The following is a 57,671-nucleotide window of genomic DNA, read 5'->3' as shown; positions in this document are numbered from 1 at the left end:
AGGTGGTCATTGTAATTTTAGTCCAAACACTACACTTGATATGGAATTTTGGAAATATTTAAAAACGAAATTCGACCATGTTAGTTGGGAAAGAGTTGTTTCAGGACAGGGAATTCACAATATCTATCAATTTTTACGAAACTACAGAAGTGAAAAAGAACCCGATTGGCTCACGGAAAAATTTAAAAATGAAGATCTCGCCAAAGTAATATCTACTGCTGCACTAGAAAATAAAGATTCGACATGTGTTGAAACCCTTCAACTTTTTGTGAGATATCTTAGTGTAGAAGCTGCGCAGCTTGCCTTAAAAACGAAAGCAACTGGTGGAATTTATATCGGTGGAGGGATTGCTCCAAAAATCTTAAATCTGATTGATAAAAAAGAATTTTACAAGAACTTTATCAACGTAGGGCGTATGGAACATTTGCTGAAAAATATCCCGGTGAAAATAGTTCTCAATGATAAAACAGCTTTGATTGGTGCAGCATATTATGCGGCGATGGCTATTGTGGAAACCGTTCAGAAATAGTAATACATTCTAAAGTAAGTAATTCAGCACGTGTATCATAAATATCATTAACCAATTTGGTGTTATTCCACTATTTAATTAAAGATCTGATGAAAAAACTAACTTTTTTAATACTACTCTCGGTCTTGTTAAGTTGCAATAAAGACAAACAAAAAGCGGGAAAACCTGGATCACCTGGTGGTCCACCTCCAATAGCCTCTTACAAAGTGGCACCTGTTTATTATGGAGATGCTGTTATCACTTATAATTTTCCTGCAACCATACAGGGAGAGCAAGATGTTGTTATCATTCCAAAGGTGGATGGATTTATCGAAAAAATGTATGTGGATGAAGGTGCCATTGTTAAAAAAGGGCAGCTTCTTTTTCATTTAAGAAATCCACAATATGAGGAAGCTGTTAGAAGTGCCAATGCGCAAGTGAAAATAGCAGCTGCCAATGTAAAATCTGCTCAAATGCAGGTGAATCAAGTAAAACCTTTGGTTGATAAAAACATTGTGAGCAATTACGCTTTGGAAGCGAATCAATACGCTTTGGAATCCAGTCAGGCTGCACTCGCTTCGGCAAAAGCAAATCTTACTAATGCCCAAGTAAATCTCAGCTATCTTACCATTCGAAGTCCCTCCAATGGGACGGTGGGCGCAATACCTTATAAAACAGGAAGTCTGGTCAGCAGTACTTCAGGAAATGCGTTGACTACCGTTTATAATACCGCAAATGTGTACGCCTATTTTTCAATTAATGAAAAACAACTTCTTGAATTCACGCGCTATTTTAAAGGAACTACACAAAAAAACAAAATTAACAGTTTAGAAGAAGTCTCCTTACAATTGGCAGACGGAACGATATATCCTATGAAAGGAAAAGTAACGACGTCTTCTGGAGTGGTGAGTACCGAAACGGGATCGGCAAATTTCAGAGCTACCTTTCCCAACCCAAATGGTCTGATACAAAGTGGAAGTAGTGCCAATATTCTAATTCCAATCGGTGTGGATTCAACAACCTTAGTCCCACAGGAAGCAACCTTTGACCTACAAGGAAAAAAATTCGTTTATCAGGTTGTAAAAAAAGACAGTTTATTGAGCACGAGTATCGAAGTTAGTGAAAATACCATCGGTAATCTATTTATCGTAACTAAAGGATTAGACAAAACCGCAACCATCGTTCTGGAAGGCGTTGGTGGCTTAAAACCAGGCACGCGTATAAAACCGATTCCTGTAAAAAAAGACAGTGTTTATGAAGCGGTTGAAAAAGCAGTAAGTACTAACGCAATCAAATAAAAATCAAATGTTTAAGATATTTATTGAAAGACCATTATTATCTACCGTCATTTCGGTAATGATTGTGATTTTGGGAGTTTTGGCTTACCTCTCATTGCCTGTTACCCAATATCCACAAATTGCACCGCCCACCGTAAATGTTACGGCTACCTATCCTGGCGCCAATGCAGAAGTGGTTCTAAACAATGTCGTTATTCCGTTAGAAGAAGCTATTAATGGTGTTGAAGGAATGTCTTATATGACCTCAACTGCCACCAATGATGGAACAGCATCGATTACTATTTATTTTGATTTGGGCAGCGATCCAGACATTAATGCAGTGAATGTTCAGAACAGTGTTCAAAGTGCAACCAAACTTTTACCCGCTCAAGTAATTCAAACCGGAGTTACCGTAAGTAAAAAACAAAGTAGTAACCTTTTATTTTTCGCTTTAAAAAGTGACAATCCAGATTATGATTTGAAGTTTTTGAGTAATTATGCGACCATTAATATTGTTCCAACCATTCAACGAATCAATGGCGTTGGTGGCGTAAATGTTTTCGGATCACAGGATTACGCAATGCGTATCTGGCTAAAACCTGATGTTATGGCTGTTTATGGACTAGTACCTGATGATGTGGTGAATGCACTGGCCGAACAGAATATAGATGCTGCCCCAGGGAAATTTGGAGAGAACAGCAATCAGGTATTTCAATACAATATTCAATTTACAGGAAGACTTCAATCGGCTGATCAATTTGAAAATATTATTTTACGTGCCTCTAGTGATGGTTCGATATTAAGGTTAAAAGACATCGCACGCGTTGAACTTGGGACTTTAACTTATGCCTCAACACAAAGCACAGATGGAAAACCTGCAACCGTAATTGCAGTTAGCCAAACAGCGGGATCTAATGCACAAAACATTATAAAACAAACAATTGCAACACTCGATACCGCTTCAGCATCTTTCCCTAAAGGAATTCATTATATTTCACTTTTTAACGTTAATGATTTTTTAGATGCTTCTATCAGCAAAGTGATCGAAACTTTGCTAATCGCTTATTTCCTGGTTTTTTTGGTTGTTCTATTATTTTTACAAGATCTTAGATCGACTCTTATCCCGGCAGTTTCCATCATCGTTTCCATAGTTGGAACGTTTGCCTGCCTTACCCTTTTTGGCTTTACCATTAATCTGCTTACGCTTTTTGCATTGGTATTGGCAATTGGTATTGTGGTAGATGATCCTATCGTGGTGGTTGAAGCCGTACACGCCAAACTAGACGAAGGTTATACTTCTTCAAAACAAGCGGCTATTGATACCATGTCAAATTTGAGCAGCGTTATTATCGCAATTACTTTGGTTATGGCTTCCGTATTTATACCAGTTTCTTTTATCAGTGGTTCTTCTGGAGTGTTTTTTAATCAATTTGGACTGACCTTGGCATCGGCTATTGTTATTTCAGCAATCTCTTCTTTAACTTTAAGTCCTGCCTTATGTGCCTTATTTCTTAAACCTCATCACGAAAATCCAGATCAAAAAAAGACTTTCCTTCAAAAATTTAAAACAGGTTTTAATACAGGTTTTGATGCTATAAAAGGTAAATATCAAGGATCTATTTTGTTTTTATCCCGCAAAAGCTGGATGGTACCGGTGGCGATATTAGTCGCTATTGCACTGTTGGTTTATTTTATGAAAACAACGCCGTCTGGATTTGTACCCGATGAAGATCAAGGGGTGGTATTTGCAGACATTGCGCTTTCACCAGGGATTTCTTTGGAAAAAACAACCCAGATTGCTAATCAAGTTAATGAAATTGCATCTGGAATACCAGACATACAAAATACTGCAGAAGTAACAGGTACAAGTATTATTAATGGAAGTGGAAGTAATTATGCTTTAATGATCATGAGGTTAAAACCTTGGGGCGAAAGAAAAGGAGTTGGCATCAATGATATTGTTGGGCAATTGTTTCAAAAAACGGCAGGAATCAAAGACGCTAAAATTCTATTTTTTGCACCACCAACCGTTACCGGATTTAGTGTTTCGGGAGGATTCTCATTGCAATTGCAAGACAAAACTGGAGGTAGTCTGGAGAGTTTCAACAACGTTTCAGGGAAATTTCTGGACGCACTGAATAAACGTCCAGAAATTCAATATGCCGCAACCGGCTTTGCACTTAATTATCCGAAGTATTTAATGGACATTAATGTTGCGAAGGCAAAACAGGCGGGCTTCAGCATGAATTCAATTATTTCGGCAATGCAGGGATATTATGGAGGTGACTATGCGTCTAATTTCTACGAATTCGGAAAACAATACCGGGTAATTGTTCAAGCAGATGCACCTTACAGAAGCAATCTTCAAGGATTAAATAAAATATATGTCAAAAATTCCTCTGGCACAATGGCTCCTATCAATGAATTTATCACAATGACTAAAACATTTGGTCCACAGAGTATTTCGCGTTTTAATTTATACACAAGTATCGCAGTTACCGGACAACCTAATTCCGGTTATACCAGCGGAGACGCACTAATTGCCATAAATGAAGTTGCTGCGAAGTCTCTTCCACAAGGTTATGGTTTTGAATATTCCGGGATCTCACGGGAGGAAAGTAAAAGCGGTGGTCAGACCTTGTATATTTATGTTCTGTGTATTGTGTTTGTGTATTTCCTTTTGGTGGCATTGTATGAAAGCCTTCTTATTCCATTTTCAATTTTATTTACGCTACCCGTCGGTTTAATGGGCACCTATTTTTTTGCCCATTTATTTAAAATTGATAATAATATCTATATGCAGTTGGCAGTAATTATGTTGATAGGACTGCTCTCCAAGAATGCAATTTTGGTGGTGGAATATGCTTTGGAAAGACGCAAATCTGGAATGACAATTATTGATGCTGCTGTTGCCGGAGCAACCGCGAGATTACGTCCGATTTTAATGACCTCACTTGCTTTTATTGTTGGGCTTTTACCATTGGTTTTTGCGTCTGGAGTTGGTGCCGCAGGTAATCAATCGATTGGAGTTGGTGCAGTTGGTGGAATGCTCGTAGGAACTTTATTTGGAGTTTTTGTGATACCTGGCCTTTTTATTCTTTTTCAATCTTTGGAGGAATTCATCAAAGGAAATAAAGACGATCAAGATCTACCAAATCCTGATCTGAAATAGTTTAAAATCAAGTACTTTAAAAATGAAAAATAATATATTTAAAATAGTTGGTATCATCTTAACAACAGCACTGTGCATTACTAATTGTGGTATTTCTAAAACATACCAAGCTCCAACTATGGAAATGAGCGAACTCTATCGAGATGCTGAAACTACGGATACTACGACCATCGCCAATCTTCCTTACACTACTTTATTTAAAGATCAGAAGTTACAGAAATTGATTGCGGAAGGCATTGCAAACAGTTATGATTTAAAAGTAGCCGTAGCTCGTATTAAGCAGGCAGAAGCGAACTTTGACCAAAGCAAACTCCAGTTTCTGCCAAATGTGAGTGCATTAGCTCAAGTTACACAACAAGGTTTGTCAGCAACTCAAAGTCGTGGATTTACCGCTAACAAACAGATTTTTCAATTGGGAGGAAATGCAAGTTGGGAAGCTGATATCTGGGGGAAATTACAAAGTGCAAAAAGAGGAGAATTGGCATTGCTGCTTCAGAGTCAAGCATACCAAAGAACCGTACAATCCCTGTTGATCGCCCATATTGCCAACAATTATTATAATTTACTCGCCATGGACAAAGAGTTGGAAATAACCCTTAAAACAATCAGTTATTTAAAAGAAGATATTTCTACCAATAAATTATTAAAAACAGCCAATAGAATTACCGAGGCGTCGGTGGCGCAAAGTGAAGCCAACCTTTATGCTACACAAGTAACCATTCCTGATCTTAAGTACAGCATCCGGCAAACCGAAAATGCATTGAGTATTTTAATCGCCCGATCTCCTGGACCTATAGATAGAGGAACTATTGAGGAACAGGAATTCGACACTGTATTACAAACCGGTATTCCAGCGCAATTATTGGCCAATCGACCAGATGTGCAGCAGGCCGAATATCAATTGCGTTATAATTTTGAACACATCAATAATGCACGAACTTACTTCTATCCATCTCTTACCATTACGGCGCAAGGTGGGTGGCAGAACACGACCCTAAAAACATTGTTTGATCCGGCATCTTTATTTTACAATCTCATCGGTGGATTAGCACAACCTATTTTTAATCAAGGCCTTAACAAACAAATATTAGCAATCGCAAAAGCGCAATATGAAGAAAACACCGCCAACTTCTATTCGACTTTATTAGGAGCGGGGCAAGAAGTTTCCAATGCATTATTTAGTTATCAAATGGCTGAAGAAAAAAAGAACAGCAGAGATGAACAGTTACTTGCTTTAAGCAAAGCAGTAGATTATAACAGGGAATTGCTTAATTACGGTTATGCACAAACTTCCTATCTGGATGTTCTGACTTCACAACAAAGTTATCTTGCGGCTCAACTAAATCAGGTCAGTGACCAATTGCAAAAATTGACCGCAGTTGTTAACCTTTATCAAAGTTTGGGCGGCGGCTGGAAATAAAGTTAAAAATGGATATCAGACTAATATATAATTATTATGAAATTCCAGAATCTTCAAAATAAGTTTTTTATCATTTTAGCTTTTACATTATTAGCTTGCAGTACAACTTTGCCAACGAATAAAAATACTGAAACGGTAAAAATAGCAGCAGCCAAAACTATTGACAAAGCCATTCCATATTATCCTTTGGAAAATGAAAAGGATCTTGATGTTTTATTAAATGCTATTAATGATGCCCGTGTTGTTTTGCTTGGAGAATCTACTCACGGAACCCACGAATATTATAAATGGAGTGAGGAAATTACCAAAAGATTGGTCACAGAAAAAGGCTTCAATCTTGTTTTGGTTGAAGGAGACTGGGCAGATTCTTACAAAGTAAACCAATTTATCAAAGGACCTCTTCAAGATAGTATTGCAGCTGTAAAATTATTAAAGGTTTATGATCGCTGGCCAGAATATATGTGGGGTAATTATGAAATAGCCTCGATGATTTTTTGGCTTAACCAGTTTAATCAAGAAAAAGCTGATGAAAAAAAAGTTGGATTTTATGGGCTCGATCTTTATAGCTTTTGGGATTGGTCTGAACCAAATAATATTGTAAAAGACACAATATTGATTAATGCCGAAAAAAAAGTGCGAAAAACCTTTACCTCTTATAATAACAGCGCACTCACCTATTCCAGAAAGGTCGAAGATCTAAAGGTTAACCATCAAAATCTTACCGAAAATTTATCTAAAATAATCACAGAACGTTATGGCAAAACCGGAGCTACTAAAGAGTCAACTTTTCTGATGCAACAGGAAGCTTTACTTGCTCTGGAAGGAGAACGTTATTTTAGAACAATGGTTACCAATCGTCAAAAATCCTGGAATATCCGCGACACTTACATGGCAGAAACCATTAAAAGAATTTTACTTTTTTACGGAGAAAATGCTAAAGCGGTCATCTGGATACACAACGCACATTCCGGTGATGTCGATTATTCCAACATGAAAGGTGCTTATACCAGTGTAGGCAAAATACTTAAGAATGAATTAGGCAGCAAGCAAGTTTTCACTTCGGCTTTTGGAACCTATGAAGGGTATGTAATGACAGGTTATCCGTGGTATTCGACCATTAAAAAAAATCAACCTTTGTCTAAAGCAAAAAAAGGAAGTTGGGAATATGTGCTTCATGAACTTGGTCCTGAAAACAAAATTCTCATATCAAAAGACTTTGAAAAGAATCATCGTTATAACCAGAGTATTCCGTTTCGGTCGGTAGGCGCTTCATTTTCCGGAACCAATGAAGTTTATGGTACCTCAATTATTCCTAAACGATATGATGCTTTTTTATATATTGATTCCACAACTGCTCTTCATCCTATCACTCGTTAAGAGATAAAAAAGTTTATTCTGTAAACAGCAAAAGTGGCAAAAGACAAATAAAGAAAAGATTTATAAAAGAATACAAAATAGTACAACCTTTATTTTATTGCTTTTGCAAACTTTTGGTTGGCTTACATTTAAATAATACTTTACATATTTTGCGGTTGAAAAGAAATTGAGACATACTCTCTCTTATCTACATTTAAATATCTAGTCTTAAGATTTAAAAAAATCTCCCAATAGAAATTATTGAGAGATTAAAAAATTACGATTTATTTATCGAATATTATCTGAGATCACTTTTCCAGTGGTATCCATTTTCACAATATGACTTCTCGCGCGTCTCACTTCAACTTTAAAGCGATATACAGGAGTTGCTACACTGGGAACTATTATTTTTTCCATATCTAATCCAAACCTAATGGTCTGTCCTTTAAATTTACCCATAGCAGCAGAAGTAACACTGCTCGGTAAATTGTGAACCCTACCTTTAGCGATGATGAATGTTCCGTCGGGTTTAAATAGAGAAGTCATTTTGATATTATCCATCGTAAAATAAATTTGATAATAGGTTGGTGAAACTTCGGTTCGAACTACATAATCAACCGGTACTTCATATTCTCTGTTCAATCCATAATAAGGACTCGCATAACCGTAGCCATAGCCATTCCCGTAACCATAGCCGAAGCCATATGGAGAAAAATAGCCATCAAATCCCGCATCCATAAAACCATCAAAATCATAGTCACCAAAGTAAACATCATCTCCCCAATCATCTTCGTAATTGTAATAACCATTGTCATTCCAGGAAGTAATTACCTGATTGGGAAACTGTTTGTTAAAAGATTTCGAAACCGCACTTGGTAAATTTTGTGCTGACACTAATATTGCAAATAGCAATACTAATACAAATAAGAACTTTTTCATAATACATCGTTTTTTAATTATTAATACTATATGAAATCATTTTGAATACTCCAACATATATTTAAAAACCATCAAGGCATTGGCATCTGTTTCTCCGTTCCACCAACTTTATATTTTTTAATTAAAAATACAATTGGGATGCAGGCGATAAAAAAAACACCAAGCATTATGAATGTATCGATATAAGTAACCAGATAAGCCTGTTTCATCAACATCCCTTCAAGCACTCTATAAGCTTGCTGTTTTGCCTCAAAAGCGTTAGTCCCTTTTGCTACAAAACCATTAATTATATTTTGAACGCGCTGCATTACCATAGGATCGTTGCTGTTTAAATGCAGTCCTATTCTTTCTAGGTTAAATTGTTCTCTGTTCGTTAAATAGGTTGCCAATATGGCGATCCCAAATGAGCCACCCAATTGTCGCATCATATTAGTTAGTCCTGCAGATTGTGAAACATCTCTTCCTTTCAGGCCCTGTAATGATAGGATTGTTAACGGTAAAAACAAAAAACCAATTCCCATACCTCTTAACAATAGTGGAATGAAAAAGTTACCTTGATCGGTATTTGGGGTAATGATGCTCGCCATTAAAAAAGTAAAAGTGGCAAAAACTACAAATCCGATAGGGATTAAATATTTGGGCGAAATTCCCTTTTGTACCAGTTTCCCAACGATTGGCATTGAAACACCTCCCAACAATGCACCGGGAATCAGAAGTTCACCAGTTTGGGTAGCAGTGTAACCTAAAATTTGTTGCGTAAAAATCGGATAAATAAACACCGTTCCAAAAAGTCCAAAACCTAAAATGAAAGCCATAAAAGTTCCGATGGAAACATTTCTATGCCGTAAAATTTTTAAATCCACGAGCGGATCTTTATGACGAAGCATTCTTACAATAAATGCGATAATCCCAAAAATAGAAATAGCGGTAAGAATGATGATAAAAGTAGATTGAAACCATTCTTCTTCCTTTCCTTTTTCAAGCATGAGTTGCAAAGAACCTATGCCTATTATCAATAAGAAAATACCTAACCAGTCAATTTTAGCCTTTACCGCTTTAGGGTTATAACCAGCTTGACTTTTTATGAAACTAAATGCCAAAATAGTAGCAATTATTCCGATAGGCAAATTAATAAAAAAGATCCAGTGCCACGAAAGATTGTCAACGATAACGCCACCCAATGTCGGCCCAATTGTCGGCCCAACGATAATGCCCATTCCAAAAAGACCATTAGCAAGTCCCAATTCTTCTTCCGGAAAAGTCTCTACCAAAATGGTTTGGGAAGTAGTAAGTAATGCACCGCCCGCCATTCCTTGAACAAATCGAAAAGCCACCAATTCCCAAATGCTTGTGGACAATCCACAACAAACTGAAGCAATGGTAAAAACAACGACCGAAGTAATAAAATAGTTACGACGCCCAAATCTTTCAGATAAAAAACCAGCCATTGGGATAATGATTACATTGGCAATGGCATAAGCAGCAATCACCCAGCTTACGTCATTAATGGTTGCTCCGAGATTTCCCATCATATCTGTAATGGCGACATTTACAATAGAAATATCCACCAGTTCCAGCATAGAACAAAGTATTACGGTTATCGTAATCATCCATTTTTTGAGGCCTACTTCTGCCATTACTGTTTTGTTGCTATACTTACATTTACACTCATGCCAGCCTCCAAATTATAGTTGGATGGAATACTGCCAATAAATTCAATCTTAACAGGAACTAATTGTACTACTTTTACAAAATTTCCTGTCGCATTATCCGGCGGTAACAATGAAAATGTTGCACCGGTAGCAGGAGAAAGCGAGGTAACTTTCCCTTTAAAATCTTTTTTGGGATAAGCATCTACGGTAATAATGGCCTTATAATCCTTGTGAATTTTCCGAAGTTGGGTTTCCTTAAAATTTGCAATAACCCAAACTGAACTGCCAAGCATGGTCGTTATTGGCTGACCTGCTTGCACAAACTGTCCTTGCTGAATTTTGGTTTCTGAAAGCTGACCATCTGCCGGCGCGATAATCGTGGTGTATGAATAAAGCAATTTGGCATTTGCAAGATCCGCTTGTCGCATTGCCACGACTGCTTCCGCTGCTTTTATCTGGTCATCTGCTGTGCCAATCTGCTTTTGCGAAACGTTATACTGTACCTTGGCAGCTTGATATTGCGCGGCGGCTGCATCGGCTGAAGCTTTTAAGGCATCATAACTGGCTCGGGTTATTACATCATCCTCCACAAGATTTTTTCCTCTTGCCAAATCCTGTTGGGCTTTAATATTGACCGCTTCCACCGCTTTAATATTTGAACTTGGAACGCCCAAACCGGTTCGTAAAGTACTGGGACTCCTTTTGGCAACTTCCAAATTTGCAATCGCGTTTTGAAGACTGGCTTGTGCTGAAGTTACTCGAATAGAATAATCATCAGTATCAATAATGAAAAGCGTATCGCCTTTTTTTACATCTTGAAAATCCTTGACATACGATTTTTTGATCCGTCCTGAAACCTGTGGAATAAGTTGGTAAACATCAGTCTGTAATTGGGCATTGTCTGTGGAGACATGCTTAAGAACGTACATAAGATATTTTATTCCGAAGAAAAGTCCAACGAGAACAATAATCCCAATCAATATAAAACCGATCCTTTTTTTGGATTTTTTAGGAGGATCTACGTTGTTTTCCATTTTCAATAAATTGTTTAATATAAAGAAATGCCCATCGCTTTTTTTAGTTGAAAACTGTTCAGAGTATAAGCGAATATTACATTCAACTGGTTAATTTCTGCTTCGGCTAAAGAGTTTTCAAAATCTAAAAGATCTAAATTCGTCAAGAGTCCATTTTTATATTTTTTTTGTGCAATTTCAGTTGCTCTTCTAGCCTGCTCTACCTGAAGTTGGGAACGCGCAATTTTATCAAAAGAATTTTTCAGATTTTCAAGTGTTTGCGCTATTTCTGCATTAATGTTTACTTCCGTATCTTGGGTTTCAAACCTTGCTGCTTCTTTATTTGCCTTGGCTTCCTGAAGCATATATTTATTTTTAAATCCAGAAAAAATAGGAATGGTCAATTGAGCGACCGCCACATAATTAAGTTTGAGTTCATTGATATTTGGCTGAATAGCATTTTTATAACCTCCCTGAACATTTGCAAAGAGATATGGATTATAATTTTTACGAGCCAATTTTTCTTGCAAAGCTGCAGTTTCCTCTTGCAGTTTTGCCAATTTATATTCCGGGCGATTGTCTATTGAATGTTCTGTGCTTAAAGAATCAGGTTGTTTTACCTCCAGCCAATCATTTACAAATTCTTTATATTTTAAATTTTGTGCTCCCGTTAGTTGTTCCATTTGAATAAATGCGATGTCTAAACTTGTCATCAAATCCGACATCTTATTTTCAGCCGAAGCAATTTTCACTTCTGTGGTAAGCAACTCAAAATTGGTGGCCTCGCCATTGTCTTTTAGTTCTTTTGTTTGTTTTAAAGTTAATTGTAAAGCATCTAATTGTTTTTGTTGTACCAAAATCGCCTGTTGCAAAAAATGAATCTGATAAAAAACCTGAATGGTTTTCAGAGCAAGTTCCTGTTTCTTTAATTGCAATGAAGTCTCTGAAATCTGTTCTCCATTTTCGGCAATTTTCACTCCGGTTGCAGTTCTTCCAAAATCAAATAAATTCATCTGCAACGTAACGTTCGCATTGTAATTATCATTGGGAATAAATGATAAATTCTGAACTCCCTGAGCGGTAGGAAAAGGAACAAAACCAGTTGGATCTATGCGAGTATAATTACCATTAGCGCTTAGCTGTGGATAGTAATTGCTTTTGGACTGTTGAATTCTTGCAGCGGCTGCATTGATCAATGCTTGTCCTTTTTTTAATTTTGGATTGTTTGCAATGGTCAATGAAATCGCATCTGAAAGTGGCAATTGTTCTTGTTGTGCCATTCCGAAAATGCTGGTCAAGAATAAAAAAATACTTGCTGTAGTCCTCATTTATTTTAATTTTATAAAACGGTCAATAAATAATGGTTGATTGTATTTTTCTGGTAAAAAAAAAGGAGTGGTTTTTTACTCCCACCCCTTTTCATAATTACTTCATCTCTACCTTAAAATTATTATTTATAGGGATGCTTTTTAAACATCTAATTTAAATAAGTAAATTCTGGAAAATTCTTTTTAAAGTGATCGTCTGCTTTTTTGTTGAATTGTGAAATTCTTTTTTCCCAAGCTTCATTTTCAGTTTTCAGTTTCTCGCCTTCAATGATTAAAGCTTCATGGTCCTTTTTCGCATCTTCTTTAACGGAACTTTCCGTATTCTTAAGATTAGCAAGAATGATATTAAACTTTTTAAACGTTGTGTTTATTTCTGCCGATTCAGAATCTGCCCAAATAGAAAGATTATCACTACTCAAATAGCTGTGGTTTACAATAATCTCGGCATTGGCGACGAGATTTCTTACTTGACTAATTTCAACGCTATTTTCCTTTTCAAGGTCACTGGCAAGATTATTTAAATGTGAGTTAAGAGAATCAAGCTTTTCTTTCTCCCTACCTTTAATGTTTATTGCTTCTTTATTGATTTCAGCAATTCCTTCTTTAATACTTTTAGAAGCTTCAACTTGTTGCTCATTTGCCATAAACTTTAAACCTTCGGCAAATTTAATATCAGATCCATTAGGCATACTTTGAATGGATTTGTCATTCACTACTTGATCAGCCGTCTTTCCTTTTTTGCAATTCATTAAGCTCACAAAAATCATTGCAATTATAAAACACTTAGCTGTTTTCATTTTTTGTCAGTATTTGGAATGAACTGATTTTACCTCAATATTTTACCAGTAACATCTGTATAAACTCGTTTCTTTTTCCCATCTTTTGTGAGAAGAAATTTATAATGCTCAACGGATTTCCCATTAACATAGCTAATCATATGGAAGGTCTCTTTACCGACCATCCAACCAGGATATGCTGCTGCTATAGAACGGGACACAGCCATAGGCGGAGGAGTATCTTTTAAATTTTCTACAGTACTCATTAATTTACCATTTTCATCCAAATTGGCTACCAATTCCCTATCCTTTGAAGAGATTGTCACCTGATAACTATCAACATCATCAAGATCAACATCATTATCCACATATACATTTCCAGCAACATATTTTACAGGAACTGCATTGTAATTTTTTACAATATAATTTGGAAAATTCGCTTCGATTGATTTAAGTACAACCATTGGAACATCACCTTTTTTTAAGGTAGCGCTGTAAAGAACATCTTGTGCATAGGATTGTAAAAATAATCCCATCATGGCTAAAATTAAAATTGACTTTTTCATTTTTTTTAGAATTTAATTGATTATGATTAATTGATTAAGACTCATTACATCAAAAAAACCGAATGCTAATTTAAGATCACAATATTTAACATTTAAAGAAACTGCAAATTAACAACCACCCTAATGTTTTAAAAATAAGTCGAATAATTTTGGTATTTAAACCAAGAGTTCACAGAAATCGGTTTTTTTTAAAAATCGCAGCTTTTGACCTATCTATAGAATTAAACGTAAGCAAATATAATTACTGAACGTTTTATAAATTCTTAGAATAGCCAGTGGCCTACCATAATTTTACTTTCTTCTTCCTGAATTTTCAGGCGCTCTACTACTTTCAAAAGAACCTGCCGGACTTCTCATTTCTGGCATACGTTCTATATTTTGTCTTTGCATAGATCGATCTACAGGTGGCATTCTCTGTTCTTCCATATGTTGAACTGGAGGCATATTCTCTGCAGGTTGCGATCTCCTAACCTCCATATTTTGATTTTGGGGAACATTCTCGATAGGTTCTGTTTTTCGCACATTCGTATTTTGGCTTTGAGGAACTCTTTGTACGGACTGTGTTTTCCTCACCTGCGAATTTTGATTTTGAGGAACATTTCCTACAGCTGGTGTATTACGCAAATTCCCATTTTGATTTTGGCGGGCATTCTCTACAGATTGTGATCTTAGAACATCCGCATTATTTTGTTGATTTGATCTTTGATTTGAAATAACTCCAGCATCACCTTCATTTCTCATCGGAGTACTGTCACTGTTCATCCTTTTGAAAACGGTGGGTTGCGGATGAACTACTGCAGGACGGTAAATTTGTAAATTGTTACCCTCTCTTTTTGCAGGCATCATTCTATCAGCTGATTGAATGGATACAGGAGAAATCTTACGATTGGTGTATTGTTCAACATTTTTTAATTCTGGCCCTCTTGAATAATATTGATTATGAATAGAAGTTCTATTAAAATTATCGATTGTTTGAATCCTGTTCACAAAGGAATTGTCTCTGTCTCTATCTTCAGCATATCTTGAAACATCTCTGTCGTAAATATGTTCTCTCGGAACGATATTCCAGTAAATCGAATTTGGTCTCCAATTATTATAAGCATAACCTACATTTACACGCGGTCCTAAAGGTGCCCAGGCAAAATAATTATCAACCTGTCCCCAAGTCACCCAGGCTGGCGACCACTCGTAACCAGGAATCCATAACCATCCATATTGAGGATCATAAATCCAACGGCCATAATGGAACGGTGCCCAACCCCAATCGTAATTGGAAGCCCAGGCCCAACCGTCATTCGTATATTCCCAATTTCCATTGGTTAAATAAGGTCGAAAATCACCATCCACATTTGGACTCCAAACATGATCATAGCCCGGATACTCAATCCAATTTCCATAAGGAGAAAGATTATCGTAAAAAGATTGATAAGTGATTGAGGCAGAAATTCGGGATTGTGCAAAAACTTTGGTTATCCCAAAATTCGCGTAAATCGCAATAAATAGTGCGAATATGAAAACATTTTTAAGTAGCTTTTTCAATGTATTCGTACTGGTGTTAGTTGTTTTCATTGTTTTAAATTATTTAAATTTTAACCGCTATTAGAATATGTTCTTCCATAAGCTCTTTTGATTGCAACGGTGCACCAAGTCTATGATTTCAACTTATAGAATTACTTTTTTGAATATATTTTCCATTGAGGTTATAATTGATTTTTACAACTCAAAGATGGATAATTATAGACTAAAATGTATTACACAATTGTTAAAATAATTTACGCCATTCCCACCGTGAAATTCTTCAATTATAACTTAGCCTGTTTGCGCCACTTTTTATAAGCATTGATCAATCCATTCGTTGAAGCGTCATGGGATTTTACTTCTTTATTATTCCCAAGTTCCGGAAGGACGTTTTGGGCTAACTGTTTACCAAGCTCAACACCCCATTGGTCAAAACTGAAAATGTTCCAGATCACTCCCTGTACAAATATTTTATGCTCATAAAGTGCCGTAAGTGCACCCAAAGAATAGGGTGTAATTTCTTTAATTAAAAAAGAGTTGGTCGGTTTATTCCCTGTAAAAACTTTAAACGGAATTAATTTTTCCATTTCTGATTTTGCCATTCCCTTTTCTTTCAATTCAGTGGTAACTTGAGCCGTAGTTTTTCCATTCATCAAGGCTTCCGTCTGGGCGAAAAAGTTGGAAACCAAGATCGGATGATGCTGCCCAATAGGATTATGACTAATCGCCGGCGCAATAAAATCACATGGAATCAAATGCGTTCCCTGATGAATCAATTGATAAAACGCGTGTTGACCATTCGTTCCGGGTTCTCCCCAAACTACCGGTCCCGTGCTGTAAGTTACATTCTTACCATTTCGATCGGTATGTTTTCCGTTGCTCTCCATATTTCCCTGTTGAAAATAAGCTGGGAAACGATGCATATATTGATCGTAAGGAAAAATAGCTTCTGTTTCTGAACCGAAAAAATTGGTGTACCACAATCCAACCAAGGCCATAATTACAGGAATATTTTCTTTAAAATCGGTATCTCTAAAATGATGATCCGTGGACTCGGCGCCTTTAAGTAATTGCTCAAAATTGTCATAGCCAATAGTTAATGCGATGGAAAGTCCGATGCTGCTCCAAAGGCTATATCGACCACCAACCCAATCCCAAAAAATGAACATATTCTCCGCATCAATTCCGAAATCTTTCACCCCTTTTTCATTGGTTGAAAGTGCTACAAAATGTTTAGCAACAAATTTTTCATCCTTAGCCGATTTCAAAAACCATTCACGAGCGGTATGAGCGTTCGTCATCGTTTCCTGAGTCGTAAAAGTTTTAGATGCAATGGTGAAAAGTGTTTCTTCCGGATTCAGATGTTTCAGGGTTTCCACGATCTGAGTTCCATCCACATTAGAAACAAAATACGCCTGAATTCCTTCGATCCAATAAGGTTTCAATGCTTCGGTGACCATTACAGGTCCAAGGTCGCTTCCACCGATTCCGATGTTGACGATATTTTTTATTTTTTTTCCTGAATAACCTTTCCATTTTGCGCTGTGAATTTTCTCACAAAAAGATTTCATCTTCTGGCGTGTTTCCCGAACCTCAGGCATAATATCTTCGCCGTCAATGGTTACTGGCTGATCTGAAAAATTTCGTAACGCCGTATGCATTACGGCACGATCCTCAGTTTCGTTGATTTTTTCTCCCGCAAACATTGCTTTCCTCGCCTCTTTCAATTTACATTCCTCAGCAAGTTGCCGCAGCATTTCAAGAGTTTGATCGCTGATTATATTTTTAGAATAATCAAAAAGGATATCGCCAAACTGAAGAGACATTTTTTCAAACCTGTCAGAATCGTTTTTAAAAAGATCTTTCATCTGTACTTTTTTCATCTGGGTTTGGTGTGCAATTAATGCTTTCCAAGCCGCTGTTTCGGTGGGATTTACTTTAGGAAACATGGGGAATCTTTTAAAAATTTAATAATATTTGTTGCAGTATAAGACAGAAAAGTAATTGGAAACTCAAACTAAATCAACCAATTACTCTTTTAACCACAAAGTCACAAAACAGCACTTCAAAAAATCAGAAATAATAATTCACAAAAGTGAAGATGAACATTATCAAAGCTTGTATTTGGTTCTTTTTAAAAGTGAGATTCTCATCTATTTATCTTTGTGACTTTGTGGTTTTCAATTTATTCTAAAAATCTTTTCAGCATTCTATAATCGAGCAGCCGCAGTACGGTCTAAAAACCATTGTACTTTCTTTTCTTGCCTTTTAATTAAGCGTGCTGGATATTTCTTGTCTGATCCAGACGGATCTTTCAACACGTGAAATACTGCTTCAGCTTTACCTTCTCCAAAAACTAAAAAAGCTATATTCCTCGCTTGATTAATCAAAGGTGCCGTCATCGTTATTCGGTACATGTCCACTTCTTTCACGAATACTGATTTAACTGTCGCTTCGGTTTCTTCGAGAACTGGAGTATTTGGAAAAAGTGACGCAGTATGTGAATTGTCGCCAAGACCCAAAAGAATAAAATCGAATTCAACTGGTTCTGTCTGAAAATGGGATGTTATTGCCTTTTGATATTTTTGCGCTGCTTCTTCCGGAGAACCGGTTGTATTGACATTAAATATATGAGATTTTGTAATCTTCAGAGGATCAAATAAAACCTCTTTTACCATTAACGAATTTCTTTGTGAATCATTTTCAGGAACAAATCTTTCATCACCAAAGAAGAAATAAGTTTTATTCCAGGCAATCTTATTATGGTAATTTTTGGAAGCTAAAAGTTCATATAATTTGCGTGGCGAACTTCCACCAGAAAGAACAAAGTTGAACCGTCCGCGCTTCTTAATTGCTAATTCTGAAGCATGACAAATGGACTGCGCCAAAGCGTTCATCACCTCATCAACATTATTATAAATATGTAAGTCCATTGTAATTTTTTCTTATTTAGTATCTGGAAGGTTAAACCAATGATAACCATCTTTCGCAATAAGGGCTTCGGCATTTTCCGGGCCCCAGGAATCGGCTGGATAATTCGGGAAATTTGCCATTTTAGTATTTTCCCAATAATCAAGAACAGGCATGATCACCTCCCACGCAATTTCTACTTGATCTGCCCGCATAAATAAAGTTTGATCGCCAGAAATCACATCCAACAAAAGTGTTTCGTAAGCCTCTGGTGCATCTACTCTTGTTTTACCCGCGTAATCAAAAATCATATCCACCGTATTCAACGTCATTTCAAGCCCTGGAGTTTTGCTTTCCAGTTGGAAACTGATGGCCATATCTGGTTGTATACTAATGATCAATCTATTCTGTTTCGGAATATTGCGCTCTTGGTTATTGAACATATTGTGAGGAACTTCCTTAAACTGAATTGTTATATGAGAGGCAGATTTAAACAACCTTTTCCCTGTGCGTAGATAAAATGGAACTCCCTGCCAACGCCAGTTATCTACATAAAACTTCATCGCTGCGTAGGTTTCAGTATTAGAGGCGGGGTTCACATCTTTTTCTTCACGATAGCCTGGAACTTCTTTTCCTTCTACCCAACCTGGCCCATACTGACCTCTTACCGCAATCGTATCAATCATCCCAGGAACAATTTTCCGCATGGCTTTTAAAACTTCTACTTTTCGGTCACGAACAAGGTCGGCATTAAAATTTATAGGCGGCTCCATGGCAATAATACAGAGTAATTGCAGTAGGTGATTTTGAATCATATCACGAAGAATTCCAGCATTATCGAAATAATTTCCACGATCTTCCACGCCGATTTGTTCGGTCACTGAAATTTGTACATGTTCAATATGATTACGGTTCCAAAGCGGCTCCATAATCGCATTGGCAAAGCGGAAAGCCATAATATTCTGAACGACCTCTTTTCCTAAATAATGATCAATTCTATAAATCTGCTTTTCATCAAAAATGGTGAGCAATTTTTTGTTTAACGATTTTGCGGACTCCAGATCTCTACCAAACGGTTTCTCTATTATAATACGAGTCGTGTCTTTATTATTTTCTATTTTACTTTGTGATATATTTTCTGCAATGGTGCAAAATAAATCAGGTGAAACCGCGCAATAATATAACAGTGAGGCATCTACCTTCCATTCTGATTTTAGAGCTTCGATATTGGAGGCAAATTTTTTATAAGAAACAGGATCTTTAATATCAGCGCTTTCATAAGTTATATTTGCAGAGAATTTTGCCCAATCTTCTTTTTGGGCTTTTCCTCTCCGGGAAAATTCATTGATACCATTTAATAAAACAGTTCTGTATTTCTCATCCGTTAATTTACCACGTGAAGTTCCTATAATTGCAAATTTATCAGGCAATCGATCTTCCAAGAAAAGGTTGTATAGCGCCGGTATGATCTTTCTTTTACTAAGATCGCCAGTGCCGCCGAAAATAATTAAAATCGCGGGATTTGATTTTTTATACGAAGTTTTTACCATGTCTTTTATTTTTTTTGAATCTTTGGTTTGATGAAAAGATTTATTCTCAATGATTTGGATCTTCCCAATCGGTATGGAAAACGCCTTCTTTCCCTTTAAGTTCGTACGTATGCGAACCAAAAAAATCACGTTGCGCCTGAATGAGATTTGCCGGCATTTCTTCACTTCTAACATTATCAAAATAACTTAAAGCAACTGAATAAGTTGGAACTGCGATTCCACTAAGAACCGCTTCTGAAACAACATTTCTAATTCCGGGAATACTTTTAACAAGACTTTTGTGAATGGAATCATCCAAAAACAAATGAGCCAATTTTGGATTGTTCTTGTAGGCTGCATAAATGTCTTCTAAAAATTCTGAACGGATAATACAGCCGCCACGCCAGATTTTTGCAATTACATCTAAGTTCAGATTATATTTAAATTCTACATTAGCCTGATCGAGCAAATGCATTCCTTGCGCATAAGCGGAAACCATCGAAAAATAAAACGCCTGCTCTAATTTTTCTATAGACTCAGTTTTATCTTTTAAATCGGATTTCGTAGCATCTGGATATAATTTTGAAGCTTCAGTTCGGAGCTCTTTGTATTTTGAAAGATCACGCATCGAAACAGCAATATCGATCATCGGCACGGGAACAGCTAAATCCATGGCTGCTTGCGAAGTCCATTTCCCTGTTCCTTTTGCTTTTGCTTCATCTTTAATATCGTTAAAGAAAAGATGGTCTTCTCCCTTTTTTTTGTAGGCAAAAATATCACGTGTAATTTCGATGAGGTAGGATTTTAAACGACCTTCATTCCATTTTTTAAAAACGTCATGTATTTCTTTATCATCCATTTGAAGTCCACTTTTCATGAATTCGTAGGTTTCAGAAATGAGTTGCATTAAAGCATATTCAATTCCGTTGTGTACCATTTTCACGAAATGTCCGGCAGAACGTTCGCCCATGTAGGCAACAGTAGGTGCACCATTGACATGCGCAGCGATTTTCTCCAGAATAGGTTTTATGGTTTCATAAGCTTTTTTATCTCCGCCAGGCATCATGCTCGGTCCTTTTCTTGCGCCTTCTTCACCACCAGAAACACCCATTCCAACGAAGTGATATCCTTTTTTTTCTAAATCTTCAAAACGCTTTTCCGTATCTGTAAAATGTGAATTTCCACCATCGATAATAATATCTCCTTTGTCCATAACCTGCAGTAATTCTGCAATCACAGAATCAACAATTTTCCCGGCGGGAACTAACATCATCACGATTTTAGGACTTTTTAAATTTTGAACAAAATCCTTAATATCTGAAAAAGCATGAATATTATCGTTACCTAATTTATTAACGGTATCGACTTTTTTAGGATCATTGTCATATCCGGAACAGCTGTATCCGTGGTCAGCAATATTTTGTAAAAGGTTAGAACCCATTGTTCCGAGGCCAATCATTCCGAAAGAGCTTTGATTTATATTTTCGTGTTTCATAATTTGATACTTATAGTTTTTTATTGATAAGAAGAAATTTGCATTGTCTCAATTTTGTTAAAAATTTAATTAAACTTATACTTATTCCATCCTATTATTATCTTATAAAATGTTCGAGAATGTTTTTCGTCGATTCAAAATCCTGATGCAGAAAACTATTCATTCCCAGTTTTTTTGCGGCATTAACTAACATCGGACGATCGTCAAAATAAATACATTCGTCAGGTTTGACCTGCGTAATTTCTAAAGCAGTTTTAAAAATCCGCGGATCTGGTTTCCGATAACCGACATAACAGGAAGAAAAGAATCCATCAAACAATTCGTGCAAATTAAAAGTCTGAATCCGATAATCATTAAGTTCCCGATTTTCATTGCTGATGGCAAACACAGGTAAATCAGTTTGCCTTTTCCAACTTTTAAGCCAAGGTAACATCTGCGGTAATTCTACTGATTGGGAATACATAAACTTTTTAAAATCCTCTTTGCTAAAATCTTTGGGACTTTCAAATACAACTGTATCCAGATATTCATCTAAAGAAATACTGCCAATCTCAAAAACATTGTAAATGAAATTGTGCAGAATATTCATTTCATTATAATCAAAACCAAAAACTTCTGCGGCCTTTGCCCGTGATTCATGATCCCAACCATTAGTTAGCATTACGCCACCAATGTCCATAAACACTACTTTAATTTTAGCTCTATCAAAATCAATCATGGGTTAAAGTTTGCGTTTTTTTTCATCAATACTTTTGATCAACTTATCATAGGCTTGATTAAATTTTTCTATTCCTTCGTTTTCGAGTTTTTGAGTAATTTTATCAATATCAATTCCTGTTTTCTCCAAATCTTCCATTGCTTTGTCAGCATCATCTACATTTTCAGTCAAAGTTTCAGCTACTTTTCCATGATCACGAAATGCGTCGAGAGTTTCCATCGGTAAAGTATTGATGGTTTCTTTTCCAATCAGAGCTTCTACATATAAGACATCACTGAAGGAAGGATCTTTTGTGCCCGTACTTGCCCAAAGAACGCGTTGTTTTTGCGCTCCGTTTTCTTCTAATTTTTTAAAACGTTCGCTTGAAATCATTTCCAGATAGATTTGATATGCTTTTTTGGCACAGGCAATTGCTATTTTTCCTACTAAATTATTTTCGTTTTTTTCCTTCAACATTGGATCGACCATCACATCAATTCGGCTTAGAAAGAAACTTGCCACAGAAGAAATTCCCTTAATAGAATTGCCTTCTTTTAAGCGATCTTCCAGTCCACCCATAAATGCTTCAGTAATTTCCCGATAGCGTGGAAGTCCAAAAAGCAGCGTTATATTAATATTGATTCCTTCCCGTAAACATTCCCGAATTGCTACTAAACCTTCTTTGGTTCCCGGGATTTTGATCATCACATTTTTTCGATTTACTCTCGTCCATAAATCTCTCGCCTGCTCAATTGTTGCATCTGTATCTCTTGCTAAATAAGGAGAAACTTCTAAACTTACGAAACCGTCTGTACCGTTGGTTGTCTCATAAACTGGTTTAAATAAATCGGCTGCCCGTTGAATATCGGCTATGGCTAAATCGAAAAAAATGGCCGGATTAGTATCTTCTTTTTTAGAGAGGATGACGATATCTTCATCATAATCTGAACTGCCACTGATGGCTTTTTCAAAAATAGAAGGATTTGAAGTCAGACCACGCAGATCGTCATTATCAATGAGATCTTGTAATTTTCCGGAGTCCATGATTTCGCGATCGAGCAAATCGAGCCATATGCTCTGATCCATTTTTCGTATTTGATTTAAAGGATTCATTTTGTTTATTTTAAAAGTTAATTCCTCGAAAAGCGTATCCTAAAACGACGAGCTTTTCACTAATTATTTTCTAAGTCCTGAATTTTTTTTAATCGACGAATGTGTCTTTCTGCTCCAATAAATTTTGCATTTAAAAAAGCTAAAACCAACTCTTCTGCACTGGCATATCCCGTAACGCGACCTCCGAGACAAATTAAATTCATATCATCATCTTCAACACCTTGATGCGCTGAGAAATAATCTACGATCAAAGCTGCTCTCACGCCGGAAACTTTATTAGCAGCAATACACGCGCCGACTCCACTTCCACAAATAGCAATACCCCGAAAAACTTCTCCAGCAGCGACTGCTTTGGCTAAAGGAATAACAAAGTCTGGAAAATCATCCGCATTGTTTAATTCCTTCGCTCCAAAATCAATAGGTTGAAATTTGTTTTCAATTAAAAAAGATATTATTCTTTCTTTAAGTTCAAATCCGCCGTGGTCTGCGCAAATGCCTATTTTTATTAATGGTTCTGTGGACATTTTTAATTAAATTTAATGAGCCTTAGTCTTTTTTAGAAAGCAAAGCATGTGCTCTTTTCATTACGTTTTCTACGGTGAAGCCGTATTCTTTCATTACTTCTTCGCCCGGTGCTGATTCACCAAATTTATCGATGCCGATGACGTCACCATCGTCGGTTGTGTATTTCATCCAACCAATAGAAGAGCCTGCTTCAACAGCCAATCGTTTTCGAATATTTTTTGGAAATACTTTTTCTTTATAGGCGGCATTTTGTTGATCAAATAAATTCCAACATGGCATGCTAACTACTCTAGCTTTAATATTATTTTTCATTAATTCTTCCTGAGCAGCCAAAATCAATTGAACTTCTGAGCCGCTCGCCATTAGAATTAAATCTGGTTCGCCCTCAGAATCTGAAAGTATGTAAGCTCCTTTCTCCAGGTTTTTTGCTTTGGCATATTTCTTCTGATCGATAATTGGAATTCCCTGGCGCGTTAAAGCAATTGCTACAGGACCATCTTTATGTTCGATGGCAACACGCCAAGCTTGTGCAGTTTCGTTTGCATCAGCCGGACGAATTACGGTCATATTTGGAACCGATCGTAATCCAATCAATTGCTCAACAGGTTGGTGCGTCGTTCCATCTTCGCCCAAAGCGATACTGTCGTGGGTGAAAACCATAATTTGACGGATTTTCATAATGGCTGCCAATCGAAGTGGCGGACGCATATAATCAGAAAAAATCAAAAATGTCGCACCATATGGAATCAGATAATTACTCAGTACCATTCCGTTCAAAACTGCACCCATTGAATGTTCGCGGATTCCAAAATGGAAGTTACGCCCATCACGATGCTTTGGCGAAAATGATGGATAAGCATCAAGATTCGTATCTGTTGACGGCGCAAGATCAGCTGAACCACCAATCAATTGTGGCAAAAATTCAGCAATAGCGTTTAAGGTTTTGCCTGAAGCTTTCCGAGTTGCTAACTCTGTTCCGGCTTCAAATACTGGAAGTTTTTTCTCCCAACCTTCAGGAAGTTTCCCTCCTGTAATGTCTTCATATTCTTTAGCAAGATTAGGATGGCGTTTCTTATAATTTTTATAAAGCTCATTCCAATCTTCTTCTTTTTTAGCAGATTTCTTTCCGGCTTTTCGATAAAAATCTAAAACTTCTTCAGGAACGACGAAATCTTTATCGGGATCAAATCCGAAATTTTCTTTCACCAAACGCACCTCGTCTTTACCCAAAGGTGAACCGTGCGCGGCTGAAGTGTTGTGTTTATTAGGACTACCGTAACCAATAATGCTGCGGACTTTTATTAAGGAAGGACGGTCGGTTTCGTTCTTGGCATTTTTAATTGCTTTTTTAACCGCTTCCAAATCATTGATATCCGGTAAATTTTGAACATGCCAACCGTAAGCTTCAAAACGTTTGGAAACATCTTCATCAAAAGCCAGATCAGTATCACCTTCGATGGTGATATGGTTGCTGTCGTAGAAATAAATTAAATTTCCGAGTCTAAGATGACCAGCGAGAGAAGCGGCTTCGGCGGAAACACCTTCCATTAAATCACCATCGCTGCAAATCGCATAAATATGATAATCGAAAATATTGAAATCAGGTTGATTATACCGCGCTGCCATATATTGCTCAGCAATCGCCATTCCTACTCCATTGGCAAAACCCTGACCCAAAGGACCGGTGGTTACTTCAATTCCGGGAGTGAGTCGATATTCGGGATGACCCGCCGTAATGCTGTGAAGTTGTCTAAATTTTTTAATATCATCGAGCGAAATTTTATATCCGGTCAAGTATAAATAACTGTATTGCAACATACAAGCGTGTCCGCAAGAAAGCACAAATCGGTCACGATTGACCCAATCCGGATTTTTCGGATTATAATGCAGGACCTCTGACCACAAAATATGACCTAACGGTGCCAAAGCCATCGGTGTTCCCGGATGTCCGGAATCTGCTTTCTGAACGGCGTCCGCGGATAAAACTCTTACGGTATCAATACTTTTCTGAATTAAATTTTTCGTTTCCATTTTTTATACTTTTTCTTCTTCCATTTTTACTTTATTTTCTTTGGTGTCTTTGGCTTTTGTAGAAATTAAGATAACGCCTAAAGGTCTGGCATAACTGAAATAATTGATGAACCAATCAATAAAAGTGATGATTTTATTTCGGTAGCCTGCTAAGGACAAAATATGAACAAACATCCATATAAACCAGGCAAAAATGCCCTGAAACTTATAGTGAGGCAAATCGACCACCGCTTTATTTCGACCTATTGTCGCCATTACTCCTTTATTTCGATATTGAAATGGTTCCATCGGTTCGCTTTTGATTTTTCTTAAAATATTTTCGGCCAAAAACTCTCCCTGTTGTTGCGCGACAGGTGCTAACATTGGGAGTCCTTTAGGATTTTCAGTGGTAATATATGCAGCAACATCGCCAATGGCAAAAATATTTTCAGTGTCTATTACCTGATTGAATTCATTGACTGCGATGCGATTTCCATTTAGAATTGTAGTTTCAGGCAATCCTTTAATTGGTGAACCTTTAACGCCTGCTGACCAAATTACAGAATCGGTTGTAAAACGAGTGCCATTATCCAGTTCGATGGTGCTGCCGTCATAACTTTTAACTCTTGTTTTCAGAAATACATTTACGCCCAAAGCTTTTAGATACTCGAGACTTTTCGCAGATGCTTCGGTCGACATATTTCCGAGTAATTCAGCACCTGATTCATAAATATGAATGCTCATCTTAGAAAGATCCAAGCCAGGAAATTCTTTGGGAATGATATATCTTTTCATTTCTGCTAAAGCTCCGGCTAACTCGAGTCCAGCTGGTCCACCACCCACCACAGCAATATTCATATATTTTTCTACAGATTCTTTTTCATCACTGGCCATCGCCCGTTCAAAATTTTGAAAAATATGATTTCTTAATTTCAAAGAGTCAGGCACCGATTTTAAAGGAAGTAATTCGTCTTTAACTGGATCAAAATTGAAAAAATTATTTTCACTTCCGGAAGCAATAACGAGAAAGTCAAAGTCAATTGTGCCAATGGAAGTCAATAACTGATTTTTCGTAATATCAACCTGCAAAACTTCAGCCATTCGGAAACTGAAATTTTTATAATTGATAAAAATACGTCGAACAGGATATGCGATGCTACTTGGCTCGAGTCCACCTGTAGCGACTTGATACATTAAAGGTTGAAAATTGTGGTAGTTGTTACGGTCAATCAAAAGTACTTCGACAGGTTTTTTGTGCAATGCTTTTACGAATTCTATACCGCCAAAGCCCGCACCGACAATTACTATTTTAGTTTTTTTTGACATCTTAAGTTGTATAGATCTTATTTGTAAAGAGAATATCACTGCGTGTTCGACTTTCAATAAAACCTAAGTATTTGCAAAGGATATGCAAACACTTCTTCGTGTTCTTTGCGTAGAGCACCTTCAGTTTTTTAAAATCAGAATTGACCGAAATAAAGGTAGTATTTAGTTGGCGAAAAAAATTACAAAACCGAATTCATAACTTACATTATTCCCACTTGAAAAAGAATTTTAGTGTTTTTTTTCATTATTAAAACATACGATTATTCCTTTTAAAGCTTCTTTTTTAGCATGACACTAAAAATCAGAGAATAGATTAAGTATATAAAAACGATTGACCATACACCGATTGCAAAAAATACAAATACAGAAGATATCGCCATTAGAAAAGGTACTCCGACTGCTTGGGATAATTGGAAAGTACAAACAGTATACATTCCCAAAGGAAAGACCATTCCCCAATATGCAGAATTATATTTTAAGGGAACTTTTTTTATAAAATGTCGCCAAATACCTAACATAACCATCAGTGGAATCCACCACGTGCCGATTGCCCAGAATAATAAGGTAAAGCCTTTCAAAAATGGAAGAATTTCTATTAACAATTCCCATTTATCAGCATTGAGTATCAAAGTTGAACCTGCTAAAACAGTAATTGCATCAGCACCCATACTGATCCAAAAAGGAGGACTGAGATCTTCGGCGTGTAATTCAAAAAAGATAAGTCGATAGATGATGAGCGTAATTAAAATGATATAAAATAAACAACCGCACAAAAATAAAATTAAGGAGAAAAAAAGTACTTCATTATGTGAGAACGGAAGAAATTCTTCTAACTGAGCGAGTAATATAGAAACCGCCTGAGTCGCTACTACAAGGAGTAACCATGTTCCGTTAATTGCTTTTATGGAAGGTTTATTGCGCTTTTCAATTAGAATGAGAAATAGCGAATAAGTAAGAACAATCCATGATGACAAACCTATGATAAGAAAGAATGCCGCAACGTGGTAATTATTTGCAATCAAAATAAACTGGCCACCCAAAATACAGTTTGCAGCAACGAAAGATAGAAATCCCATATTTTTTCTATCGTCCATGAAATCTGATAGAAATTCCTTTTTAAAATAAATAAAACGAAAAATAAATAAAATACAAATTATCAAATAAGCAATGCTATTAATATAAAAAAGTGCTTTCGCAAAAAGAATATAATTGTATAAATGGGCTGCAATAGAAACAATTCCTGTCGCCATTACCAATGCAAAATAAGCTGGCGATAATTCAGCGATTTTAAAAAACAGGTGTTTTGACCTTATCTGTTTATAACCGTCGTTTTGCTTATTATTTGTTGGCATAATAATTCTCTTTCAAAAATTCACGCTAGCCTTTTTCAAGATAATTCAGAAGGTTGATTTAAATCCTCAATCACCATAAATTGATAATCAGTAATCTTATATTTAATGATGATATCTAATAATAAAGTCGTTCGGATGATCAGGATTAAATGGAGATCATCATTATTAATGGTTTCGGGTATCGCTAACAAAGCTGATTCGTGAAAGCCTTTCGATTTTAATTCCAGTTTGCCTAATTCATCTATTATTATGTATCCTGATTTATTGTTGACTAAAGCTTTTTTAATGATTTCATTTCCTTTTTCAAAAGCACTTTTTAGAAATCGATATCGCCCAACCGTTACTGCATCGGCCATTTTTAAATCAGTTTCCATCTCAAAAGATTCTTTGGTATTTACATCTAAAAGGTATCGAATACCATTTTTATTTCTGGGCGTCAAAATTCCAAATACGTCGTTCCGTGCTTCTGTCCATTTCAACAAAGCACTGGTTTTTCCGGTTTCAATATTTCCTGACAATATGTAAATCATTTTTTAATCTTCTCAAAATAAAGACTGTAAGCGATGCTTTTTGCAAGAAATTGTATTAATCGATTAAATCCTTTAAAGGTTTTGGATTCTTTCCAGGAATGATAAATTATTAGTTCTAAAATTGGCAAAATCGTTAGGATATCCTGTACATCGGTTTGATAAAATTCTCGTTTTTCTGAAAGGATTTTATTTAAAAAATTTATTAAATAAGGACCTAATAAAAAATACCAAATCATCAAAATCAAAACACTACGAATAATTAAATACAATGCATTTTGCCAAGCCTGAGAACCATTATTAAAATAAAGAATCGGGATCAGCACAATCACTAATATTATCAAAAAAGAATAAAATATTTTCTTCTTGAATTTCTTTTTGTTTGAATTAAATTCGGGCAGCGCAGTATCTAAATTAAGATTAACCTGCGAAACATTAACCTTTTTAATTAATTTAATGGTTCGTATAATTAAAAATCCGGCTGCGATTCCACTCAATACATAAATCCCCAAAAAAGTATAGATCAGGGATTTGCTATTGAATACAATTGGTAAAAATGATAACTGCTGACTAATCCAATCCATATAAACATCGACAGCTTTCCAAAATGACTGGCCGAAAACGAGGGTTAAAGTTAGCAGTTTCTGGAGCGCAGATTCTAAAAAAGTAACAGCACACAATACAATAATTGTAAAACTATTTACAGAAAATACAGTATATAAAAGTATTCCCAAAAAAGCTTGAAATGAAACTGCAAAGTATGCTGTAATTGGTGTATAAGGACTAATGCCGACTTTAATTACTAAAACAATCGTTAATGCTTTTAGTAATGTTGACCAGGTTTTCGTGGTAGACAAAGCAATTAAGGTAATGAGCAATACCGATATTCCGCCAACAAAAATTCCTGTAAATGGCAGTTTAAAAGCATGCATTATTCCTCCTAAAGTACATTCGTTTAAAGCCCATAAAGCTATCAAACGTTCTACGACTCTCGTATCGTTTATGCTATTTGATTTCAGAATTCCTTTCTGTTTAATCATTTTTTTTAGGTTAATTGAGTTTTATTTGGTACATCTTATTTTTTCTTTTTAAAAAAAATGTACTCAAAGTTACCATTAACCCATTTCTAATTTAAATGAGCCCGAAGCATCCAAGCGGTTTTTTCATGGTACTCCATCAAGCCGGTAATGTAGTCACTGATTCCTTCTGCTTTTAGTTGATCTGCCATCGGTTTTATATTTTCTCTTAAAAAAACAATAATACTTTCGTGGTCGCGCAATAATTCAGCAAAAAGCGATTGGCTATCATTCTTATCGAGCGGTTGTTCGGAAAGATGGGTCAGTTGAAGATATTTCTGAAGTTGAGCCGGAACGTAATGTCCCAATGCACGAATTCTTTCCGCCACCGTGTCAACGATTCCCTGCTGATCATTATAGAGTGCTTCGAGATAAACGTGAGCGGTATGAAAATCAGGCCCTTCAATATTCCAATGAGCATTCAATGTTTTGGAATAAAGTAGAAATTCATCTGCCAATATTTTTGATAATTGGTCAGCAATTGTTTGTTTGTGTTCTTCGGAAATTCCGATGTTAGCATTTTTCATTTTGTTTGTTTTTAAATTAATATTGCGTTAAGGTATTTTGTTTGAATTATTAAAAAGGTAAAACACTTATAATCAAATATTTAATTTAAGTAAATATAAATTTAACTATTTTAATTTCAATTTTGCTTTTTATCTTTGGTTTTAGTTAGCATTTTTTTAAAAGTCAATAATCATCAATGCTGCCAAAGAATTAGATTATCTTCCAAAGGCACAGATACATTTTCATAATTTGGAATTACACGGGCGGTATAATCACTTACTGGACGCGAACCATCTGTATTCGCAACATATTCATACTGGTCATTAACTCCAGAAACATGATCCATTTTTATTTTAACAGGAGCATCACTATTAATTCCATTTGCATATAACTCCACCGATACAAATTCTGGATTTAATCCATTTAGTTTCACCTGTACTTGAAAGAGATGTCCATTGTCTTTATCTTCAGTATGAACCTCGCTGAACTGTATTTGATTCCATTTCTGTAGAAGTTCTTGATGCGTATTCATTATCTTCATTCCAGCAGCACCTTTTTCAGCGGCTCTTTTATTATAATTATCAGCAGCGGGCAGGTAATAGTTTTCGGTATATTCTCTGACTGCCCTGTTTGCAGAAAAACTTGGAGTTAATATCGCCATACTTTTACGCATCTTGTTGATCCATTTTTCTGGAATATCTTTTTCATTGCGGTTATAAAAATCAGGAATGATCTGGTTTTCTAATAGATCATATAAGTCTTCGGCTTCTTTTGCATCCCAAGCAAGGTCTTCACCATGTTCCTTTCCATCGCCTAATGCCCAACCCACTTCAGGTGTATAAGCTTCTGCCCACCATCCATCCAACTCAGATAAATTAATTCCGCCATTAACCAATACTTTCATTCCGCTTGTTCCAGATGCTTCCCATGGTCGTCTTGGTGTATTGACCCAAACATCTGCGCCTTGTACCAGATGTCTCGTGAGCAAAACATCATAATCACTTAATAAAACAATATGATTATATAAATTATATTTTTGAATAAACTGGATCCATGTTCTGATTAATGCTTTTCCTGATTCATCAAATGGTGATGCTTTACCAGCGATAACCAACTGTACAGGATGTTCGTTGTTTGTAAGTATGCGTACAAATCGTTCTTCATCATGCAACAAAAGATCTGGTCTTTTGTAAGGGACAAACCGTCGGGCAAAACCCAGAGTTAAAGTATTTGGATTAAATACATGTTTAGCATTCTCAATAAATTCAGGTGATTGGTCAGCAACATCTGATTGTGCTTCAAATCTATCTCGAATAAAATTCACCAGTTCATTGCGGCCATCATTTCTCATTTGCCATAATGTTTCATCTTTTATTTTATGAATATCTTCTTCCAGCGTTTCCAGTCCACCTTTCCATCTATTTTTACCACAAGCATCTGTCCATACTTTATCAGCAAATGAACTATCCCAACTTGGCATATGCACCCCATTCGTAACAGAACCGATTGGAATTTCACTTATAGGTTGCCGTGGAAAAAGGATGTTAAAAAGTGACTTGCTGACTTTTCCGTGTAAATGACTTACTCCATTCACTGCGCCACTACCTCGAATGGCGAGGTAAGCCATATTAAAATATTCTGAGGTGTCAAACGGATTCGCACGACCCAATGCCATCATGTTATCGAATTCAATTCCTAATTCATTTTTAGCATAATTACCGAAAAATTTCCACATCAGTGATGGACTAAAATGATCAAAACCTGCTGCAACAGCCGTGTGCGTCGTAAACAAATTTCCAGCACGGGTAACAGCCAGCGCTGCTTCAAAAGGAATTTTATTTTCTTTCATAAAGCTACAAGCACGTTCTAATGTTAAAAATGCGGCATGGCCTTCATTCATGTGACAAACTTCCGGATGAATATCCAATGCCTGAAGAAGTTTCCAACCACCTATGCCTAAAAGGATTTCCTGTTTGATGCGCATCTCTACACCACCGCCATAGATTTCACTTGTTATTTCCCGGTATTCAGGCAAATTCACCACATCATTGCTATCGAGCAGATATAGTTTTATTCTACCAACCTGTACTTCCCAAGTCCGTAACCAAACCGTGTGTCCAGCTAAGTTTATTTTTAATCTCAACCATTCACCGTTGGGTAAACGAAGCGGCGTAATGGGCAGCTGTCCCGGATCTGTAAATGGAAACATTGCTTGTTGGTTGCCCTCTTTGTCTATTTTCTGCCGAAAATATCCTTGCTGATAAAGCAAGCCAACTGCAACTACTGGTACACCGAGATCGCTGGCAGATTTTAATTGGTCGCCTGCAACATTTCCCAAACCTCCAACATAAATGGGCAGTGCTTCGCTTAGCATATATTCCATACTGAAATAAGCAATGCATTTCAAGGCTGAGTTCGAATGATTTTGCTGAAACCATGCAGGAGTTGTATTTGAGTAGTCCTTTATCTTTACCAAATCATTCATTTTATTTCTAAAATCTTTATCATTCAGCAGTTTTTCAAGTTTGTCACGGGATACACTTTGTAATATAATCCAAGGATTATGGGTGATTTTCCATAAATCATAATCAAGTTGTTGCCATAATTCATCTGCTACATGATTCCATGACCAACGCATATTAAGAGAAAGTTCAGTTAGCGTTTTCATGCCTTCTGCATCTGACGGTAACAAGCCATACAATTGATTATTATTAAATTTTTCTGCGTTCATCATCATAATTTTTTTGTTCAAATTCTAAGTCAATTAACTTGCAATCCTTATTATTAATCAAATTTTTTCGATGATCGTTTTCAGTTATGATTGTATCATATCTCTTATAGCTGAGGAATTATGAACTGTTTCTAAATGCATCATTTCTGCTTCAATTATGTTTAAATTTCGACTCATCGAAAACCGGACTTGCTTTTATCTCTTCTGTTGAAATGTTTATAATGACCTTGGATTTTTGCCATTGAATTTCTTGTACTTTGCTGATTTCAATCAATACCTTTATTCCACCAAACCATTCGTGCGTGTCAACTACCAGGTATAAAATTTGCCAGTTTTTATCGTCGAGAATAAAATCAGTAACATGTCCAAAATCACCATCATCTGAGTGGATGTGATATCCCATAATTTCTTTTGTGCTTCTTAAATGAAGATCAACCTCATTTTTTTTATCGGTATTTTCATCCTCCCTCATCCTTTCATCAATGATTGGATTAATATATGGAGTTGCTTCAGAACCACCTGCATAAAATCCGGTGCCATACCATTGCCACCCAAAATGCTCATATTGTTTGATCGCTTCCTGCTCGGAAACAGGCATATCGGTATCTATATCCGGACTGGACTTGATCTGTTCCTTGGTAAGGTTGATGGGAAAAATTCCGGGTTTCGAATTGTTTACTTTTATGGCTTGTGGTGCTATAAGTACTTTCCGGTTAAGAAGCCAATTGCCGGTTTCTACAATAAGATAACGGATGAGCCATGTAGTATCTTCAAAATAAAAATCTTCTACTTTTCCGATATCACCGTCAGTAGCTTCCATACGATATCCGATCAAACTTTTAATATTGTGTTGCATAATAAATGTTTTTTTTAAATTTTATAATTCTGATTTTGAAACCGTTTCATCTCCTTTTAATATGACAGCATTTTCTTTATCTTTTTTTTCCTGACCAATTCCCATTGTTAATGCTGTTAATCCAGCCATACTTCCTAATTGCATGGTATCAACTGCGGTACTTGGCACAATTACAATTGTTGAGTTTTCCTTTAATCCTTCATAAAGCATATTCATCGCTCTTAGATGTAAAGCCACCGGATTGTTTGCGTACGTAAGCGCTGCTTCTCCAAATTTTTCAGCGACCTGCCTTTCTGAATCTCCGAGAATTACTCTTGCCTGTCTTTCTCTTTCTGCCTGTGCCTGCATGGACATTGCATTCTCTAATGCTGATGGAATCAATACATCTTTCACTTCGACAGAATTTACGTGAATGCCCCAAGGTTCGGTGCGTTCATCGATAATCTCTTGTAAGGTGGCGCTTATCTTATCTCTGCCTTCCAACATATCAGAAAGCATCGTCTTTCCAATCACATCACGCAAAGCAGTTTGTGAGGCCCAACTAATTGCGCTTAAATAATCTGCCACTTCAAGAGCTGCTTTTTGCGGATCCATCACTTTCCAAAATAAGACAGCGTCTACATCGACAGGAACTGTATCTTTTGTAAGTGTTTTTTCTGCTTTAAAAGAAGTGGTAATTACCCGTGTATCAATCCAATAAGGGATATTATCGATAATAGGAATAATAAAAAACAACCCTGGACCTTTAAGAGATTTAAATTGACCAAGACGTAAAATGACAGCCTTATCCCATGGATCGGCAATTTTTATTGAAGAAGATATAATCAGAGCGATTACAAAAGTGCCCAATGCAATGATGGTAGTTTCTGTAATATCCGTAGGCGAATATGCAGAGCGTGCCCATAATAATCCTATAGCCATTATTATGATAAATATGAGTCCGGAAAATAAACTTTTACTTTTCATTTTTTTTGTTTTTAAATTAATATTCCGTTGCTGTTTTTTATTTTAACTACGATGAAATAGATCTCATTTCGAAATTCCAATTTTCCATAAACACCGATTTTATATCGCTTTTTTTTTCAACATTTAACTGTCAGCCATTAAATCAAAATATTCGTCATCCTCATTTTTCCCGCCAAAGCCTTTGCCTAAATCTTTGGGTGATTTAACGAATTCAATTCGCTCGATCCATTTGACCATTTTGTAGCCCAACTGATTTTCAACACGTAACCTTAACGGAGCTCCATGTTCGAGTGAAAGAGGTTCGTAATTCATTTCCCAGGCGAGGATAGAATCGGGTTTCATGCAATTGCCAATCGTATGAGTGTCGTAATAAACACCGCCGTACATTCCTTCCCCAAAAGAATAAAAAGCCACGGTCGTAACTGAAGAATCTGGTTTTACTAATTCGATGATCTTGCTCAATGGTAATCCGCCCCACTCTGCAATCCCAGACCAGCCTTGGATGCAATGGTGCATGGTAATATTTTGTTCTTTACCCATTTCTTTTAAATCGTCCAGCGATAATTCCACAGGATTTTCAACCAAACCCCCAATCTTTAATTTATAGTCTGCAAAGTTATTTTCAGCCAGATTTTTCCAGTCAGACGAGTCGGGCATTTTACCATTTAACCAGAAATAGGAAGTAATATCTTTTTTTTCATAATCGGTTTTGGCTTTAAAACGATTGATGGTGTATTTCCAAATTTTGCCATTAGTTGAAGCCTGAAGTTTTTGAAGAGAACGCTGTTTGTTCCAGGAAAGCCAGTGCGCTAAAAACGCAAAACCAACCGTCACTAAAATGATTACAATTCCAATATAAAGTCCGGTGTAACTTCCTGGACTATCAGAACCCATCACAATATGATTCATGTTTTTAACCAAACCTGTCGCTCCGACCAAACTGACATGAATTATGATAAAAACACAATAGGAAATCATGACTAAAAAATGAATAGAACGTGCACTTTGTCTGTTGCCAAATAATTTCGGATACCAGCGAAAACGGTTTTCTATGGCAGGCGACATCGCAATTCCCGTTAACATAGCAAGCGGTGCTAAAATAAATATGACTCCGAAATAAGCAAGTTGCTGAATGGCGTTATAATGATAAAAACCATCCACATTAACAGGAAAATTAAAAGTAGCATAATGCACAAAAACATTCCAGGCATCATGAATAATTTGCCATGAAACTGGAACTAAACGTTTCCATTGATTGGTGAAAAATAGAAGGAAAATAAAAATAGCCCCATTTAACACAAAAAAAGGAACAGTCAGAAAATGCCAGACTCTTGCAATCCCCACCGTATGTTTGTAACCCGGCAACCCGGCGATGGGATTGATATATCGCGCATCTTCTTTTGCGGTGTAGGGTCTGTCAAGCGGTATTTTCACGGGAGTAAAACGAATCCAGGACGAGTTGGGTTTACAGCTATTATTCCAGTATAAACGCGGATGATCATATAAAATAGAAAGTCCGCTTCTGATAATCAACATTAAAAAAAAGAAATTCACCCAATGGCTCAGTCTGATCCATACGGGAAAACCTTCAGGTTCGTTGGGTTGAACAGGTAAAAATGCAACTGAAGGATCTATGGGCAAACCGAAGAATAGATATTGCAACCAAGCCGCACCTATTATGCCAATAAAAAGCACCAACAGTATCATTTTCATATACGGTTTCATTCCTAAATAGGCGCGCCTGTCTTCAGGATAATGAACTGCTTTTTCGGCTGCTGTGAAATGCGGAATCATTCCTTTAAGTTTTAGTGAAAATTGTGGTTCAAATCATTAATGACCCCTAAAAGAAATTCTTTTCGCCAAATTGAAATAGATACCGTGTCATTTAATTCGTTTCCAATACTTTTTTCTGTTCCAAATATTGTTCTTTAGTTATTTCTCCGGAGGCGTAACGTTTTCGTAAAATACCCAATGGGGAATCCCTATTTCTTCTATTTCCAGGAATATACCAAGGCGTAAAAAAGACCCAAAATATAAATACCATCCAGATCATCCACCATATTAAGTGCATTCCACCAAAATTATAACCGTTGTATAGATCCATCATTTTATGTTTTAATGATTAAATATTTACGCTCTTAAAAAAGCTTATTTGAGATGATCTCTGGTGTTGCAGGATCCACCAATCCATAATTTTCAGAGAGTAATTTTTCGTTTTTATTCTTATATTTTATCCGATTTAGCAGATGGGTAATAAGCGCAATATGGGTTGCCTTTTTATGATCTGCACTTACTACGAACCAAGGCGAATTATTGAAATTTGTTTTTAGGAGCATTTCATCTCGTGCCTCAGAATAATCTTTCCAGTGTTTTTCTGCAACCTCATCTATAGGACTGATTTTCCATTGTTTCAGCGGATCTGTTTTGCGAGATTCCAATCTTTTCTGCTGTTCTTCTTTACTGATGTCCAAATAATATTTCAAAATAATAAAGCCTGCGTCAGCTAAGCCATTCTCAAATAAATCCACTTCACTGAAAAATGACTCATATTCTTTTTTACTGCAAAAACCCATGACTTTTTCAACACCGAGACGGTTATACCAACTTCTGTTAAAAAGAACAAACTCACCTGACGCAGGCAGATGTGCCGTATAACGCTGAAAATACCACTCTCTTTCCTGCAGATCGGTAGGTTTACCCAAAGCCACTACTATTGTTTCACGGGGACTTAGGTGTTTGATGATTCTTTTTATGGTTCCATCTTTACCGGCGGCATCTCGTCCTTCGAGAATGATCAACAATTTGAGATCAGAAGCAATAACTTCTTTTTGCAGCTTTACCAACTCTATAAAAAGTTGGTGCAATATTTTTTTCTTTTTAGTGATCATTTTATATCTATTTGATGAATATGTTCAAGTCTCCATTTTGTAAGGAGGTTAAAGGTCTAAAAATCAAGCAAAAAAGTCATTACACAACTTTTTAAAGAACTTATACTATTCATACCTTCCTAATATGTTTTTATGTTCTTTACACCAAAATGCTTGGAGGTTTGAGAACTTTTGCGACATCTATTTTTTTTAAAATGAAGCTTAAATTACTTCCTATTCATTCTTCCATTGATGAGCTATATTCGCCGCGACGTGCCGCAGCAGCTAATTTGGCACGGCTGCTTAATATTTCCTGAGCTTCTTTTACGTTGGATTGTTCTCCTTTCCACGCATCTAAAGCGGGTTGTTGAATGGCTCGTGCAAAAGAAAAAGCTACAATCCATGGAAGACGATTTTTAAAATTTTTATTGATGGTATTCAAATGTTCAGCGGCAACTTTCGGCGATTGTCCACCAGATAAAAAGGCAATTGCAGGAACAGAAGCGGGAACAGCAGAGCGCAAACAATTTACCGTTGCTTCGGCAACTTCATCCACACTGTTTTGAATCAGGCAACCTTTGCCGGCTACGACCATATTCGGTTTTAAGATGATTCCTTCCAGATCAATTTTAAATTGATATAATTCAGAGAACAGCGCTTTCAATACTTTTTCTGTGACGTTATAACATTGTTGCATCGAGTGATTCCCATCCATCAAAACTTCCGGTTCCACTATTGGTACAATATCTGCTTCTTGACATAAACCGGCATATCTAGCCAAAGCATGAACATTAGCTTTAATACAAGCATCTGTAGGAATACCTTCGCCAATAGTGATGACCGCACGCCATTTCGCAAAACGAGCACCCATTGTTTTATACTCCGCTAAACGTTCGCGCAAACCGTCTAAACCTTCTGTTACCAATTCAGTAGGAAATTCAGGTAAGGGTTTGGCGCCCATATCTACTTTTATGCCCGGAATGATTCCAGCTTTCATCAAAGCTTTTGCCATCGGTTCACCAGCGTCAGTTTGTTGCCGAATGGTTTCATCAAACAAAATAGCACCGCCAATGCTTTCGTTCAAGCCCGATGTTGTAACAAGGAGTTCCCGATATTGACGGTACATCTCGCTGGTTTGCGGAATGCCCGCCGCTTCAAAACGTTTTTTACACGTTGGTGTACTTTCATCCATTGCAAGAATCCCTTTACCATTGGCAAAAATTTCTGCAATCGTATTTTTTAAAATTGGTGTATTCATTTGTTGTTCCATTTCCAGTTAAGAATTTCAGGGAGGTCTTTTCCATGTTCACTCACATAATGTTTGTGTTCAATCAATTTATCTTTTAATTGCTGTTTCAGATAATCTCCTTTGCTGCCCAAATGAGGCAAACGATCAATGACATCAATCACTAAATGAAAGCGGTCAATATCATTTTGGACTCGTAAATCAAAAGGTGTTGTAATGGTTCCTTCTTCTTTGTAGCCTCTCACATGAAGTTCGCGATTGGTACGGCGATAAGTTAAACGATGCACGAGCCAAGGATAGCCGTGGAAGTTGAATATAATATGTTTGTCTTTGGTGAAAATGGAATCATAATCCTGATCATTTAATCCGTGTGGATGTTCAGAACTGGATTGCAGTTTCATGAGATCTACAACATTGACCACTCTTACTTTAAGTTCAGGAAGATGCTCTCTTAATATGGAAACTGCCGCCAATGTTTCAAGCGTTGGCGTATCACCACAACAAGCCATTACGACATCGGGTTCGCTTCCCTGATCATTACTTGCCCATTGCCAAATTCCAATACCTTCGGTACAATGTATGACTGCTTCATCCATCGTAAGCCATTGTGGGAGCGCATGTTTACCGGCAACCACTACATTTACATAGTGCCGACTGCGAAGACAGTGATCAAAAACGGATAACAAACAATTGGCATCTGGCGGTAAATACACACGAACAACATCTGCTTTTTTACTAATGACATGACCCAGAAATCCAGGATCCTGATGTGTAAAACCATTGTGATCCTGTTGCCAAACGTGAGAAGCCAGCAAATAATTTAATGAAGCAATCTTTCTGCGCCACGGCAGTTCTAAAGTAACTTTCAACCATTTCGCATGTTGGCTGAACATCGAATCAACGATGCGGATAAATGCTTCATAACAGTTAAATAAACCGTGTCTTCCGGTTAATAAATATCCTTCCAAGAAACCTTCACACTGATGTTCACTCAACATAGAATCAATCACTTCTCCGGATGGTGCAAGAAATTCATCGTATTCTTCTATTCGTGCTTCCCATTGTCGATTGGTGGTTTCAAAAATCGACCCTAACATATTAGATAAGGTTTCATCGGGACCGAAGACCCGAAAATTGTGTTCATCCTTATTCAGTTTTGCAACATCTCGCAGAAATTCTCCGAGTACCGTTGTATCTTTTCCTGTTACTGCTCCTGGCGACGGAACACTCACTGCATGATCATGAAAATTGGGCATGTGAAGATCTTTCAATAATATTCCTCCATTCGTATGAAGATTAGAACCCATCCTGCGATTGCCGATGGGCGCTAATTCTGCGAGGTCAGCGTTAAGTGTTCCATTTTTATCAAATAATTCTTCGGGTTTATAACTTTTCATCCAACTTTCTAGAAGCTGTACATGATCAGGATGATCGGCATCTACGAGAATCGGCACCTGATGAGATCTGAACGTTCCTTCTATTTGCAATCCATCCACTTTTTTTGGTCCAGTCCAACCTTTGGGTGATTTTAAAATAATCATCGGCCATCTTGGACGGGTATTATCATTGGTACTTCTTGCATTTTTTTGAATTCCCTGAATATCTTTGATCACTTTTTCGAGGGTAGAAGCCATCAATTCGTGCATGGTTAAAGGATCGTCACCTTCAACAAAATAAGGTTTCCAGCCACATCCTTTAAAAAAATGTTCTAATTCATCATCTTCGATACGCGCTAAAACCGTTGGATTACTGATCTTATAACCATTCAGATGAAGGATGGGCAAAACAGCGCCGTCAGTAATCGGATTTAGCAATTTGTTCGATTGCCAGGAAGTTGCCAAAGGACCGGTTTCTGCTTCACCATCACCAACAACGCAGGCAACGATTAGGTCAGGATTGTCGAAGGCCGCACCGAAAGCGTGACTTAAGGAATATCCCAATTCACCACCTTCATGAATAGATCCTGGTGTTGTAGGCGCAACGTGACTTGAGATACCACCCGGAAAAGAAAATTGTTTGAATAATTTTTTAAGGCCGGCTTCATCTTGTGTTACGTTTGGATAAACTTCGCTCCACGTTCCTTCCAAATAAACATTGCCAACAATAGCAGGACCGCCATGTCCTGGACCAGCAATGTAAAATAGATCGAGATTATATTTTTTTATAATTCGGTTGAGGTGGACGTAAATAAAATTTTGTCCCGGTGTGGTTCCCCAATGTCCAACTACGAGTGGTTTTACGTGCTCCAGTTTTAATGGTTCTTTTAATAATGGATTGTCATACAAATAAATTTGACCAACCGACAGATAATTAGCCGCTCGCCAATAGGCGTTTATTTTCTGTAATAAGTCGGGAGTGAGAGTTTTAATCGTTGTATCTTTAGTTTCTGTTTCCATTATATTATTTTTTTTGAGAATTACATCATTCCTATTTTCATTTTATATTACTTTAAGCATACTAGCATTGACGGCAACAACGACTGTACTAACTGCCATCAAAGCTGCACCTGCTGCAGGATTTAATAATATACCCCAATGGTCTAAAACACCTGCTGCTAATGGTAGTGCCACGACATTATAGCCCGTGGCCCAAATTAAATTTTGAATCATCTTGCGATGGGTGGCTTTACCAAACAGAATCAAACTCACAATGTCTTTCGGATTACTATTGACTAAAACGATACCTGCAGTTTCTGCGGCGATATCACTGCCACTTCCAACTGCAATGCCGACATCGGCTTGGGCAAGTGCCGGTGCATCATTTACACCATCGCCTGTCATCGCTACATACTCGCCTTTCTTTTGCAGTTCTTTAATCTTTTCTAATTTTTGATCTGGTAATACTTCTGCGATAAAGCTATCCATACCCAATGTTTCGCTGACACTTTTCGCAACTTTATTATTATCGCCTGTTAATAATATTGATTTGATATTTTCCTTTTTCAATGTCGCAATTGCTTCTGCTGATTCTGGTCGTATTTCATCGGACAAAGAGATGTATCCTATTAATACATTATTGACAATTACAAACACCACTGTTTCTGTATCATTGGCTTTAAAACCATCGGGAATAGCAATGTTTTTTTCTTTTAAATAACCTGGACTAACAACCAATATTTCTTTTCCTTCAACTGTCGCTTCAACGCCCTTACCTGTAATGGCATTAAAGTTTTCTGTTGCTGGAATAACCAGGGATAAGTCTTTTGCTTTTTGAAGAATACCTGTGGCGATAGGATGTTCTGATTTTTGCTCTAAGGCTGATGAGAGCCGAATGATTTCATTTTCACCGATATCTTTTTGCAGCGATACAATTTTTGATACTTCAAATTTCCCAACAGTCAGCGTTCCCGTTTTATCAAATACGATCGTGGTAATTTTTCTTGAATTTTCAAACTCAGTCCTGTTTTTGATAAGCAATCCATTTTTTGCGGCCAATGAAGTTGATCTTGCTACTACCAATGGTACCGCTAATCCTAGAGCATGCGGACAACAAATAACAATAACGGTCACCATTCTTGCCATAGCAAAGTCCAAAGGCTGACCAGTTAAATACCAATATAGAAATGTGGAAATACCGGCTGCTAATGCAATAAACGTTAACCATTTCGCAGCCTTGTCAGCAAGCAATTGCGTCTTCGATTTTGCCTTTTCAGCATCATCTACAAGTTTAATCACCTGCGAGAGATAAGAGTCTTTTGAGGAGTGTGAAACCGTGATTTTCATAGAGCCATTTCCATTGATAGAGCCCGCAATAACTTTATCTCCTGGTATTTTTTTTACGGGCTTTGATTCTCCTGTGAGCATGGACTCATTTAGGTAACTTTCACCATCGGATATTATTCCATCAGCAGCAACCTTTTCTCCGGGTTTAACAAGAATGATATCTTTTTCTTTTAAGGTATCTGTTTTTACATCATTTACTTTTTCACCCATTACCAGATGTGCATCTGCCGGCATCAATTGCACTAATAATTCCAGTTCTTTGGAAGCTCCGACAATGGATTTCATTTCTATCCAATGCCCTAATAACATAATGAGAATAAGCGTTGCTAGTTCCCAATAAAAATCGACACCTTTTAAACCAAAAACAGTTGCTGTGCTGTAGATATAAGCTACCGAAATCGCAAATCCTATCAGCGTCATCATGCCTGGATTTTTTTCCTTTAATTCACTTACTAATCCTTTTAAAAAAGGCCATCCACCATAAACAAATACGATGGTTGATAAAACAAATAAAATATAAGATGATCCTGTAAAATGCCAATTCACTCCTATGAAATGTTGTATCATAGGAGATAATGACAAGATGGGTATCGTTAATATCAATACCAGATAAAATCGCTTTTTGAAATCTGCAATCATCATGACATGATGGTTATGCCCCGCATGATTTATTTGCGGATTATTACCTTGTGGCATTTCATTATGTTTCATTGCAGAATGGTTCATAATTGTGACTTGTTATATAAAATTTTTAGTTTTTTAATATTTCTAAAATTGCATCAATAATTGTTACTTAATTAATTATTTTATTCAACAATTAGATTATTGCTTTTTGTCTTGCGTTGAAGTCGTGCCGTTCATCATGCCATTACCATTCTTGTTTTGCATCATATGATTATTTTGGGTGCCATTCATCATGCCATTACTGTTTCGCATCATCTGCATCATTTGGGGATTTGATCTCATCATTTCACGCATTCTTGACATCATATTGCTATCTCCTTTGGCAGTTTCCATCATTGCAGAGAACATTTCCTGCATCATTCCAGGATTTGCTTTGAACATGTTCATCATAGAACTTTGGTTGCCCATCATGTTCATTTGATTTTGCTGCATCATCATCATACCATTTTTGGTATTCATCATTTTACCTATCATTTCCTTAGACATCGCACTATCATTAGCAATAGTATTCATAATTTTATTTCTTGTTTCCTGGTTTGAAAGTCCTTTTTCCTGAGCTGACGTAGATTGGCACGACGTAAGCAAAATGAACAATGTCAATGCCCAGATTGCTGTTTGTAATTTTTTCATTTTAATATTTTTTTGTTATAAGACATAAAAATTCAGGTCTTTTAATTCTCTTATTATGACAGAAATATTGGTAGCAATTAACACTACCGCATCATTAATTTCTATTTTATTATTTGATGAAGTTTTCACTTTTAACCGATGAATTCAATAAACCGTTCACCAGTTTTGCAATCATTAATTCCTCGTTTGTTTGAATAACGAAAACTTTCACTTTACTCTTCTCCGTTGAAATAATCGTTCTATTATTCATATTGTTGATCTCGTCTAATTCGATTCCGAGGAATTCGAGACCGTCGCATATTTTGCTTCGTACTTCGGGAGCATGTTCCCCTATTCCACCTGAAAAAACCAGTACATCAAGACCTTCAAGAACGGCTGTGAATGAGCCAATCCATTTTTTTGTTTGATAGCAGAATAAATCAATAGCTTCCGCAGCACGGCTATCAGTATCTTCAACATTCATTAATTCCCGCATATCGCCGCTTGTTTCAGATATTCCTAAAAGACCTGATTCTTGATTGATCAGATGATTAAATTCTTTTGCAGTCATATTTTCTTCTTTCATTAAATACCACGCAACTCCAGGATCCAAATCACCAGTTCGAGTGCTCATCGGCAATCCGGATGTTGGCGTAAAACCCATACTCGTATCAAGACTTTTACCATTTTTCACGGCTGCTAAACTTGCTCCACTACCGAGATGTGCTAAAATTATTTTGCTGTTTGCAGTTTCTTCATCGGTTAACCTTTTCAATTCTTCCATCAAATAAGTATAGGAAAGTCCGTGAAAACCATATCGGCGAATTCCCTTTTCATAATAGCGACGTGGAATCGATAACAACTTTGCAACTAAAGGCATTGACGTATGAAAAGCAGTATCGAAACAGACGATTTGTTTTATTTTGGGATAACGTTTTTTAAATATTTCGATCAACTTAATTTCTTCGGGCAAATGTTCTGGATCAAACGCACTGATTTTTTTTAATTCAGTCAACAACTCATCAGTGATTAATTCCGGTTCTGTATGTTCCATTCCATGAACGATACGATGACCAATTGCTTTAACTGAAGTAAAATCCTGTTCCTTTTCTAACCAATCAATTAAATGATTTGCAGCGTGACTATGATCTTTGGCGTCAATCGGTAAACTTTTTTTTTGTTGATCAGCAATAATGGTAAAATTGAGTTTCGCCTTCGCAGTTCCTATATTTTCTATCTCACCAAAAAGCATTTTTTGAAGAGACTCGTTAATCTTATACAAAGAAAACTTGATGCTGGAAGAACCGCCGTTAATCGTTAATATCATGGTATCCTATTTTAGTCTAAGGTTGTATTTAATTCAACACCTCTTCTACTTCTTCATGTCGATATCATTGTCTTCACTGAGCGGTTTATCGTAATCATTATCCATTTCCTTTTCGTATATCTTTTCATCTTTTTGATTACGCACGATAAGAAATACAACGAATGCAATTGCGAGAATACCAAATATTATTAAAATTAAAACTTTCATTAGTTTGATTTTTAAATGATTGATTTAGAGCCAGAAAACCCATTCAGAACCGAGCATATCAAGACCTAATAAAGGTAGCCTTTCCTTGTACTTTTAGAATTATACATCGAGATTTATAACTTACATCATTCTCACCTTAAAAAGTTTTTCGTTAATAATTGAAGGCTGCAGCGGTTATCAACATTAGAAACAGTACTGATATTTTTACGGAAATCATTAGAGACTGTTTAAATTCAACACAAAAATATTTAACCACAAAGTCAAAAAAGTTATAGGTAAGAACTACTTCTAAAAGTTCGCATAAGTTCCGAAAATCAAAAATTTTCAGGGCTGTGTTCTACCTATTTTGAAAGTAGAAACTAATTCATATGTGTTTTATTAAAATTTAAACAGACTCTTAAAGAACAAATGAAATTTATTTCAAAGAAAATCTCTAAATAATAAAGTTTTAATTTACTGTGAATCTTTATTTAAGGCTTCAAATCCGGAAACGACATCAAACAATTCTTCATCAATAGAACTTTGGCGCAGGCGATGGTATTTTTTATTAAGATCATCGAGAAGATCGGATATATTTTTTTCTGCTCTTTGCATGGCATCCAAACGGCTGGCATTTTCACTTGCCAAAGATTCAACACATGCTTTGAAGAGAGACGTAAAGAGATAACCATTGATCAATGCGCTCAACGTCATTTTAGCGTCGCCGGCGATTTGAGGATGCAATTTCGTAGGCCAATGAAGTTCCTGTAAAGTGTTTTTCCACGTGGAATCTAAAGGTAAAAACCTTTGCATAACAGGAATATATCCAGAGTTAGGTTTTGGTTGATTGTGGAAAATATAAAAAGTAGCAATTTCTTGCTTCTGCTGACTTTCTCTGCTTTGTTTTAAAATTTCAGTTACAAGTGGAGTTACCGCGTTGAGGTCGCTGGGAACCGGATATAATTTTGTAGCAGTAAAACCTTCATCAGACAACAGCAACTGAACACGCTCGCCAACAATCCACAATTCCTTTTTGCCTGGAATTCCCTTTAAAGAAGCTGAAACAAAACTTGCCATCTCATCATTAAATTGTGCTACAAGCCCCTGATCGGACCCAAATATAATTGCGCAACTTGTTTGATCTGATTTTGGTTGATGCTCGTTCGGGTCTTTTATATCTTTTATATTCTCTGCTTCAAAATACGCGATAATTCCTAAGGCAATCGTATGGTAATAATCTTCAAGCGAACTTACGGCAGTCTCGTATTGAATAATATTGGAACCTGCCAAGGCTTTCATGGCACTCACTACAGATTTCAAATCTTTTGCACCCTGGGTTTTGTTGCGTAAATTCTCTAAAGTATCCATTACTTTTTATTTTGATCAGCGTCGGTTTTCGGTTTTTCCTGAAATGGAGCAAGTATATTTTGGGCAATCTGCAGAATGGTCTTGGTATCATTCTCCTCCAATTTTTTGTTAGATAAAATATTCTTCTGAATTTCGTCCGGAATCGAGGTCGTATTTTTAAGAAGAGCATTTTCAGCGTCCTCCATTTTTTCAATTGGAATGGTATCTAAAAGACCTTCTTTTAAGGAAAGAAGAATAAAAATCTGTTCCGAAGCGGTAAGTTGCTGAAGTTCTTCTTGCTTTAAACATTCACGAATTCGTTTACCATGCTCAATAGTTTTGCGGGTATTTTCATCCAATCGAGTTCCAAAGCGGGCAAAAGTTTCCAATTCTTCAAACTGTGCATATTCCAGTTTCAATTTTGCAATTGTTCCATAAGCCGCCAACTGGGCTTTATCACCAACACGCGACACCGATTTACCTACATCAACGGCAGGTAAAACTCCTAATTCAAAAAGTTTTGGAGAAAGATAAATTTGTCCATCGGTGATGGAAATTAGATTGGTCGGAATATAGGCCGAAATATTTTGTGCTTCCGTTTCAATAATAGGTAATGCGGTAATGGAACCTCCTTTTAATTCATCACTTAAATGAGTTGCTCTTTCCAACAGTCGGGAATGGATATAAAAAATATCACCCGGAAAGGCTTCACGACCCGGAGGTCTTCTCAACAATAAAGACAGTTCACGATAAGCACGGGCGTGATGAATCAAATCATCATAAACGATCAAAACATCCCTGCCTTCCTCCATGAAAAATTCGGCGATACTCGTAGCAGCGTAGGGTGCAATATATTCAATGCCGGGAGAATCATTTCCCTCCGCTACGACGACGACGGTATATTTCATTGCGCCTTTTTCTTCGAGATTGGCGATTACTTTCGCTACTGCTGAGGCACGTTGTCCGATGGCGCAGTAAATACAGACTACGTTTTTATCAAACTGATTAAGAATTGCAGCGATGGCAATGGCTGTTTTACCAGTTTCCCGATCTCCAACAATCAATTCCCGCTGACCACGACCAATTGGAATCAAGGCATCAATGACTTTTATTCCGGTTTGCAAAGGAACTGAAACCGCGCTACGATCCATAATTGCAGGTGCCGGGCTTTCGATGGGCAATCTTTTGTCATATTGAATTCTGCCTTTATCATCTAAAGGTTGACCTAAAGGATCAACTACTCTTCCTATCAAAGCATTCCCAACTGGAATATCCATGACTCTGCCTGTTCTTTCGACCTCATCGCCCGCTTTAAAAAGGGAATCTTTGCCGAGAAGAATAACGCCTACTTCTTCCTCATCCAAGTTATAGGCGATTCCAAAAAGGCCATTTTGAAATTGCAACAGTTCTTCAAAGCCTACATTTGGAAGACCGGAAACTTTGGCAATACCAGTCGCGACACTCGTTACTAAACCAATTTCACGAAGTTGCATAGAAAAACGAAAGTTCTCTATTCCCGCAGAAATTTGTTTAAACGGGTCGATTGCGATTGGATCAATTTCAAGGGTCGACATGATCTTTTTTTTCTGGAGGTTCTGGTTCCTTTTCTTTTAAATCTGATGAAATATTTTTTTGTAATTGGGTGAGATATTCTGAAAAGCTCCACGACATTTTATAGCCGTTGGTTGAAAGTTCGATGCCGCTTATTAATTCGGGTGCGGTCTTAAACTGCAATTCTGTTTTTGTGCTGAGCAATTCATTGACGGCATTGGTTATATCACTCTTTTGTTTGTCGGGAAGATCAAATGCACTTCTCACCAGAATTGCATTTGCATTTACTTTAAAAGCGTCAATAAACTTTTGTTTTTCCTCATCTTTTGCCGAATTTAGATTTTTGATAAAAGCATCTACAGATTGTGCTTCTAAACTAACAGAAGCAATTTCTGTCAGCGCTTTTCGGGTAATAGCAAATACCTGTTCCTGCGTATTTTGAGCGAGGTCTTTTTGATCTTGATTGTGCTTTTCTTTAAAGGCTTTTTCGAGAGACAAACCCAAAGCCTTAGCATCTGTTTTTGCTGTCGCTATCAACTGATCCTTCTGCGCATTAGCATCGGCAACCGCTTTATCCAGCAACTCTTTTTTCTGATTATCAAAATCTTCATTTTTCTTTTTAAAACCAGCCTGTTCTTTTTCAGCCGCAGCTTTTTGAGCATCGGCATCTTTTAATTCATCACTAATCTTTTTCTCCCGTTCGTTTACAGCATTGAGGATGGGTTTGTAGAGTAATCTCTTGAGCAACCATACCAGAATCAGGAAATTAATGATTTGTGCAATTACGGTGAACCAGTTGATATTCATGACGCTATTTGGCTAAGATGTGAGTCCAAAACGGATTGGCAAAAATGAGTATCATCGAGACTACAAAGCAGTAGATCGCTGTAGATTCTATCATCGCTAATCCGACAAATAATGTTCTTGTAATTGTGGGTGCGGCATCGGGTTGTTGCGCAATTGAACCCAGCGCAGATGCCACTGCTTTTCCTTCGCTTATTGCGGGCATCATACAACCAATGGATGTTGTTAAGCCTGCGGTAACTATCGATGCGATTGCGATTGAAGTTATACTGTCCATTTTGATTTATTTATTTAGGAGTTATTACTTTTTTTTCAGTGGTTTCATTTTCGTTTCGAACTGCGGCAGCAATATAGACCGTCGCCAAAATGCTGAAAATATAGGCCTGAACGGTACCAGTAAGTAAACCCAACGCTTTCATTAAAACAGGAAAAATAAAAGGTGATATACTGAGTAAAATTGCGACGATCATTCCACCACTCATGATGTTACCGAATAATCTTATGGCTAAAGCAAGCGTACGCGAAACTTCACCAATAATATTAAAAGGAAGCATCAACCATGTAGGTTGTAAAAATGATTTGAGATATCCCAAAAATCCACGTTTACTAATTCCATAAAACGGAACGGCTAAAAAAACACATAATGCCAATGCAGTCGTTGTAGAAAGTGAGGCGGTCGGTGGTGTATAACCTGGAAAAACGATACAGATATTAGAAAATCCGATAAACAAAAATAAGGTTCCAATAAATCCGATATATTCTTCCGGTTTTTTTAAACCTACTTCCTCTATTTGCTGATTGATTCCGGTGACAATCATTTCTAAGAAACATTGCCAACGGGAAATCTTAATATCGGTTTTTAGTTTTCGGGTGATTAATGTTGCAGAAATAACGAGCAAAATCATAATTCCCCAAGTGGTAACGAGGGTAAGATTGACGGTTACAAAACCATACTGCCAAAAAACCGTTTGATCAGGACTGAGTTTCATGTATTTCTTCTTTATTTAAAGTCAACTGTTTTTCATCTATTATTTTGGTGACGTAAAGTACCAGAGATCTCGCTGCAATAAAACCTAAAAGACACAATAAAAGCCTTTGCCAATTATTATTTCCGATGAGGTAAAATCCGATTACGGTAATACTCATGCGGAGAAAAAGACTGCTCATTATTAAGAGCGCAGGTAATTTTGCATTGACCGATTTTTTCACGGTAAACCAAAGTCCACCAAAGAATATGATTCCTAGTAAAGCTCCTGTCAAAAAAACCAATATCATTGTTATTACTTCATTCATCGCTATCATTTTTATGTATTTCTTTATCCTCGTTCTTCACCCAATATCCGGCGATAACAATTCCTGTTACAAGACCTATAAACAGGAGCGACAATGTCCAGGAAAAATATTGCGGATAGTCTTTATCTAACCAAATACCTAAAGCCGCTCCCATCAAAGTCGGCACTGCTACAGACCAACCGACCATTCCCATCATTCCTAAGCCAAACCAAACTCCATTTTTATCTTGCAGCGCTTTCAATTTTCGCTGCTCTTTTTTAGAGATCTCGTCGCTAAAAAAATCTTCTTTTTTATCAGGATCGGCTGCCATCATTTTTACTGATTACGAAATTTATCAAAGCTGTAAATAAATCCAACTTCCAATTTTGCGACGACGGATTTAACTTCGAACTCAGCTTCGTTCTGATTTTTAAATTCACTTTTTACGAGTTCACCAAGTTTGCCCAGGTCTGTACCGCCGAAAGCATTTCGTACGGAAACCAAAACATCTGCTCCTGCTTTTACCATTACGCCTTCATCCACAGCAACATACATTTCCTTTTCGTTTTGAATTTTGTAGGTTAAAATACCTGGAACTAAAGCAGCCACACAATCCAGTCTTTGCGGTAAAAAACCATAAGAACCTGCACTTGTTTCCACTACTACGCTACTGACATCTTCGACATCAGCGAATATTTTGTAGGGAAGGAATATTTTAAGGTTCATTGTTTTATTTTTGTTTTCGATATATTTAAAGAGTCTTAGCAACTACTTTATTTTCAGTTTTTGAAGTCGGATCGGTTCCGTCATCTGCTTTCGATTTTTCATTTTTACCATCATCCTTCTTTTCTGTTTGCTTGATGTCATCAATGGAACCAATCATATAAAAAGCACTTTCCGGAACGTCTTTAAATTCGTCGGTCAGGATTCTTTCACACCCATCTAAAGCATCATCCAGACTGACTTGTTTTCCTTTAATGCCACTAAACTGTTCAGTCGCGAAAAACGGCTGGGTAAGAAAACGTTCTAATTTCCGGGCTTGCGTCACTGTATTTCGATCTTTTACCGATAATTGCTCCATACCCAACATGGAGATGATATCTTTTAATTCTTCATATTGTGCCAGTGTCTGTCGGATCTGTTGTGCCAATTTATAGTGCCTTTCTCCGATAATCTCGGGCGTGGTCATTTTTGAATTGGACTGCAGAAAATCAATGGAAGGATATAAACCTTCGCTTGCTTTTTTTCTTGAGAGCGCAATAGATGCCGAAAGATGGGAGAATGTATGCACCGCTGCAGGATCCGTTAAATCATCGGCAGGAACATAAACCGCTTGAATTGAAGTAATAGCGCCCGAATTGGTATAGGCAATACGCTCTTCCAGTTCTGAAAGTTCGGTTCCCATTGTCGGCTGATAACCAAGCCTTGATGGCATTTGTCCCATCAATCCCGAAACTTCCATTCCCGCCTGTATGAACCGAAAAATATTATCGATTAATAATAGAACATCTCGATGTTCCTCGTCCCGAAAATATTCAGCCATTGTCAAAGCTGCATGTCCAACACGAAAACGTGCTCCAGGTGGTTCGTTCATTTGCCCAAACAACATCACCATATCTTTGAGGAGATCAGCATCTTTCATGGTGTTATAGAGTTCATTTCCTTCGCGGCAACGTTCGCCGATACCGCAGAACATACTTACACCTTTGTCATGACCGACCATATTGTGAATAATCTCGGTGAGTAAAACGGTTTTGCCAACTCCGGCTCCACCAAACAATCCTGCTTTGCCACCACGCTCCAGAGGAATAAGAACATCGATGGCTTTGATACCTGTTATAAAAACTTCCGATTTTGTAGAACGTTGTGATAATGGCGGCGGCGACTGATGGATTGATTTCCAGGTAACGTCTTTAGGAGATTCCTGATGGTCAATGGGATTTCCGAAAACATCAAACATTCGTCCCATTATGCTTTTACCAACCGGAACTGAAAGTTGCTTGCCCGTCGACGTAACCGCCATTCCACGCGATAAACCCTGTGTAGGATTTAATGAAACTCCGCGTAAATGATTGCCGTCAAGTTGCGTATAAACCTCAATTTTTATTTCATTATCCTTTCCCGTAAGCAATAAAGTATTGATCGCAGGTAAATCATTTTGAAAAAAGATATCTACGACGCTACCACGAATCCTGGTTACTTTACCGGTACTGAGATTTTTGTCCACGATAAAAGGAATATTTGATTACGATTCGGCTGAAATTAAAAAGCTACAATTGATTAAGATTACTCGAAAATTTAGCTTTCAAAATAGAAGGCGTAATCCATTAGCTTTAAACTATCAGCCAGTTGATCAGCTTTTGGTTCATCCATTTTAATTAAACAGAACTTAAAACCAGATGTAAAGTTGGCTTATAATCGCCTGAAAAGCATTGCAGTATCTAGAATTAAGTTTATATATTTCACATGTAAAGGATAGGAAAAGAGTATTCCATGTTTTGGAATTTCTCAGTTATTTCATGGTGAGCAATTCAATATTTCTAAATATTCGTCAATCAGTAATTTGAAATAATAAATACTAAATATTTATTTCTAAAAACCATATTAAATCTCATCTATTTTACCAAACATATTTCTTTTTAAAAAAAATTATTTTCTTATGCAAAGCATCGGTTAAGTGATTAAAAGTGGAACAATAAACGTCTTCGATTTCTTAAGCAAATTAAAATTTAGCCCTATTTAAAGCACCTATCACTATTTTTATGAAATTGCTAACTTGAAGTGATTTTTTGTATCTTTAAACGGACAAAATGAAAGAAAATTTATGTAAATCTCATTTTGAGATCGTATTGTTTCGTTCGTTAGTCAAAAAAACACAATTGAGGAACACAATGTTTATTTACATTAAATACATGGTAAGCTTGCGCTGTAAAATGATCGTAAAGCAAGAGCTTCAAAAAATAGGACTGCATTGCGTCAATGTAGACCTTGGCACGATTGAGATTCGAGAGAACATAAATGACGCTCAGAAAGAAGAATTACGCCAAAACTTACATCACTACGGACTGGAACTTCTTGATAATAAGCGGAATATTATTATTGAAAAAATAAAGGCCATCATTATTGAAATGGTTCATTATTCCGACGAAGTACCGAAAGTTAACTATTCAGATTACATCAGCAAAAAACTTGGATACGACTATACCTATTTAGCGAATACCTTTTCTGAAGTTAAGGGAATTACTATTCAGCAATATATTATTTTAAATAAAATTGAAAGAGCAAAAGAACTATTAATGTATGGTGAATTAAACCTTACTGAAATTTCCTATAAACTACATTACAGCAGTGTAGCTCATCTTTCAAATCAATTTAAAAAAGTCACAGGTCTTACTCCAACCTATTTTAAAAGTCTCAAAAAAAAACGCTTGAGAAACCTGGAGGATTTGTAGTCTAAAAAGCAAATATCTCAGCGCACACAAAACTCTTAAAACCCCTTTCTAACACTCATCCCGATCGTCTAAAATTGAATGTGGGAATACTATAATTCTTCTTCGATGCTATGTAATACATTATCAATCAAAATCTAGCACCTTTATACTAAGATTTTATTAAAATCCATTTTAGGCCTAAATTATAAAATTTTGGAGATGGAAAATACAGAAGTTGAAAAATCAAAATCCTTTATTATTTTAGAGATTATTGAATATGTTCCTAATTCTGTGGTCACAAAAACCATTATAAAAAAGACAAGTGGTAATGTAACTATAGTGTCTGTTGATACAGGAGAAAACCTTACTGAAAAACTATCCCGATTCGATTCGTTTATACAAATCATCGAAGGTCGTGCGGAAATCATCATCAACGATATTTCACACACTTTGAATACAGGTCAAGCAATCATTATTCCTGCCAACACCAAAAATATAATAAAGGCCAACGAGCGATTTAAAATGATTTCTACGGTGATAAAAAGCGGTTATGAATTTTAATTTATGCCAGTAAAACTCACCCATAATTTTAAAACAATTCGTCATGTACTCTTATTTAATACTCATTCTTTTCATTGTGATTTTCCTACTCTCAGGAATTAAAATCGTTCGTCCTACCCAAAGAGGTTTAATTGAAAGGTTGGGGAAATATTCAAAGTTTGCGACTCCCGGTTTTCATTGGATTATTCCGATTATAGACAAGATTTTCATTGTTAATGTAACCGAGCAAATGGTTGATGCTGAACCTCAGGAAATTATCACGAATGACAATCTGAATGCAAGAGTTGATGCTCAGGTTTATTTTGAAATTAAAAATGATGAAGACAGTGTTAAGAGTTCGATTTATAACGTGAACGATTATAAATATCAGATCGTAAACTTAGCACGAACAACTCTAAGAAATATCATTGGTACTTTAACTCTAAAATCTGCGAATAGTGAACGTGGTAAAATCAATGCAGAGCTCTATCGAACATTACTTACCGAAACACGAAAATGGGGAATTAAAGTGGTAAGAACAGAGTTAAAAGAAATTGACCCACCTAAGGATGTTCAGGAAACAATGAATAAAGTGGTAAAAGCTGAAAATGAAAAAATTGCAGCAATCGATTATGCTACAGCGACCGAAACAGTTGCAGATGGTGTAAAGAGGGCAAAAATAAAAGAAGCTGAAGGAGTAAAACAGGCTAAAATATTATATGCAGAAGGCGAGGCAGAAGCAATAAAACTGGTAAATGAAGCAGCAGAAAAATATTTTATTGGCAATGCGCAAACCCTTAGAAAACTGGAAATGGTGGAAACCTCGCTGCAGTCAAATTCCAAAATCGTAGTTCCAACGGGTAGCGAATTGGTCAATATTATAGGAGAAATGGCGGGAGTTATTCCTATTAAGAAAACTCAGTTATAGATTTAAATAGCTCAAATTCAGTTCTAAGAAATCAGTGCTAGGAATTTAATTTAAAAAAAGATCCAATGATGAACGCTTTTAAAAATTCGTAAAGGAATTGACGAAATTCTTTTACAATGTAGAAACTAAAAAAAACCATGAAATTCCTCAAAAACATTGCAGTAATTGTCGCCCATCCTGACGACGAAATTCTTTGGTGTGGTGGCATGATGTTACTTCATCCAGAATGCAATTGGTTCATTGCCTGTTTATGTAGGAAAAATGATTCTGATAGAGCTCCAAAATTCCAAAGAGTATTAAAAGAATTAAACGCCAAAGGCATTATGGGTGATTTAGATGATGGTCCAGAACAACATCCTTTGGATAGAAAAGAAGTACAAAAAGCGATTTTAGATTTGGTTCCAAAATCCAACTTCGACCTTACTATAACGCACAGTCCTTTTGGCGAATACACCAGACATTTACGTCATGAAGAAATTGGTAGTGCCGTTATAGCATTATGGAACGATAAAAAAATCCAAACAAACGAACTTTGGGCTTTTGCTTATGAAGATGGAAATAAAAATTATGATCCAATACCAATAAGAGGTGCAAGCATTCAACAAACACTTCCTAATAATATATGGCAAGAAAAACATCGATTAATTACTGAAGTTTACGGTTTTGAAAAAACAGGATTTGAAGCCAGGATCACTCCCAAAAGTGAAGCGTTCTGGAAATTTAATAATCCTACAGATGCGCAAAATTGGTTGGAGAAAAATTCAGTTCTGACCTAAATAAACTCTTTAAATATAATCACTTACAAAAATAAATAATTAGATATGACCTTTAAAAACATTACCAGATGAAAGTTTTAGTCTTATATGATTACCCACCTTCACCAGGTGGCTTAGCAACACAGGGAGATATGCTTTTCCGTGGACTGATTGAGCTTGGCGTAGATGCCAGAGCAGCCCATTTCGAATCGGCTCAGGAAAAAGAATGGTATTACCGATGGTTTGAACCCGATGTGGTTGTAGGAATCGGTTATTGGGGTCATACGCCGGAACTTATACTTCATCCGCAACGCTATGGTGTTTTGGCTGTTCCCTGGTTGGTAGCCGACGGCTATATTGCCAACTATCAGGAAGTTTTGAACGAATTGCCACTTATTTTAGTTACTTCAAACTGGGTGAAAGAAATGTACGTAAGAGACGGCATTAAGGCTGAAAATATTGAGGTACTTCCGGTTGGATGTGATACTTCCTCTTTTATTCCTTTTGACAAAAATGATCCAAAAATTTTGAGCGTTCGGGAATCATTGGGCATTTCAGCAGATCAGCTCATGATTTTAACGGTTGGAGGTGATGCCGCTTCTAAAGGCGCTCAAGAAGTAATGCAAGCGCTTTCAATAATTGATACCAAAGCACCTGACTGGAAATATGTCTGTAAAGTTTGGCCACAACCTCGCACAGAAGTTCAAAATATGCTGGATTTAAAAATGGCAGAATCCTTAGGTCTTGAAAAAAATATTACCTACGCAACTAATAAGATTTCGCGAAACTTTATGCCTTATCTAATTGGTGCCTGCGATATTTATGCAGCGCCGTCAAGACTTGAAGGTTTCGGTATGCCACAAGTCGAAGCTGGAGCTTGCGGAAAACCGGTAATTGGAATTAATGCCATGGGAATGCTGGATACATTAATTCATAATGAAACTGCTTTTCTGGCAGATGTAGCGAAAAAAATTGTCGTTAACGAAGTTATTTTAGGGGAAGAATCTGGCTATGAAGCCAATCGAAAAGTAGAATTTGACATACCAAGAACGGTCGATTACCGCGCTAACGTTCAGGATATTGCGACTTATTTGTTAAAGCTGATGGAAGACGAGGAACTCAGAATAAAAATGGGGAAAGCTGGTAGAGAGCGTGCTGTGGAACATTTTGATTATAAGGTGGTCACCAAAAAATTTCTGCAGATCTTACAAGATAAGCTGGGAATAAGTTAACGTATAAACACTGTAAATAAAGCGA

The 57,671-nt window shown here is 36.7% G+C and carries 51 protein-coding genes (1 of these 51 cut by a window edge); 10 read left to right on the top strand and 41 right to left on the bottom strand.

Annotated features, from left to right (window positions below; all coding sequences use genetic code 11):
• From glk to Q73A0000_RS16655, 5 genes are all read left to right on the top strand, one after another.
• Window positions 1-529 carry the final stretch of a glucokinase gene (gene glk / locus Q73A0000_RS16675; protein ID WP_193812021.1) on the top strand. Its footprint begins 560 nt before the window's first position, so 529 of the gene's 1,089 nt are visible here — the last part of the coding sequence; the start codon falls outside the window, past its left edge; its stop codon occupies window positions 527-529.
• Window positions 530-618: 89 nt separating this feature from the next.
• Entirely contained in the window at window positions 619-1,806 is a 1,188-nt protein-coding gene (locus Q73A0000_RS16670; RefSeq protein ID WP_193812020.1) for an efflux RND transporter periplasmic adaptor subunit, read from the top strand.
• A gap of 7 nt (window positions 1,807-1,813) precedes the next feature.
• Window positions 1,814-4,957 (top strand): efflux RND transporter permease subunit, encoded by a 3,144-nt coding sequence (locus Q73A0000_RS16665; protein ID WP_193812019.1) that lies wholly within the window; start codon window positions 1,814-1,816, stop codon window positions 4,955-4,957.
• 22 nt (window positions 4,958-4,979) lie between these two features.
• The gene (locus tag Q73A0000_RS16660; protein WP_193812018.1) at window positions 4,980-6,377 is read left to right on the top strand and encodes an efflux transporter outer membrane subunit; all 1,398 of its coding nucleotides are present in this window, start codon (window positions 4,980-4,982) and stop codon (window positions 6,375-6,377) included.
• 36 nt (window positions 6,378-6,413) lie between these two features.
• Window positions 6,414-7,754, top strand: coding sequence for an erythromycin esterase family protein (locus Q73A0000_RS16655; RefSeq protein WP_193812017.1), 1,341 nt, complete (start codon window positions 6,414-6,416; stop codon window positions 7,752-7,754).
• Window positions 7,755-8,021: 267 nt separating this feature from the next.
• On the opposite strand, the gene Q73A0000_RS16650 is transcribed toward Q73A0000_RS16655, so the two are convergent.
• The 41 genes from Q73A0000_RS16650 to atpD all read right to left on the bottom strand — a co-directional run bounded on the left by Q73A0000_RS16650 (window position 8,022) and on the right by atpD (window position 52,990).
• Window positions 8,022-8,672 carry a hypothetical protein gene (locus Q73A0000_RS16650; protein ID WP_193812016.1) on the bottom strand — a complete coding sequence of 217 codons (651 nt, stop codon included), beginning with the start codon at window positions 8,670-8,672 and terminating at the stop codon, window positions 8,022-8,024.
• A 71-nt stretch (window positions 8,673-8,743) separates the two neighbouring features.
• Entirely contained in the window at window positions 8,744-10,309 is a 1,566-nt protein-coding gene (locus Q73A0000_RS16645) for a DHA2 family efflux MFS transporter permease subunit (RefSeq protein WP_193812015.1), read from the bottom strand.
• A complete protein-coding gene (locus tag Q73A0000_RS16640; RefSeq protein WP_193812014.1) occupies window positions 10,309-11,358 on the bottom strand; it encodes an HlyD family secretion protein in 1,050 nt (349 codons plus the stop codon). The genes Q73A0000_RS16645 and Q73A0000_RS16640 overlap by 1 nt, the downstream gene beginning before the upstream one ends.
• A 14-nt stretch (window positions 11,359-11,372) precedes the next feature.
• Window positions 11,373-12,665, bottom strand: coding sequence for a TolC family protein (locus Q73A0000_RS16635; protein WP_193812013.1), 1,293 nt, complete (start codon window positions 12,663-12,665; stop codon window positions 11,373-11,375).
• A 149-nt stretch (window positions 12,666-12,814) separates the two neighbouring features.
• Window positions 12,815-13,462 carry a hypothetical protein gene (locus Q73A0000_RS16630; protein WP_193812012.1) on the bottom strand — a complete coding sequence of 216 codons (648 nt, stop codon included), beginning with the start codon at window positions 13,460-13,462 and terminating at the stop codon, window positions 12,815-12,817.
• Between the two features lie 29 nt (window positions 13,463-13,491).
• Window positions 13,492-14,007 carry a hypothetical protein gene (locus Q73A0000_RS16625; RefSeq protein ID WP_193812011.1) on the bottom strand — a complete coding sequence of 172 codons (516 nt, stop codon included), beginning with the start codon at window positions 14,005-14,007 and terminating at the stop codon, window positions 13,492-13,494.
• A gap of 291 nt (window positions 14,008-14,298) precedes the next feature.
• The gene (locus Q73A0000_RS16620) at window positions 14,299-15,576 is read right to left on the bottom strand and encodes a DUF6600 domain-containing protein (protein WP_193812010.1); all 1,278 of its coding nucleotides are present in this window, start codon (window positions 15,574-15,576) and stop codon (window positions 14,299-14,301) included.
• A 233-nt stretch (window positions 15,577-15,809) separates the two neighbouring features.
• Window positions 15,810-17,474 (bottom strand): glucose-6-phosphate isomerase, encoded by a 1,665-nt coding sequence (gene pgi, locus Q73A0000_RS16615; RefSeq protein WP_193812009.1) that lies wholly within the window; start codon window positions 17,472-17,474, stop codon window positions 15,810-15,812.
• Window positions 17,475-17,735: 261 nt separating this feature from the next.
• A complete protein-coding gene (gene pgl, locus Q73A0000_RS16610) occupies window positions 17,736-18,458 on the bottom strand; it encodes a 6-phosphogluconolactonase (RefSeq protein ID WP_193812008.1) in 723 nt (240 codons plus the stop codon).
• 12 nt (window positions 18,459-18,470) lie between these two features.
• Window positions 18,471-19,985, bottom strand: a complete 1,515-nt coding sequence (zwf, locus tag Q73A0000_RS16605; RefSeq protein WP_193812007.1) for a glucose-6-phosphate dehydrogenase — start codon at window positions 19,983-19,985, stop codon at window positions 18,471-18,473.
• A 46-nt stretch (window positions 19,986-20,031) separates the two neighbouring features.
• Complete coding sequence (gene gndA / locus Q73A0000_RS16600) at window positions 20,032-21,459, bottom strand: NADP-dependent phosphogluconate dehydrogenase (protein ID WP_193812006.1); 1,428 nt, start codon at window positions 21,457-21,459, stop codon at window positions 20,032-20,034.
• A 97-nt stretch (window positions 21,460-21,556) separates the two neighbouring features.
• The gene (locus tag Q73A0000_RS16595) at window positions 21,557-22,177 is read right to left on the bottom strand and encodes an HAD family hydrolase (protein ID WP_193812005.1); all 621 of its coding nucleotides are present in this window, start codon (window positions 22,175-22,177) and stop codon (window positions 21,557-21,559) included.
• Window positions 22,178-22,180: 3 nt separating this feature from the next.
• Window positions 22,181-23,269: a transaldolase gene (tal, locus tag Q73A0000_RS16590; RefSeq protein ID WP_193812004.1), complete on the bottom strand. Its 1,089-nt coding sequence runs from the start codon at window positions 23,267-23,269 to the stop codon at window positions 22,181-22,183.
• Window positions 23,270-23,328: 59 nt separating this feature from the next.
• Window positions 23,329-23,793, bottom strand: coding sequence for an RpiB/LacA/LacB family sugar-phosphate isomerase (locus Q73A0000_RS16585; RefSeq protein WP_244140766.1), 465 nt, complete (start codon window positions 23,791-23,793; stop codon window positions 23,329-23,331).
• 22 nt (window positions 23,794-23,815) lie between these two features.
• Window positions 23,816-25,825 (bottom strand): transketolase, encoded by a 2,010-nt coding sequence (gene tkt, locus Q73A0000_RS16580; protein WP_193812003.1) that lies wholly within the window; start codon window positions 25,823-25,825, stop codon window positions 23,816-23,818.
• A gap of 3 nt (window positions 25,826-25,828) precedes the next feature.
• The gene (locus Q73A0000_RS16575; RefSeq protein WP_193812002.1) at window positions 25,829-27,130 is read right to left on the bottom strand and encodes an NAD(P)/FAD-dependent oxidoreductase; all 1,302 of its coding nucleotides are present in this window, start codon (window positions 27,128-27,130) and stop codon (window positions 25,829-25,831) included.
• A gap of 269 nt (window positions 27,131-27,399) precedes the next feature.
• On the bottom strand, window positions 27,400-28,482 hold the full coding sequence (locus Q73A0000_RS16570) for a tellurite resistance/C4-dicarboxylate transporter family protein (RefSeq protein WP_193812001.1): 1,083 nt from the start codon (window positions 28,480-28,482) through the stop codon (window positions 27,400-27,402).
• 35 nt (window positions 28,483-28,517) lie between these two features.
• A complete protein-coding gene (locus Q73A0000_RS16565) occupies window positions 28,518-29,012 on the bottom strand; it encodes a nucleoside-triphosphatase (RefSeq protein WP_193812000.1) in 495 nt (164 codons plus the stop codon).
• The gene (locus Q73A0000_RS16560) at window positions 29,009-30,049 is read right to left on the bottom strand and encodes a hypothetical protein (RefSeq protein ID WP_193811999.1); all 1,041 of its coding nucleotides are present in this window, start codon (window positions 30,047-30,049) and stop codon (window positions 29,009-29,011) included. The genes Q73A0000_RS16565 and Q73A0000_RS16560 overlap by 4 nt, the downstream gene beginning before the upstream one ends.
• 86 nt (window positions 30,050-30,135) lie before the next feature.
• A complete protein-coding gene (locus Q73A0000_RS16555; protein WP_193811998.1) occupies window positions 30,136-30,612 on the bottom strand; it encodes a Dps family protein in 477 nt (158 codons plus the stop codon).
• Between the two features lie 173 nt (window positions 30,613-30,785).
• Entirely contained in the window at window positions 30,786-33,344 is a 2,559-nt protein-coding gene (gene glgP, locus Q73A0000_RS16550; protein WP_208458792.1) for an alpha-glucan family phosphorylase, read from the bottom strand.
• A gap of 130 nt (window positions 33,345-33,474) precedes the next feature.
• Window positions 33,475-34,179: a PRC-barrel domain-containing protein gene (locus tag Q73A0000_RS16545; protein ID WP_193811997.1), complete on the bottom strand. Its 705-nt coding sequence runs from the start codon at window positions 34,177-34,179 to the stop codon at window positions 33,475-33,477.
• 21 nt (window positions 34,180-34,200) lie between these two features.
• Window positions 34,201-35,145: an SPFH domain-containing protein gene (locus Q73A0000_RS16540; RefSeq protein WP_193811996.1), complete on the bottom strand. Its 945-nt coding sequence runs from the start codon at window positions 35,143-35,145 to the stop codon at window positions 34,201-34,203.
• A gap of 123 nt (window positions 35,146-35,268) precedes the next feature.
• Window positions 35,269-36,939 (bottom strand): molybdopterin-dependent oxidoreductase, encoded by a 1,671-nt coding sequence (locus Q73A0000_RS16535; protein ID WP_193811995.1) that lies wholly within the window; start codon window positions 36,937-36,939, stop codon window positions 35,269-35,271.
• A gap of 91 nt (window positions 36,940-37,030) precedes the next feature.
• Entirely contained in the window at window positions 37,031-37,252 is a 222-nt protein-coding gene (locus Q73A0000_RS16530) for an SHOCT domain-containing protein (protein ID WP_317174263.1), read from the bottom strand.
• A gap of 31 nt (window positions 37,253-37,283) precedes the next feature.
• Entirely contained in the window at window positions 37,284-38,033 is a 750-nt protein-coding gene (gene ppk2 / locus Q73A0000_RS16525) for a polyphosphate kinase 2 (protein WP_193811994.1), read from the bottom strand.
• Between the two features lie 217 nt (window positions 38,034-38,250).
• Complete coding sequence (locus Q73A0000_RS16520) at window positions 38,251-39,282, bottom strand: class I fructose-bisphosphate aldolase (RefSeq protein WP_208458791.1); 1,032 nt, start codon at window positions 39,280-39,282, stop codon at window positions 38,251-38,253.
• Window positions 39,267-41,654, bottom strand: a complete 2,388-nt coding sequence (locus tag Q73A0000_RS16515) for a phosphoketolase (RefSeq protein ID WP_193811993.1) — start codon at window positions 41,652-41,654, stop codon at window positions 39,267-39,269. Before Q73A0000_RS16515 ends, Q73A0000_RS16520 begins: the two co-directional genes overlap by 16 nt.
• Window positions 41,655-41,696: 42 nt before the next feature.
• Window positions 41,697-43,691 carry a copper-translocating P-type ATPase gene (locus Q73A0000_RS16510; protein ID WP_244140765.1) on the bottom strand — a complete coding sequence of 665 codons (1,995 nt, stop codon included), beginning with the start codon at window positions 43,689-43,691 and terminating at the stop codon, window positions 41,697-41,699.
• 111 nt (window positions 43,692-43,802) lie between these two features.
• Complete coding sequence (locus tag Q73A0000_RS16505; protein WP_193811991.1) at window positions 43,803-44,294, bottom strand: hypothetical protein; 492 nt, start codon at window positions 44,292-44,294, stop codon at window positions 43,803-43,805.
• Between the two features lie 109 nt (window positions 44,295-44,403).
• Window positions 44,404-45,600, bottom strand: coding sequence for an acetate/propionate family kinase (locus Q73A0000_RS16500; RefSeq protein WP_193811990.1), 1,197 nt, complete (start codon window positions 45,598-45,600; stop codon window positions 44,404-44,406).
• Window positions 45,601-45,645: 45 nt separating this feature from the next.
• Window positions 45,646-45,807: a hypothetical protein gene (locus Q73A0000_RS16495; RefSeq protein ID WP_193811989.1), complete on the bottom strand. Its 162-nt coding sequence runs from the start codon at window positions 45,805-45,807 to the stop codon at window positions 45,646-45,648.
• Window positions 45,808-46,260: 453 nt separating this feature from the next.
• The gene (locus Q73A0000_RS16490) at window positions 46,261-47,154 is read right to left on the bottom strand and encodes a F0F1 ATP synthase subunit gamma (RefSeq protein ID WP_193811988.1); all 894 of its coding nucleotides are present in this window, start codon (window positions 47,152-47,154) and stop codon (window positions 46,261-46,263) included.
• The gene (locus Q73A0000_RS16485; RefSeq protein WP_193811987.1) at window positions 47,154-48,707 is read right to left on the bottom strand and encodes an alternate F1F0 ATPase, F1 subunit alpha; all 1,554 of its coding nucleotides are present in this window, start codon (window positions 48,705-48,707) and stop codon (window positions 47,154-47,156) included. The genes Q73A0000_RS16490 and Q73A0000_RS16485 overlap by 1 nt, the downstream gene beginning before the upstream one ends.
• Window positions 48,694-49,491: a F0F1 ATP synthase subunit B gene (locus Q73A0000_RS16480; RefSeq protein WP_193811986.1), complete on the bottom strand. Its 798-nt coding sequence runs from the start codon at window positions 49,489-49,491 to the stop codon at window positions 48,694-48,696. Before Q73A0000_RS16480 ends, Q73A0000_RS16485 begins: the two co-directional genes overlap by 14 nt.
• Before the next feature lie 4 nt (window positions 49,492-49,495).
• Window positions 49,496-49,765, bottom strand: coding sequence for a F0F1 ATP synthase subunit C (locus tag Q73A0000_RS16475; protein WP_193811985.1), 270 nt, complete (start codon window positions 49,763-49,765; stop codon window positions 49,496-49,498).
• A 10-nt stretch (window positions 49,766-49,775) separates the two neighbouring features.
• Window positions 49,776-50,477, bottom strand: coding sequence for a F0F1 ATP synthase subunit A (locus Q73A0000_RS16470; protein ID WP_193811984.1), 702 nt, complete (start codon window positions 50,475-50,477; stop codon window positions 49,776-49,778).
• Window positions 50,461-50,781 (bottom strand): ATP synthase subunit I, encoded by a 321-nt coding sequence (locus Q73A0000_RS16465; protein ID WP_193811983.1) that lies wholly within the window; start codon window positions 50,779-50,781, stop codon window positions 50,461-50,463. The genes Q73A0000_RS16470 and Q73A0000_RS16465 overlap by 17 nt, the downstream gene beginning before the upstream one ends.
• Window positions 50,774-51,094 carry an AtpZ/AtpI family protein gene (locus Q73A0000_RS16460; protein WP_208458790.1) on the bottom strand — a complete coding sequence of 107 codons (321 nt, stop codon included), beginning with the start codon at window positions 51,092-51,094 and terminating at the stop codon, window positions 50,774-50,776. The genes Q73A0000_RS16465 and Q73A0000_RS16460 overlap by 8 nt, the downstream gene beginning before the upstream one ends.
• Window positions 51,095-51,096: 2 nt before the next feature.
• On the bottom strand, window positions 51,097-51,486 hold the full coding sequence (locus Q73A0000_RS16455) for a F0F1 ATP synthase subunit epsilon (RefSeq protein ID WP_193811982.1): 390 nt from the start codon (window positions 51,484-51,486) through the stop codon (window positions 51,097-51,099).
• A 25-nt stretch (window positions 51,487-51,511) separates the two neighbouring features.
• Window positions 51,512-52,990, bottom strand: coding sequence for a F0F1 ATP synthase subunit beta (atpD, locus tag Q73A0000_RS16450; protein ID WP_410504133.1), 1,479 nt, complete (start codon window positions 52,988-52,990; stop codon window positions 51,512-51,514).
• A gap of 661 nt (window positions 52,991-53,651) precedes the next feature.
• Here atpD and Q73A0000_RS16445 point away from each other — a divergent pair.
• The 5 genes from Q73A0000_RS16445 to Q73A0000_RS16425 all read left to right on the top strand — a co-directional run bounded on the left by Q73A0000_RS16445 (window position 53,652) and on the right by Q73A0000_RS16425 (window position 57,646).
• The gene (locus tag Q73A0000_RS16445) at window positions 53,652-54,212 is read left to right on the top strand and encodes a helix-turn-helix domain-containing protein (RefSeq protein ID WP_208458822.1); all 561 of its coding nucleotides are present in this window, start codon (window positions 53,652-53,654) and stop codon (window positions 54,210-54,212) included.
• A gap of 198 nt (window positions 54,213-54,410) precedes the next feature.
• On the top strand, window positions 54,411-54,752 hold the full coding sequence (locus Q73A0000_RS16440; RefSeq protein ID WP_193811981.1) for a cupin domain-containing protein: 342 nt from the start codon (window positions 54,411-54,413) through the stop codon (window positions 54,750-54,752).
• A 43-nt stretch (window positions 54,753-54,795) separates the two neighbouring features.
• Window positions 54,796-55,659, top strand: a complete 864-nt coding sequence (locus tag Q73A0000_RS16435) for an SPFH domain-containing protein (RefSeq protein WP_193811980.1) — start codon at window positions 54,796-54,798, stop codon at window positions 55,657-55,659.
• Window positions 55,660-55,796: 137 nt separating this feature from the next.
• Window positions 55,797-56,435 (top strand): PIG-L deacetylase family protein, encoded by a 639-nt coding sequence (locus tag Q73A0000_RS16430; protein WP_193811979.1) that lies wholly within the window; start codon window positions 55,797-55,799, stop codon window positions 56,433-56,435.
• A 68-nt stretch (window positions 56,436-56,503) separates the two neighbouring features.
• On the top strand, window positions 56,504-57,646 hold the full coding sequence (locus tag Q73A0000_RS16425) for a glycosyltransferase family 4 protein (protein WP_193811978.1): 1,143 nt from the start codon (window positions 56,504-56,506) through the stop codon (window positions 57,644-57,646).
• Window positions 57,647-57,671: the final 25 nt, after the last annotated feature.

Origin of the sequence: Kaistella flava (ex Peng et al. 2021) (genome assembly GCF_015191005.1) — a bacterium.
GTDB classification, from domain to species: Bacteria; Bacteroidota; Bacteroidia; order Flavobacteriales; family Weeksellaceae; genus Kaistella; species Kaistella flava.
Note: the sequence above shows the minus strand (reverse complement) of the source record. Positions and strands in the feature narration are given on the sequence as shown.

What these genes read in the sequence shown, in the direction of transcription:
- Q73A0000_RS16670 (WP_193812020.1), top strand. Translation starts at nt 619, where the DNA reads ATGAAAAAACTAACTTTTTTAATACTACTCTCGGTCTTGTTAAGTTGC.
- Q73A0000_RS16665 (WP_193812019.1), top strand. Translation starts at nt 1,814, where the DNA reads ATGTTTAAGATATTTATTGAAAGACCATTATTATCTACCGTCATTTCG.
- Q73A0000_RS16660 (WP_193812018.1), top strand. Translation starts at nt 4,980, where the DNA reads ATGAAAAATAATATATTTAAAATAGTTGGTATCATCTTAACAACAGCA.
- Q73A0000_RS16655 (WP_193812017.1), top strand. Translation starts at nt 6,414, where the DNA reads ATGAAATTCCAGAATCTTCAAAATAAGTTTTTTATCATTTTAGCTTTT.
- Q73A0000_RS16650 (WP_193812016.1), bottom strand. Translation starts at nt 8,672, where the DNA reads ATGAAAAAGTTCTTATTTGTATTAGTATTGCTATTTGCAATATTAGTG.
- Q73A0000_RS16645 (WP_193812015.1), bottom strand. Translation starts at nt 10,309, where the DNA reads ATGGCAGAAGTAGGCCTCAAAAAATGGATGATTACGATAACCGTAATA.
- Q73A0000_RS16640 (WP_193812014.1), bottom strand. Translation starts at nt 11,358, where the DNA reads ATGGAAAACAACGTAGATCCTCCTAAAAAATCCAAAAAAAGGATCGGT.
- Q73A0000_RS16635 (WP_193812013.1), bottom strand. Translation starts at nt 12,665, where the DNA reads ATGAGGACTACAGCAAGTATTTTTTTATTCTTGACCAGCATTTTCGGA.
- Q73A0000_RS16630 (WP_193812012.1), bottom strand. Translation starts at nt 13,462, where the DNA reads ATGAAAACAGCTAAGTGTTTTATAATTGCAATGATTTTTGTGAGCTTA.
- Q73A0000_RS16625 (WP_193812011.1), bottom strand. Translation starts at nt 14,007, where the DNA reads ATGAAAAAGTCAATTTTAATTTTAGCCATGATGGGATTATTTTTACAA.
- Q73A0000_RS16620 (WP_193812010.1), bottom strand. Translation starts at nt 15,576, where the DNA reads ATGAAAACAACTAACACCAGTACGAATACATTGAAAAAGCTACTTAAA.
- pgi (WP_193812009.1), bottom strand. Translation starts at nt 17,474, where the DNA reads ATGTTTCCTAAAGTAAATCCCACCGAAACAGCGGCTTGGAAAGCATTA.
- pgl (WP_193812008.1), bottom strand. Translation starts at nt 18,458, where the DNA reads ATGGACTTACATATTTATAATAATGTTGATGAGGTGATGAACGCTTTG.
- zwf (WP_193812007.1), bottom strand. Translation starts at nt 19,985, where the DNA reads ATGGTAAAAACTTCGTATAAAAAATCAAATCCCGCGATTTTAATTATT.
- gndA (WP_193812006.1), bottom strand. Translation starts at nt 21,459, where the DNA reads ATGAAACACGAAAATATAAATCAAAGCTCTTTCGGAATGATTGGCCTC.
- Q73A0000_RS16595 (WP_193812005.1), bottom strand. Translation starts at nt 22,177, where the DNA reads ATGATTGATTTTGATAGAGCTAAAATTAAAGTAGTGTTTATGGACATT.
- tal (WP_193812004.1), bottom strand. Translation starts at nt 23,269, where the DNA reads ATGAATCCTTTAAATCAAATACGAAAAATGGATCAGAGCATATGGCTC.
- Q73A0000_RS16585 (WP_244140766.1), bottom strand. Translation starts at nt 23,793, where the DNA reads ATGTCCACAGAACCATTAATAAAAATAGGCATTTGCGCAGACCACGGC.
- tkt (WP_193812003.1), bottom strand. Translation starts at nt 25,825, where the DNA reads ATGGAAACGAAAAATTTAATTCAGAAAAGTATTGATACCGTAAGAGTT.
- Q73A0000_RS16575 (WP_193812002.1), bottom strand. Translation starts at nt 27,130, where the DNA reads ATGTCAAAAAAAACTAAAATAGTAATTGTCGGTGCGGGCTTTGGCGGT.
- Q73A0000_RS16570 (WP_193812001.1), bottom strand. Translation starts at nt 28,482, where the DNA reads ATGCCAACAAATAATAAGCAAAACGACGGTTATAAACAGATAAGGTCA.
- Q73A0000_RS16565 (WP_193812000.1), bottom strand. Translation starts at nt 29,012, where the DNA reads ATGATTTACATATTGTCAGGAAATATTGAAACCGGAAAAACCAGTGCT.
- Q73A0000_RS16560 (WP_193811999.1), bottom strand. Translation starts at nt 30,049, where the DNA reads ATGATTAAACAGAAAGGAATTCTGAAATCAAATAGCATAAACGATACG.
- Q73A0000_RS16555 (WP_193811998.1), bottom strand. Translation starts at nt 30,612, where the DNA reads ATGAAAAATGCTAACATCGGAATTTCCGAAGAACACAAACAAACAATT.
- Q73A0000_RS16545 (WP_193811997.1), bottom strand. Translation starts at nt 34,179, where the DNA reads ATGCAACACAATATTAAAAGTTTGATCGGATATCGTATGGAAGCTACT.
- Q73A0000_RS16540 (WP_193811996.1), bottom strand. Translation starts at nt 35,145, where the DNA reads ATGAAAAGTAAAAGTTTATTTTCCGGACTCATATTTATCATAATAATG.
- Q73A0000_RS16535 (WP_193811995.1), bottom strand. Translation starts at nt 36,939, where the DNA reads ATGATTCCGCATTTCACAGCAGCCGAAAAAGCAGTTCATTATCCTGAA.
- Q73A0000_RS16530 (WP_317174263.1), bottom strand. Translation starts at nt 37,252, where the DNA reads ATGATGGATCTATACAACGGTTATAATTTTGGTGGAATGCACTTAATA.
- ppk2 (WP_193811994.1), bottom strand. Translation starts at nt 38,033, where the DNA reads ATGATCACTAAAAAGAAAAAAATATTGCACCAACTTTTTATAGAGTTG.
- Q73A0000_RS16520 (WP_208458791.1), bottom strand. Translation starts at nt 39,282, where the DNA reads ATGGAACAACAAATGAATACACCAATTTTAAAAAATACGATTGCAGAA.
- Q73A0000_RS16515 (WP_193811993.1), bottom strand. Translation starts at nt 41,654, where the DNA reads ATGGAAACAGAAACTAAAGATACAACGATTAAAACTCTCACTCCCGAC.
- Q73A0000_RS16510 (WP_244140765.1), bottom strand. Translation starts at nt 43,691, where the DNA reads ATGAAACATAATGAAATGCCACAAGGTAATAATCCGCAAATAAATCAT.
- Q73A0000_RS16505 (WP_193811991.1), bottom strand. Translation starts at nt 44,294, where the DNA reads ATGAAAAAATTACAAACAGCAATCTGGGCATTGACATTGTTCATTTTG.
- Q73A0000_RS16500 (WP_193811990.1), bottom strand. Translation starts at nt 45,600, where the DNA reads ATGATATTAACGATTAACGGCGGTTCTTCCAGCATCAAGTTTTCTTTG.
- Q73A0000_RS16495 (WP_193811989.1), bottom strand. Translation starts at nt 45,807, where the DNA reads ATGAAAGTTTTAATTTTAATAATATTTGGTATTCTCGCAATTGCATTC.
- Q73A0000_RS16490 (WP_193811988.1), bottom strand. Translation starts at nt 47,154, where the DNA reads ATGGATACTTTAGAGAATTTACGCAACAAAACCCAGGGTGCAAAAGAT.
- Q73A0000_RS16485 (WP_193811987.1), bottom strand. Translation starts at nt 48,707, where the DNA reads ATGTCGACCCTTGAAATTGATCCAATCGCAATCGACCCGTTTAAACAA.
- Q73A0000_RS16480 (WP_193811986.1), bottom strand. Translation starts at nt 49,491, where the DNA reads ATGAATATCAACTGGTTCACCGTAATTGCACAAATCATTAATTTCCTG.
- Q73A0000_RS16475 (WP_193811985.1), bottom strand. Translation starts at nt 49,765, where the DNA reads ATGGACAGTATAACTTCAATCGCAATCGCATCGATAGTTACCGCAGGC.
- Q73A0000_RS16470 (WP_193811984.1), bottom strand. Translation starts at nt 50,477, where the DNA reads ATGAAACTCAGTCCTGATCAAACGGTTTTTTGGCAGTATGGTTTTGTA.
- Q73A0000_RS16465 (WP_193811983.1), bottom strand. Translation starts at nt 50,781, where the DNA reads ATGAATGAAGTAATAACAATGATATTGGTTTTTTTGACAGGAGCTTTA.
- Q73A0000_RS16460 (WP_208458790.1), bottom strand. Translation starts at nt 51,094, where the DNA reads ATGATGGCAGCCGATCCTGATAAAAAAGAAGATTTTTTTAGCGACGAG.
- Q73A0000_RS16455 (WP_193811982.1), bottom strand. Translation starts at nt 51,486, where the DNA reads ATGAACCTTAAAATATTCCTTCCCTACAAAATATTCGCTGATGTCGAA.
- Q73A0000_RS16445 (WP_208458822.1), top strand. Translation starts at nt 53,652, where the DNA reads ATGTTTATTTACATTAAATACATGGTAAGCTTGCGCTGTAAAATGATC.
- Q73A0000_RS16440 (WP_193811981.1), top strand. Translation starts at nt 54,411, where the DNA reads ATGGAAAATACAGAAGTTGAAAAATCAAAATCCTTTATTATTTTAGAG.
- Q73A0000_RS16435 (WP_193811980.1), top strand. Translation starts at nt 54,796, where the DNA reads ATGTACTCTTATTTAATACTCATTCTTTTCATTGTGATTTTCCTACTC.
- Q73A0000_RS16430 (WP_193811979.1), top strand. Translation starts at nt 55,797, where the DNA reads ATGAAATTCCTCAAAAACATTGCAGTAATTGTCGCCCATCCTGACGAC.
- Q73A0000_RS16425 (WP_193811978.1), top strand. Translation starts at nt 56,504, where the DNA reads ATGAAAGTTTTAGTCTTATATGATTACCCACCTTCACCAGGTGGCTTA.